The sequence below is a fragment of the Klebsiella sp. BDA134-6 genome, assembly GCF_015601345.1.
In the GTDB taxonomy this organism is placed as follows: domain Bacteria; phylum Pseudomonadota; class Gammaproteobacteria; order Enterobacterales; family Enterobacteriaceae; genus Klebsiella; species Klebsiella grimontii.
The window spans coordinates 5,000,330-5,057,188 of the sequence record NZ_CP064784.1; the positions used below are offsets into that span (position 1 = coordinate 5,000,330).

Sequence of the window (56,859 nt, forward strand, 5' to 3'; positions counted from 1 at the left end):
GGCTGTGGCTGGCGTCGTAGGGCATTTCCCTGCTTGCGCTGCGCTTAGCAGGGCTACGGATGGGGTGCGGTATGCAGATTTTGTCGCCCGGGCAAGGCGTTAGCCGCCCCCCGGGAAACGAGCTGCCGATTATCTTCCGCCCGCCAGCTCGAGGAAGCTGCCGGTAACGTAGGAAGCCTTATCGCTTAGCAGCCAGACGATGGCCTGAGCCACCTCCTCCGGCTGCCCGCCGCGCCGCATGGGCAGCATCGACTTCATGCGATCCACGCGCCCCGGCTCACCGCCGCTGGCGTGCATGTCGGTATAGATTAAGCCGGGACGCACGCCGTTAACCCTAATCCCCTGCGCCGCCACCTCCAGCGACAGGCCAGTGGTCAGAGTATCTACCGCACCTTTCGACGCGGCGTAATCCACATACTCCCCCGGCGCCCCGAGGCGCGACGCCGCGGACGACACATTCACAATCGCCCCGCCCTTACCGCCGTGCTTGTGCGACATCCGCTTTACCGCCTCCCGGCAGCAGAGGAAGTAACCGGTCACATTGGTGGCCAGCACCCGGTTAATCCGTTCGGCGCTAAGGCTTTCAATCGTCCCTTGGGTAAATAAAATCCCGGCGTTATTGACCAGTGCGGAGAGCGGTTCGCCGAGACGGTCGATCGAGGCAAACATCGCCATCACCTGCGCTTCATCGCTGACGTCCGCCCGTAGCGCAACGGCTTTGCCGCCGCTGGCGATAATCTCGTTCACCACGCCGATCGCGGCGGCGCTATTCTGGTGGTAATTCACCGCCACGGTATAACCTTCCTGCGCCAGCAGCAGCGCCGTCGCTTTACCTATTCCCCGGCTGCCGCCCGTTACCAGTGCTATCGTCATGCCATTCTCCCAAAAAATAAAGGCGCCGCAGCGCCTTTAAAAGATAGTCTAATCAGCAGATTACTGGTATTCGCTCATCGGTACGCAGGAGCAGAACAGGTTACGGTCGCCGTAAACATCGTCCAGACGCTTAACGGTCGGCCAGTATTTGTTGTTCAGCCCTGCCGGGAAGACCGCCAGTTCGCGGGCGTACGGATGGTTCCACTCGCTCACCAGTTCACCCTGGGTATGCGGCGCGTTCACCAGTGGGTTATCCTCCAGCGGCCACTCGCCGGCTTTCACGCGGTCGATCTCGCCGCGAATCGCCAGCATCGCATCGATAAAGCGGTCCAGCTCCACTTTGCTTTCCGATTCGGTTGGTTCAACCATCAGCGTACCGGCAACCGGGAAGGACATGGTTGGTGCATGGAAACCAAAATCAATCAGTCGCTTAGCGATATCCAGCTCGCTGATGCCGGTCTCTTCTTTCAGCGGACGAATATCCAGAATGCATTCGTGCGCCACGCGACCGTCGCGGCCGGTATACAGCACCGGGAACGCGTCTTTCAGCCGTGTAGCTATGTAGTTGGCGTTCAGAATCGCCATCTGGCTCGCCTGTTTCAGCCCTTCTGCGCCCATCATACGGATATACATCCAGCTAATCGGCAGAATGGAGGCGCTGCCGAACGGCGCAGCGGAAACCGCGCCCTGGCGGGTCAGCATGCCTTCAATTTGCACCACGCTGTGGCCCGGTACAAACGGCGCGAGGTGCGATTTCACGCCGATCGGCCCCATACCCGGGCCGCCGCCGCCGTGCGGAATGCAGAAGGTTTTATGCAGGTTGAGGTGCGAGACGTCCGCGCCGATAAAGCCCGGAGAGGTAATGCCAACCTGGGCGTTCATGTTCGCGCCATCGAGATAAACCTGGCCGCCAAACTGATGCACCACTTCGCACACTTCGCGAATGGTCTCTTCGTAAACGCCGTGGGTGGACGGATAGGTCACCATGATGCAGGAGAGGTTCGCCGCATGCTGCTCGGCTTTCGCCCGCAGATCCGCCAGATCGATATTGCCGTTTTTATCGCAGGCCACCACTACCACCTGCATTCCCGCCATCTGCGCGGAAGCCGGATTGGTGCCGTGCGCAGAGCTTGGGATCAGGCAGATATCGCGATGCCCCTCGTTGCGGCTTTCGTGGTAATGACGAATTGCCAGCAGGCCCGCGTATTCGCCCTGCGCGCCGGAGTTCGGCTGCATGCAGACCGCATCATAGCCGGTCAGCTTAACCAGCCAGTCGGAGAGCTGAGCGATCATCTGATGATAGCCTTCAGCCTGATCGACCGGGCAGAACGGATGCAGTTCGGCGAATTCCGGCCAGGTGATAGGGATCATCTCGGCGGCGGCATTCAGCTTCATGGTGCAGGAGCCCAGCGGGATCATCGCCTGGTTGAGCGCCAGATCCTTACGCTCCAGCGCATGCATATAGCGCATCATCTCGGTTTCGCTGTGGTAGCGGTTAAACACCAGATGAGTAAGGATCGCATCGTCGCGCAGCATGCTGGCGGGGATCGAGCGGCTATCGAGGGCCACGTCTTTATCCAGGGTATCGATGTCCAGGCCATGATCGTCGCCAATGATGGCGCGGAACAGATTCAGGACGTCTTCACGCGTGGTGGTTTCGTCAAGGGTGATCCCGACGGCATGATGAATATCGCTGCGCAGGTTAATGCGCAGCGCTTCCGCCCGCGCCAGCACAGCGGCTTTATCGGCAACCTCAACGCACAGGGTATCGAAGTAGTGCGCATGGCGGAGCTTAAGGCCTTTTTTCTGCAGACCATCGGCCAGAATATCGGTCAGACGGTGAATACGGCTGGCGATACGCTTCAGGCCAGCCGGACCGTGGAATACCGCGTACAGGCTGGCAATGTTGGCCAGCAGCACCTGAGAAGTACAGATATTGGAGTTCGCTTTCTCGCGGCGAATATGCTGCTCGCGCGTCTGCATCGCCATGCGCAGCGCGGTATTGCCCGCCGCATCTTTCGATACGCCGATAATACGGCCCGGCATGGAGCGTTTAAATTCATCTTTGGCGGCAAAGAAAGCCGCGTGCGGGCCGCCGTAGCCCATCGGTACGCCGAAGCGCTGGGCGGAGCCAAAAACGATGTCCGCGCCCTGCTTGCCCGGGGCGGTCAGCAGAACCAGCGCCATAAAATCGGCGGCGACGCTGACAATCACTTTGCGCGCTTTCAGGTCAGCAATCAGTTTGCTGTAATCGTGAACCTCGCCGGTGGTGCCCACCTGCTGCAGCAGTACGCCGAAGACGTCCTGATGGTCGAGCGCTTTTTCCGCATCATCGACAATCACATCGAAACCGAAGGTCTCCGCGCGGGTGCGCACCACGTCCAGAGTCTGCGGGTGAACGTCGGCGGCGACGAAGAAACGGTTGGCGTTTTTCAGTTTGCTTACGCGTTTGGCCATCGCCATCGCCTCCGCGGCGGCGGTGGCTTCGTCCAGCAGCGAGGCCGAGGCGATATCGAGACCGGTCAGGTCGAGGGTCACCTGCTGGAAGTTCAGCAGCGATTCCAGACGGCCCTGAGAAACCTCCGGCTGATAAGGCGTATAGGCGGTATACCAGCCCGGGTTTTCCAGCATGTTGCGCTGAATCACCGGCGGCAGCTGCACGGCGGTGTAGCCCATGCCAATGTACGACTTGAAGCGCTTGTTACGACCGGCAATCGCCTTGAGTTCCGCCAGCGCGGCGAATTCCGTGGTTGCCTCGCCCACCTGCGGCGGCGTCGCCAGCTGGATATCCTGCGGCACAATCTGGCCAATCAGGGCGTTAAGCGAATCGGCGCCAACGGTTTTCAGCATCTCCTGCTGCTGCAAGGCGTCCGGGCCGATGTGACGTTCAATAAAGGCGTCACGGTTTTCAAGCTGGCCTAAAGTCTGGGTCATGAGCGATGGTTCCTGAACGTGCGGTGAATCGTGATTGTCTGACTGGTTTGCCCGGCGAGCACTGATGCTTACCGGGCCAGAATACGCAAAATCATTGGCGTAGCAGGAAGCCAACGCCCCTGCAGCGTGAAGGATGAAGCGTATTTATTCGTCTTCTAACAGAGCTTCGTATGCGGTCGCATCCAGCAGCGCGGCAACCTGAGCTTCGTCGCTGGCTTTGATTTTAAAGATCCAGCCGCCGGCGTACGGCTCGCTGTTGACCAGCTCAGGGGAGTCGTTCAGCTCGTCATTGACGGCAACGATTTCGCCGCTGATCGGCGCGTAGATATCGGAAGCCGCTTTGACGGATTCGGCAACCGCGCAGTCTGCGCCCGCTTCAACGACGGCGCCCACTTCCGGCAGGTCTACGAAAACCATATCGCCAAGCAGCTCTTGCGCGTGCTCGGTGATACCAACGGTATAAGTGCCGTCCGCTTCTTTACGCAGCCATTCATGTTCTTTGCTGTATTTCAGTTCTGCTGGTACGTTGCTCATCAATTCATCTCCAAAAGGGAAATCACACCACGGCTTTGCCGTTGCGTACAAAAACAGGTTTAGTCACTTTGACCGGCATTTCGCGGTTGCGAATCTGCACTACGGCGGTTTCACCGATGCCTTCCGGTACGCGCGCTAACGCAATACTGTAGCCCAGCGTCGGGGAGAAGGTGCCGCTGGTGATAATGCCTTCTTTCTGATTGCCGTCGGCATCGCTAAAGCGCACCGGCAGGCCGCCGCGCAGAACGCCTTTCTCGGTCATCACCAGGCCCACCAGTTGCTCGGTGCCTTTTTCACGCTGCATTTCCAGCGCTTCACGCCCGATAAAATCACGGTCAGCCGGTTCCCAGGCAATGGTCCAGCCCATATTAGCCGCCAGCGGAGAGACGCCTTCGTCCATCTCCTGGCCGTAAAGATTCATGCCCGCTTCCAGGCGCAGCGTATCGCGCGCGCCGAGGCCGCATGGCTTAACGCCCGCATCGAGCAGGCCGCGCCAGAAATCTACCGCCTGCTCGTTCGGCAGCGCGATTTCATAGCCCGCTTCGCCGGTATAACCGGTGGTCGCAATAAACAGATCGCCAGCCTGCACGCCAAAGAACGGCTTCATGCCTTCCACGGCCTGACGCTGCGCATCGGTAAACAGCGTCGCCGCTTTCTCTTTCGCCCTGGGCCCCTGGACTGCGATCAGGGAAAGATCGTCGCGCACGGTTATCTCAAGACCATAAGATTCAGACTGCTCGGTGATCCAGGCGAGATCTTTTTCACGGGTGGCGGAGTTAACAACGAGGCGGAAATAGTCTTCAGAAAGGAAATAAACAATCAGGTCATCAATGACGCCGCCGGAGGCGGTCAGCATGCCGCTATAGAGCGCTTTACCTGGCACGGTGAGCTTCGCTACGTCGTTAGCCAGCAAATAGCGCAGAAACTCGCGGATTCGGCTGCCGTGGAAATCGACAATGGTCATGTGCGACACATCGAACATTCCGGCATCGCCGCGCACCGCATGATGCTCATCAATCTGGGATCCGTAATGCAGCGGCATCATCCAGCCATGGAAATCCACCATGCGCGCGCCGCATAGCGTGTGTTGTTCAAACAACGGAGTCTGTTGAGCCATCTTTTCCTCATCGAATAAAACGGAACCAGCCACTATTTCTGGCGTTTTTGCGCCGCGAAAAACGCCGCCGGCATCGCTAACGGACGCTGACGCAAACGTTCTCTTTGGCCTGAACTTACCACCGATATCCACACTAAACCATAAGCCTGGTCAGGACATCACATTAGCTTATGACTAAAATCAGCTAAAGAGACTACAGAGTTTTCGGCTGCAATAAAGCGGGTTAAACCGCATAAAATTAAACTAATAAAGTGAAAAAGCAGCGCATGATGATATTTTCTGCGAAATGATGAGCCTAATTTCTATAACAAAAAAAAGGTAACATTAATAAAACTAATGCGAAAAACGAGGTGAAATTAGATTATTTCAAATGAGAGGAGAAAACCCGGCGCGAGGCCGGGTGAGAGAAGTGTGATGTACTTAACGTAACCAGGCAGGCAGGTCGTGGAGCCCCATCGCCTGACGAATAAGCTGCGGCTTCACGCCGGGCAATGTATCCGCCAGCTTAAGGCCGATATCCCGCAGCAGCTTTTTCGCAGGATGGCTGCCGGAGAACATGTCGCGAAAACCCTGCATCCCCGCCAGCATCACCGCGGCGCTATGCTTGCGGCTGCGTTCATAGCGACGCAGATACAGATGCTGGCCGATGTCCTTGCCCTGCGCGTGCAGGCGCTTCAGTTCGTCGATCAGCTCGGCGGCATCCATAAAGCCAAGATTGACGCCCTGCCCCGCCAGCGGATGAATGGTATGGGCGGCATCGCCGACCAGCGCCAGACGATGGGCGGCAAACTGACGCGCATAGCGGCCGGTGAGCGGGAAGACCTGGCGCTCGCTCTCCACGGCGCATAAGCCGAGGCGGTTATCGAAGGCAATATTCAGCGCCTGATTGAAAGCGGCATCGTCCGCCGCCCGCATCCGCTCCGCCTCTTCAGGAGAGAGCGACCAGACAATAGAGCAAAGGTGCGGATCGCTCAGCGGCAGGAACGCGAGGATCCCTTCACCGTGAAACGCCTGACGCGCCACCGCTTCGTGCGGCTCTTCGGTGCGAATAGTGGCAACCAGCGCATGATGGTGATAATCCCAGTAGGTCAGCGGAATATCGGCTTTATTGCGCAGCCATGAATTGGCCCCGTCGGCGCCAACCACCAGCCGGGCGGTTAACATGTTGCCGTCCTGCAGGCTAAGAAAAGCCTCGTTCTCCCCCCACGCGACCTGCTGCAGCTGCGCCGGAGCCAGCAGGGTGACGTCTGCACAGCGCTGTGCATTTTTCCACAGGGCATGGTGAACCACGGCGTTTTCAATAATATACCCAAGGTGACTAAAACCCATGCTCTGGTCATCAAAGCTGATGCGGCCAAAACTGTCTTTGTCCCACACTTCCATACCGTGGTAGCAGCTGGCGCGCTGGGCGATAATATCCTGCCAGACGCCCAGTTTGTTCAGCAGCTTCTCGCTGGCGGCGTTAATCGCCGACACCCGCAGCGCCGGCGGCGCATCCTCGCTCAAAGGCTGAGGCGCGGCCTGTTCCAGCACCGCAACGCGCAGCCCGCTGCCCTGTAAACCGCAGGCAACGGCCAGTCCTACCATTCCACCGCCAACAATAGCGACATCAACACTTTGCACGTTTCACTCCTTAACGGGGGACCCAACCGAGGGTACGCTGCGCCAGCGCATCGCGCGCCGGGGTAAATAATTCCATCGCCATCAGGCCCAGATTGCGCCCCGCTACCAGCGGCGACCAGCGATTGGCGAACAGATGCACCAGCCCATCGGTCACGCCGATGGTGGCGGCTTTATCTGCGGCGCGCCGGGCCTGATAGCGACTTAAAAGCGGATAGCTACCCGGATCCTCTCCGTCAGCATGCGCCTGCGCCAGCATTTCCGCCAGGCTCATCACATCCCGCAGACCGAGGTTAAACCCCTGTCCGGCGATAGGATGCAGCGTTTGCGCCGCATTGCCGACCAATGCCAGACGATGCGCAACCGTGCGGGTAGCCGAGGTCAGCGACAGCGGATAGACGCTGCGCTTTCCGGCCTGGACGATCCGGCCAAGACGCCAGCCAAACGCCTGCTGAAGCTCGTGACAAAAGCGTTCGTCAGACCAGCTCAGAACCGCTTCATGCCGCGATTGCGGATGGCACCACACCAGCGAGCAGCGGCCCTGCGACATAGGCAGCATCGCCAGCGGACCGTGTGGGGTAAAGCGTTCAAACGCGCGCCCGCTATGCGGCTGAGCGGTACTGACGTTGGCGATAATCGCCAGCTGTTCATAGGGTTGTTGCTGCCAGCTGATACCGCAGCGGGCTCCCAGAGTGGAGCGCGAACCGTCGGCGGCGACCAGCAGCTTACCGCTGAGCGTTTCGCCGTTATCCAGCTGCAAGCTCACGCTCTCTTCGCTGCGGCTGACATTTTCCACCCTGGCAGGGCAGTGCAGCGTCACGCCCGGCGCTTTGCGCAGTTGCGCAAACAGGCGCTGGCCGACATCGTGCAACTCAACCACCTGACCCAGCGCCGCCAGCCCATAGTCCTCAGCCTCGAGGGTGACAAACCCCGCATGGCCGCGGTCGCTAACATGCACGCGCTGAATGGCCGTGGCGCAGTCGGCTATCTCTTGCCAGATATCCACGCGCGCCAGCTGCTGGCAGGTACCAGCAGCCAGGGCGATGGCGCGGGCGTCAAAACCCGGATGCTGCGCGGATTCCGGCGCGGATGCTTCAACCAGATGCACGGGCAGCGTACCGCCGGTTAAGCGAGATATCGCTAACGCCAGCGTCGCGCCGGTCATTCCGCCGCCAACGATCAGGATGCTCATAGCTGGCGCGCCGCCGCCATCAGCGCCTCAATATCATCAGCCTTTTTCACTACCCCGGCGGTGAGATTCTCGTTGCCGTCCTCAGTAATGACGATGTCGTCTTCAATACGAATGCCGATGCCGCGGTACTGGGCCGGAACGTCGGCATCCGTGGCGATATACAGCCCAGGCTCAACGGTAAGCACCATTCCCGGTTCGAGAATACGCGAGCGGTCGATGTCATAGCTGCCGACATCATGCACGTCGAGACCCAGCCAGTGGCTCAGGCCATGCATAAAGAAAGGACGATGGGCGTTATTAGCAATCAGCTCATCAATTTCGCCTTTCAGGATCCCCAGGCGCACCAGGCCGGTAATCATAATCCGCACCACCTGCTGGTTAACCTCGTTGATCGAGGTTCCGGGGCGATAGAGCTTCAACGAGGTTTCCAGAGATTCAAGGACGATGTCGTAAATCTCGCGCTGCGCCGGGCTGAACTTGCCGTTAACCGGGAAGGTTCGGGTGATATCGCCCGCGTAGCCGCGGTATTCGCAGCCTGCGTCAATCAGCACCAGATCGCCGTCGCGCAGCTCGCATTCGTTTTCGGTGTAGTGCAGGATGCAGCCATTTTCGCCGCCGCCCACGATGGTGTTATAAGAAGGGAAACGCGCGCCGTGACGGTTGAACTCGTGGAGGATCTCGCCTTCCAGATGATATTCAAACATCCCCGGGCGGCATTTTTCCATCGCACGGGTATGCGCAAGGGCGGAAATCTCGCCTGCGCGGCGCATCACCGCCAGCTCTTCTGGCGACTTAAACAAGCGCATCTCATGCACCAGCGGCCGCCAGTCAATGACCGAGTTCGGCGCCTGTAGATTCTGCCGCACGCCTTTGCGTAGTTTTTCCAGCGCGTTAAACACGATTTCGTCGGCGTAGGCATATTCGCCCTGCGCAAAGTAGATAGCGTCGAGGCCGTTAAGGAGCTGGAACAGCTGCTGATTGATTTCACTAAATGCCAGCGCGCGATCGACGCCCAGCTTCTCGGGGGCAGCTTCCTGCCCAAGGCGACGGCCAAACCAGATTTCAGCGGTCAGGTCGCGCACGCGGTTAAACAACACGCTGTGGTTGTGCGTCTCATCGCTTTTAATCAATACCAGCAGCGCTTCGGGCTCATTAAAGCCCGTGAAATACCAAAAATCGCTGCTCTGCCGGTAGGGATATTCCGAATCTGCGCTGCGTACCGCTTCCGGCGCGGCGAAAATGAGCGCTGCGCTGCCCGGTTGCATCTGCGCCAGTAGAGCCTGGCGACGAGAGAGAAATTCCTGCTGAGTCATGACGCCCCCTGAACGATTTAATGAATTTATTAATGTAGCGTCGGCTTTTGCACTTCCGGCGCGGTGGGTTTCTGGAGAGAGAAGGTGTCGTGACACAGTAGCGCGGCAACGCGTACGTATTCGATAATCTCCTCCAGAGACATTTCGAGTTCTTCCTGATCCTCGTCTTCGTCATACCCAAGCTGAGCAATATTGCGCAGGTCGTCGATGGCTTCGCCGGTTTCGTCTTTCACTTTATCCAGCTTGGGCTGCGTCACGCCCAGTCCAAGCAGGAAATGGTTTACCCAACCCGCCAGCGCATCAGCGCGATCGAACACGCTCACCGCATCGCCATCCGGCAGGTAGAGCTGAAATAAGAAGCCGTCGTCCTCCAGCGAATCGCTAGTGGCGGAATGCATGTTACGCAGCGACTGCGCCAGCTCATGGCCAAAGGCCAGACCTTCGTTGGTCAGATCGTGCACCAACGGCTGCCAGCTGCTGTCTTTGTTGCCGCCGCACAGGATCCCGCTGATCAAACCGTGCATTTCGGCAGGGGTTAATCCCACCCCTTGTTGGTTCAGTAACTGGTCTACATCGTTATAGCCAGGCATTTCGTTCTGTATAGACATGCGCATTCGTCATCGTTGGGAGGAATATTCATGATATGCTACCACTTTGGACCCTGGTGAACCAGAATAGGGCTTGTATCTTAAAACCAGGGTAGCTATAGTGTCGCCCCTTCGCAGACCCTCCCAGGGCGTGAAGGCCGCGCAGTCAATCAGCAGGAAGGTGGCATGTCTGCACAACCCGTAGATCTCCAAATTTTTGGCCGTTCACTACGAGTGAATTGCCCGCCTGAACAAAGGGATGCCTTAAACCAGGCAGCTGACGACCTGAATCAGCGGTTGCAAGATTTAAAAGAACGCACTAGAGTCACAAATACTGAGCAGCTGGTCTTCATCGCCGCGTTGAACATCAGCTATGAGTTGACTCAGGAAAAAGCGAAAACCCGCGACTACGCCGCCAGCATGGAGCAGCGTATTCGGATGCTTCAGCAGACCATCGAACAAGCATTGCTTGAGCAAGGTCGCATAAGCGAAAGACCCGGGCAGAAGTTTGAATAACACTTTGCATTTAACTGTGTTAGAGTAATCGCAAGAACAAAATTTCTCTGAGATGTTTGCAAGCGGGCCAGTCCCCTGAGCCGATATTTCATACCACAAGAATGTGGCGCTCCACGGTTGGTGAGCATGCTCGGCCCGTCCGAGAAGCCTTAAAACTGTGACGACACATTCACCTTGAACCAAGGGTTCAAGGGTTACAGCCTGCGGCGGCATCTCGGAGATTCCCTTCTTTTTCGTTTCATCCCCCGTAAGTTAATTTTCGGCTTTTGCCGTCGTGTATTAAACTACGCCTGTTTGTATCGTTTGCTTACCGATGAGACTCAGGTATGACTCTACTGTCAGATCCCCCCTATACCAGGCAGCAAATTCGTCAGCAGATCCGCCAGCGCCGACGCGCGCTAACGCCGGAGCAGCAAACCCAGTTCGCCCTCCAGGCGGCGGACAGAATGATGGCGTATACGCCGGTTCTGCTCGCGCAGACGGTCGCGGTATTTCTTTCGTTTGACGGCGAGCTGGATACGCGGCCGCTGATTGATCAGCTCTGGCGGGCGGGCAAACGGGTGTATCTCCCCGTGCTTCATCCGTTCAGCCCCGGCAATCTTCTGTTTCTGCACTACCACCCAAGCAGCGATCTGGTGGTGAATCGTCTGAAAATCCGCGAACCGAAGCTCGACGTGCGCGATGTCCTCCCGCTTAGCCGGCTGGATGTACTGGTAACGCCGCTGGTCGCGTTTGATGCCGCCGGACAGCGTCTGGGTATGGGCGGCGGATTTTACGACCGGACGCTGCAAAACTGGCGGCGGCATCGCCTGCAGCCGGTCGGCTACGCGCATGATTGCCAGCAGGTCGACGCGCTACCGACGGAGCAGTGGGATATCCCGCTGCCAGCGGTCATCACGCCGTCAAAAACCTGGCTCTGGTAAAACGCCCGAACAATTGACATTGCTGTTTTTTTCACCTAAATTCCTGGGTAAAGGGTGAGGGAGGCGAACCTCCCTCCTGCATTCTCTCAGTTAATATGCTGGCCAGGCGATGATTAACAGGATAAGCAGCATGATGAAGAGTCTCATCATTGTCCCTTTCCTTTTAGAGCCCCTGCCCCGGTAGGGGCTTTCCCGTTTCAGCCCCACGCTGAGTCTTTATCGTAAATCCCTTTCTTTCAGGCACAACGACCTCCGACGGTTTTAATCGCCGTTTGCGGCAGGCCTCGCAAAGCGTTTGGGTGGTGACGGGAAATGGCAGAAGGGTCTATCAGGAGACAAGGGGCAGGTCGATGACCTGCCCGCTGGCAAAAAAGGAGTTAGAACAGCAGACGGGCGCGGATGGTGCCAGGAATAGCCTTCATCGCCTGCAGCGCGCTCTGCGCGACATCTTCTTCGGCTTCGATATCAATCACCACGTAGCCCATTTGCGGAGTGGTCTGCAGATACTGCGCCGCGATGTTAATACCCTGGGCCGCGAAAATCTGGTTAAGCGCGGTCAGAACGCCCGGACGGTTTTCATGGATGTGCAGCAGACGGCGCCCGCCGTGCAGCGGCAGAGACACTTCCGGGAAGTTAACCGCGGAGAGCGTTGAACCGTTATCCGAGTATTTCGCCAGCTTGCCCGCCACTTCCAGACCGATGTTCTCCTGCGCTTCCTGAGTGGAGCCGCCAATGTGCGGGGTCAGGATAACGTTGTCGAACTCACAGAGCGGAGAGTTGAACGGATCGCTGTTGGTCGCCGGCTCGGTCGGGAATACGTCGATCGCCGCGCCCGCCAGGTGCTTGCTCGCAAGCGCATCGCACAGCGCCGAGATATCCACCACGGTGCCGCGGGAGGCGTTGATCAGCAGCGCGCCGGGCTTCATCAGCGCCAGCTCTTCCGCGCCGATCATATTCTTCGTCGAGGCGTTTTCCGGCACGTGCAGGCTCACCACATCGCTCATGTTCAACAAATCAGAGAGATGCTGAACCTGGGTGGCGTTACCTAACGGCAGTTTGCTTTCGATATCATAGAAATAGACGTGCATCCCCAGCGATTCGGCCAGAATACCCAACTGCGTGCCGATATGACCATAGCCGATGATACCCAGCTTTTTGCCACGCGCTTCAAAGCTGCCGACCGCCAGCTTGTTCCATACGCCGCGGTGCGCTTTAGCGTTTGCCGCCGGTACGCCACGCAGCATAAGCAGCAGCTCGCCGATTACCAGTTCAGCAACGGAACGGGTATTGGAGAACGGGGCGTTAAACACCGGGATACCGCGTTTTGCCGCCGCGTTTAAATCAACCTGGTTGGTGCCGATACAGAAGCAACCGACCGCAACCAGCTTCTCCGCCGCCGCGAAGATCTCTTCCGTCAGATGAGTACGGGAACGCAGGCCGATGAAATGGGCATCACGGATGGACGCTTTCAGATCTTCGCTATCCAGCGCGCCTTTATGAAATTCGATATTGGTGTAGCCCGCTGCGCGGAGGCTGTCCACCGCTTTTTGGTGCACACCTTCAACCAGCAGAAATTTAATCTTGTCTTTTTCCAGTGATACCTTAGCCATTTCCCCGTCCTGTTTTTGTCTTAACTGATGTCGTGCGGAACGAAAGTTCTTCTCAGCAACATATCAAAAAAAACTATTGCGGCAATATGAACGTTTGCGTCGGCATCCTGAAGAAATATCAATCAGCGGGAAATAGCAGGACAAAACACCAGAAAGTAAAAGAAAGGTAGATTGTTACTGAGACAAGGCGCATAAATGTGACAGAAGTCACCAAAATAGGCCTGGAGAAAAAATATTTGCGAGGGAGCGATTCGCTCCCTCGGATCAGACTATTTAGTGATAGTTTTTACACCATCAGCGGTACCAATCAGCGCGACATCCGCACCACGATTCGCAAACAGGCCGACGGTCACGACGCCCGGAATACCGTTAATGGTATTTTCCAGCGCAATAGCGTCCAGAATTTCCAGACCAAACACATCGAGGATCACGTTACCGTTATCGGTCACGACGCCCTGACGATACTCCGGACGGCCGCCCAGCTTAACCAGTTGACGCGCTACGGCGCTGCGCGCCATCGGAATCACCTCTACCGGCAGAGGGAATTTACCTAAAATATCCACCTGCTTGGAAGCATCGGCGATGCAGATAAATTTATCGGCGACCGAGGCGATAATTTTCTCGCGCGTCAGCGCGGCGCCGCCGCCCTTAATCATCTGCATGTGGCCGTTGATTTCATCTGCGCCGTCCACATAAATACCAAGACGGTCAACGCTGTTCAGATCAAAAACCGTAATACCGAGGCTTTTCAGTTTTTCAGTAGAGGCGTCAGAGCTGGAAACCGCTCCTTCAATCTGCCCTTTCATGGTACCCAGCGCATCAATAAAATGCGCCGCCGTGGAGCCCGTGCCGACCCCAACGATAGTGCCCGGTTGTACATACTGCAATGCCGCCCAGCCTACCGCTTTTTTCAGTTCATCTTGCGTCATGATTATGGTCCGAGATGTGAATTCCTGTGGCGCATTATAGAACATCAGGGGGGCCATTGTCCCTGCGATGGCGATCACACAACGCAGTCGCCAATTTTTCATCTTCATCAAAAACAAATTTATGTCATAGTGCGAGTTAACGAAAAGTATTAGGGGGCACGCCAGGGCAATGAAACGACCGGACTACAGAACACTACAGGCGCTGGACGCGGTAATCAGGGAACGAGGGTTTGAGCGCGCCGCGCAGAAGCTTTGTATTACGCAGTCCGCCGTCTCTCAGCGCATCAAACAGCTGGAAAACATGTTTGGACAGCCGCTGCTGGTGCGAACCGTACCGCCGCGTCCTACCGAACAGGGGCAAAAGCTGCTGGCCCTGCTGCGTCAGGTTGAGCTGCTGGAAGAGGAGTGGCTGGGCGATGAGCAAACCGGCTCCACGCCGCTGCTGCTATCGCTGGCGGTCAACGCCGACAGTCTGGCCACTTGGCTGCTGCCCGCGCTTTCCAGCGTGCTTTCGGACTCCCCGATTCGCCTGAATCTGCAGGTGGAAGACGAGACCCGGACCCAGGAACGCCTGCGCCGCGGCGAAGTGGTCGGCGCGGTCAGTATCCAGCCGCAGGCATTGCCAAGCTGTCTGGTCGATCAACTCGGCGCCCTCGACTACCTGTTCGTCGCCTCGAAGGAGTTTGCCCAACGCTATTTCCCTAATGGAGTGACCCGCTCGGCGCTGCTGAAAGCACCGGTGGTGGCATTCGATCATCTTGATGATATGCATCAGGCCTTTTTGCAGCAGAACTTCGATTTACCCCCGGGCAGCGTGCCCTGCCATATCGTCAACTCTTCTGAAGCCTTCGTGCAGCTGGCCCGCCAGGGAACGACCTGCTGTATGATCCCGCATCTGCAAATTGAAAGAGAGCTGAACAGCGGCGAGCTTATCAACCTCACGCCGGGCCTGTTCCAGCGCCGGATGCTCTACTGGCACCGTTTTGCGCCGGAAAGCCGCATGATGCGCCGGGTGACCGATGCGCTGATCGATTACGGCCACAAGGTGTTGAGGCAAGATTAACCCCCGCAAGCAGGCCGGAGCCCTCCGGCCCGCGTGACCCACCATTCTTTGCTCATATCTTTGAAATACATCACAAAATAAAACATTTTATCCGGCAAAAAACGACGCATCGATGGCTGTTTTTTGCTGGCGACAGGGCCGATGAAAAAGCTCACCGTATTCGCAATACCCCATTTTATTGCGAATACGGAGCACAACATGTCTGAGTTGCAGGAGTGGCAAACGCTCGCCAACAAAGAGCTTAGCCGGCGGGAAAAAACCGTCGACGACCTGATCAAACAGACGGCAGAGGGCATCGCCGTTAAGCCGCTGTATACCAAAGCCGATCTTGATAATCTGGAAGTGACCGGCACCCTGCCCGGTCTGCCGCCTTACGTTCGCGGCCCGCGCGCCACCATGTACACCGCGCAGCCGTGGACCATCCGCCAGTACGCCGGTTTCTCTACCGCCAAAGAGTCCAACGCCTTCTATCTCCGCAACCTCGCCGCCGGGCAGAAAGGACTTTCCGTCGCCTTCGACCTCGCCACTCACCGGGGCTATGACTCCGATAACCCACGCGTGGCGGGCGACGTCGGTAAAGCGGGCGTGGCGATCGATACCGTCGAAGATATGAAAATTCTGTTCGATCGGATCCCGCTGGATAAGATGTCCGTGTCGATGACCATGAACGGCGCGGTGCTGCCGGTGATGGCGTTTTATATCGTTGCGGCGGAAGAACAAGGGGTTGCGCCGGAACAGCTCACCGGGACAATCCAGAACGATATTCTGAAAGAGTATCTATGCCGGAATACCTATATTTACCCGCCAAAACCCTCAATGCGCATTATCGCCGACATCATCGCCTGGTGTTCGGGCAATATGCCGCGCTTTAACACCATCAGCATCAGCGGCTACCACATGGGTGAAGCGGGAGCTAACTGCGTGCAGCAGGTGGCCTTTACGCTGGCGGACGGTATCGAATATATCAAGGCCGCGCTCTCCGCCGGGCTGAAAATTGACGACTTCGCGCCGCGCCTGTCGTTTTTCTTCGGCATCGGCATGGATCTGTTTATGAACGTTGCGATGCTGCGCGCCGCCCGCTATCTGTGGAGCGAAGCGGTAAGCGGCTTCGGCGCCACCAATCCGAAATCCTTAGCCCTGCGCACCCATTGCCAGACCTCCGGCTGGAGCCTCACCGAGCAAGATCCGTATAACAACGTGATCCGTACCACCATCGAAGCGCTCGGCGCCACGCTTGGCGGCACCCAGTCGCTGCACACCAACGCCTTTGACGAGGCGCTCGGCCTGCCGACCGACTTTTCCGCCCGCATTGCGCGTAATACGCAGATCATCATTCAGGAGGAGTCGGAGATCTGCCGCACCGTGGATCCGCTGGCCGGATCGTATTACGTGGAGTCGCTGACCGATCGCATCGTCAAGGAGGCGCGGGCCATTATTCAACAGATCGCCGAGGCGGGTGGAATGGCTAAGGCGATCGAAGCAGGACTGCCGAAACGGATGATCGAAGAGGCCTCCGCCCGCGAACAATCGCTGATCGATCAGGGCAAGCGCGTCATCGTCGGCGTTAATAAGTACAAGCTGGAAAAAGAGGATAACACAGCGGTGCTGGAGATCGACAACGTCAAGGTGCGCAACGAGCAGATCGCCTCGCTGGAAAAAATTCGCGCTCAGCGTGACGATGTGACGGTGAAAGCCGCGCTGAACGCCCTCACCCACGCCGCGCAGCATCATGAAAATCTGCTGGCCGCCGCGATAAACGCCGCCCGCGTTCGCGCCACCCTGGGGGAAATCTCCGACGCGCTGGAGGCGGCGTTTGACCGCTATCTGGTACCCAGCCAGTGCGTCACAGGCGTGATTGCGCAAAGTTACCATCAGTCAGACACAGCCGCCTGCGAATTTGACGCCATTGTTGCGCAAACCGAACGGTTCCTGATGGATAACGGCCGCCGACCGCGCATTCTGATCGCCAAAATGGGCCAGGATGGGCACGATCGCGGCGCCAAAGTGATCGCCAGCGCCTATTCCGATCTCGGCTTCGATGTTGACCTGAGCCCGATGTTTTCCACGCCGGAAGAGATTGCTCGTCTGGCGATAGAAAACGACGTGCACGTGGTTGGCGCCTCATCGCTGGCGGCAGGCCACAAAACCCTGATCCCCGAGCTGGTCGCCGCGCTGAAAAAATGGGGGCGGGAAGATATCTGCGTCATCGCCGGCGGCGTCATCCCGCCGCAGGATTACGCCTTTCTGCAGGCCCGCGGCGTGGCCGCCATTTACGGCCCCGGCACGCCGATGCTGGAGAGCGTGCGTGACGTCCTGACGAGGATTAGCCAGCATCATGATTAACCTATCCACCCTGACCGACGCCATTCGGCGATTACGTTTGGGCGAGCGGGCCACGCTTGCCCAGGCCATGACGCTGGTAGAGAGTCAGCATCCACGCCACCAGGCGCTGAGCGCCCAACTGCTGGATGCGATTATGCCTTTCACCGGCAACGCCCTGCGCCTTGGCGTCACCGGCACGCCGGGAGCCGGAAAGAGTACCTTTCTGGAAGCCTTCGGCATGCTGCTGATTCGACATGGCCTGCGGGTTGCGGTGATCGCGGTCGATCCGAGCAGTCCGGTCAGCGGCGGGAGCATCCTTGGCGACAAAACGCGCATGATCGACCTGGCGCGATCGGATTCGGCCTTTATCCGCCCGGTGCCCTCAAGCGGCCATCTCGGTGGCACCAGCCTGCGCGCGCGGGAGCTGATACTGCTGTGCGAAGCGGCGGGCTACGATGTGGTGATTGTCGAAACCGTCGGCGTCGGTCAGTCGGAAACCGAAGTCTCCCGCCTGGTGGACTGCTTTATCTCGCTGCAGATCGCCGGCGGCGGTGACGATCTGCAGGGCATCAAGAAAGGAATCATGGAGATGGCGGATATTGTCGTCATCAATAAAGATGATGGCGAGAATCGCGCCAGCGTCGCCATCACCCGGCATATGTATGAATCCGCCCTGCATATTCTACGCCGCAAGCACGCCGCGTGGCAGCCGCGCGTTTTGAGCTGTAGCGCGCTGGAGCGGCGCGGCATCGAAGCCGTCTGGCTCGCCGTTCTGGATTTCAAAACAACCCTGACTGACAGCGGAGATCTTGAAAAACTGCGCCAGCGCCAGGCGCTGGAGTGGCTGCAAAAGCAGACCGAAACCGAGGCGCTGCACCTGCTGTTTGCCCGAACCGACTTCGAGCGCTACTTCCAGCAGACGTTACAGGCGGTGAAAAACAACGGCCTCTCGCCGCGCACCGGCCTGCGGCAGATTAGCGAATTTCTCCAGAATCATTACTTTGCGTGAAAGGATATTTATGTCTTATCAATATGTTAATGTCGAAATTATTCAGAAAGTCGCGGTCATTGAGTTCAACTATAGCCGCAAGCTCAACGCCTTAAGCAAGGTGTTCATCGACGATCTGATGCAGGCGCTGAGCGATCTCAACCGGCCGGAAATACGCTGCGTTATTTTACGCGCGCCCGGGGGCGCAAAAGTCTTCTCCGCCGGCCATGACATCCATGAACTGCCCAGCGGCCGCCGCGATCCGCTCTCCTATGACGATCCGCTGCGTCAGATCACCCGCATGATCCAAAAATATCCGAAACCGGTGATCTCCATGGTCGAAGGAAGCGTCTGGGGCGGCGCGTTTGAGATGATCATGAGCTCCGATCTGATCATCGCCGCCAGCACGTCAACGTTCTCTATGACGCCGGTGAATCTCGGCGTGCCCTACAACCTGGTCGGCATTCACAATCTGACCCGCGACGCCGGCTTTCACATCGTGAAAGAGCTGATTTTCACCGCCCTGCCGATTACCGCCCAGCGCGCGCTGGCGGTCGGTATTCTCAATCACGTGGTGGACGCCGACGAACTGGAGGATTTTACCTTGCAGATGGCACACCACATCTCCGAGAAAGCGCCGCTGGCGATCGCGGTCATTAAGGAAGAGCTGCGCGTGCTTGGCGAAGCGCACACCATGAATTCCGATGAGTTTGAACGTATTCAGGGAATGCGTCGCGCCGTTTACGACAGCGAGGATTATCAGGAAGGCATGAGCGCGTTTATGGAAAAGCGTAAACCTCAGTTCGTCGGCCATTAATCACGCCGGGTTAAGGAGTATAAAATGAAACGGATAAGCGCCGATGAAGCGGCGGAGATTATCCAGCATGACCAGATGGTTGCGTTCAGCGGGTTCACGCCCGCCGGTTCGCCTAAAGCGCTACCCGCGGCCATCGCTCGCCGCGCCGGTGAATTACATCAGGCGCAGCAGCCTTTCCAGATCCGCCTGCTGACCGGCGCCTCCATCAGCGCCGCCGCCGATGATGCGCTCTCGGCGGCCGATGCCGTCTCGTGGCGTGCACCGTATCAGACCGCCTCCGGGCTGCGGCAAAAAATCAACCAAGGGGAGGTGAGGTTTGTCGACCTGCACCTGAGCGAAGTGGCGCAAATGGTCAACTACGGCTTCTTTGGCGAGATTGATGTCGCGGTGATCGAAGCCTCGGCTATCGCGCCGGACGGACGAGTCTGGCTCACCAGCGGTATCGGCAACGCGCCAACCTGGCTGCTGCGGGCGAAGAAAGTGATCATCGAGCTTAATCACTACCACAATCCGCGCGTCGCCGAGCTGGCTGATATCGTCATCCCCGGCGCCCCGCCGCGGCGCAACAGCATCGCCATCTTTCATGCGATGGATCGCGTGGGCAGTCGGTACGTGCAAATCGATCCGCAAAAGATTGTCGCGGTCGTGGAGACCGAACTGCCCGACGCCGGCAATGCGCTTGATAAAGTCAATCCCGTGTGTCAGCAAATCGCCGATAACGTGGTCACCTTTCTGCTCGAAGAAATAGCTCGCGGACGCATCCCGCCTGAATTTCTGCCGCTGCAAAGCGGCGTGGGCAATATCAATAACGCGGTTATGGCGCGGCTGGGTGAGAATCCGGATATTCCCGCTTTTATGATGTATTCGGAGGTATTACAGGAGTCGGTGGTTAATCTGCTGGAAAGCGGGAAAATTACCGGCGTCAGCGCCTCCAGCCTGACGGTATCCGCCGATGCTTTGCGCAAGATTTACGACAACATGGATTTCTTCGCCAGCCGTATTGTCCTGCGCCCGCAGGAGATCTCCAATAATCCAGAAATTATCCGCCGCCTCGGGGTTATCGCCCTCAACGTGGGGCTGGAGTTTGATATCTACGGCCACGCTAATTCCACGCACGTGGCCGGGGTGAATCTGATGAACGGTATCGGCGGCAGCGGCGATTTTGAGCGCAACGCCTGGCTCTCTATCTTTATGGCCCCCTCCATCGCCAAAGAGGGAAAAATCTCCACTATCGTGCCAATGTGCAGCCACGTCGATCACAGCGAGCACAGCGTAAAGGTGATCGTGACCGAGCAGGGGATCGCCGACCTGCGCGGGCTATCGCCGCTGCAACGCGCCCGCGTCATCATTGATAACTGCGCGCACCCGCTCTATCGGGACTATTTACACCGCTACCTGGATAACGCGCCCGGTGGGCATATTCATCACGACCTCGCCCACGCGTTCGACCTGCATCGTAATCTGCTTGAGTACGGCTCCATGCTCGGCTAGTCCTCCGTACCGACGCGATCCTCAGTAATGTGCTGAAGCATCGTGGCGGTATAGCGATGGTTTTTCAGCGAATAGAGATACTCCTGCATATACATCGCGCTGCCGGGCGCATCGAAGTACTTCAGCTTCGCCGGGTTGACCAGACGCCAGGCGAAGTAAGGAATAACCGTCAAAAACTGCCCCCGCTCTACGGCGCTAATTTTGGCCATAAAGCTGTAGGGACGATAGATAATCGTCGGGTTGATCCCGCTGGGGCGCATATACGCGTCCAACATTGCCTCAAAATTGGCCCGGTTCTGGAAGCGCATCTGCAGCCATGGCAGCTCACGTAAAAGTTCCTGCGGCGGCCTATCTTCATAACGGCGGGAAACCAGAAACCCAAGACGCAGCGGCGCGAGTTCGCTAATGGTCAGATTTTCCAGCTCCTGCACGCGGGCCGAAACGTGCTGCGGTGAGATAATAAAATCGAGCTGACGGTCAAACAGATTATCAATCACCCCATTCTCGCTGAACTCTACGGCCTGGGTGGTCACCCCATCGTATTTATCGCCCAGGCTGATGAGCTGATCGAAAATAATCGTCGGATAGGTATTGTCGATGCCAATGACGACGTTGCGCGAGCGGCGCGCGGAAAAGTGAATTTCGTTATCGATGGCCGATAAGCGCTGATAAATGGGAAACAGCTTCTGATAGAGCTCCTGCCCCGCTTTATTGAGGCTGATGCTGTTATCTTTGCGGGTAAATAGCGTATAGCCTATCCGATCCTCGAGCGCAGCAATGCTTTTGCCGAAGGGAGACGCGGTCATATGGATTTTTTCCGCCGCTCTGGCGATGTTGTTAGTCTGCGCCAACAAAATGAAATTGCGCATCTTTTTCGAAATAAAGATATCCATGCTCACCTCATAGTAGAACAGGGATATATCCTTACCTCATTCAGGGAAAAGACTTTTGTCGCGCTCTCACTTTTACAGATAGTCACAGAAAAAGCCCGGCGCGAAGGCCGGGCGATGGGATTACTGCGCCGCTTTGGGTTGTTCGGCGGGTTTCGCCGGTTCAGCAGGTGCTGGCGCAGGCTGGGTCGGTTGCAGCTCAAACACCACGTCCACCTGGTCATCAAATTGAATGGTTGCCTGCTCGTAGGTTTCCTGGGCAGAAACCGGCGCCGCATCGGCCTTCATCATCCGCACCATCGGGCTTGGCTGGTAGTTGGAGACATGATAGCGAACGCTATAGACTGGCCCCAGTTTGCCGTGGAAACCGGTAGCCAGCTCCTGAGCCTGGTGAATGGCATCATCAATCGCCGCTTTACGCGCTTTATCTTTATAAGCGTCCGGCTGCGCCACGCCCAGTGAGACTGAACGGATCTCATTCAGACCGGCTTTAAGCGCCCCATCTAACAGACCGTTGAGCTTATCCAGCTGGCGCAACGTCACTTCAACGCTACGCACCGCACGATAGCCCTTGAGAATGCTTTTGCCGTTCTGATAGTCGTAATCAGGCTGGGTACGCAGGTTAGCTGAGTTAATGTCTTTCTTCGCAATGCCGCTCTTCTCCAGGAAGGAGAGATACTGGGCCACGCGCTCATCGGCCTGTTTTTTAGCGGATGCCGCGTCTTTCGCGGAGACGTTTACTTCAATCGCCAGCGTAGCGATATCAGGAACCGCAGCGACGCTGGCGGTACCTGAAGTGACGATATGTGGGCCGTTTGGCAACTCGTTTGCCTGAACTGCCATTGCGCTAAATCCGAGTGCCGCCGCCAGGGCCATGACTTTTAACTTCACTGTCGTTTCTCCATATTACATTGGTCGTCTATACACAGACGCATGCCAGCAAGCTTAGCGCTTACGCGGAGAAAGTCCATCGGACAAGGCTTAGTTAAGCAGCGCCTGCACATGGGCGAAGCCGTCATTCGCCAGCTGGAAGGCAATGACCCACATCACCAGACCGACCAACACGTTGATAATGCGCTGCGCCTTCGCCGTACGCAGGCGCGGAGCCAGCCAGGCGGCCAGCAGGGCCAGGCCAAAGAACCACAAGAACGATGCGCTGATGGTGCCTAAGGCAAACCAGCGCTTCGGCTCCATCGCCAGCTGCCCGCCGAGGCTTCCGAGCACCACAAACGTATCCAGATAAACGTGGGGATTCAGCCAGGTCACCGCCAGCATGGTGACGATAATTTTCCAGCGCCCTTGCTTCATCACTTCCGCGCTGGCCAGCTCCAGATTGCTGCTAAAGGCCGTTTTCAGCGCGCCAAAACCGTACCACAATAAAAAAGCGACGCCGCCCCAGGTCACCAGCGCCAGCAGCCACGGCGATTGCATCAGCAGCGCGCTGCCGCCAAAAATCCCGGCGCAAATCAGCAGCAGATCGCTGATGGCGCACAGCAGCGCGATCATCAGATGGTACTGACGGCGAATGCCCTGATTCATCACAAAGGCGTTTTGCGGGCCGAGCGGCAAAATCATGGCCGCTCCCAGAGCAAGGCCCTGAAAGTAATACGATAACATGGGGAGTGATTTCCACTGAAAGAGTCAATGCCGGGGAATATAGCGCGCAAATATCATTAGAGGAAATTGAAAATATTAATCATTGATAAGCCAATCTAATAATCAGGTTCGAATAAAAGGCCGGGCATACCGGCCTTTTGGAGGGGAAAACTACTCTGTTTTTTCCTGCGGACGAATCACATGCACATCCATCTGCGGATACGGGAAGCCGATGCCGTTGGCGTCAAAGTCGCGCTTAATGCGCTCCAGAACATCCCAGTAAACGCTTTGCAGATCGCTACTTTTACTCCATACGCGTACCACGTAGTTCACCGATGACGCGCCCAGTTCATTCAGACGAACGGTCATTTCACGATCTTTGAGGATACGCTCATCCGATTCGATAATATTAGTGAGCAGTTGCTTCACTTTATCAATATCAGCATCGTAGGCCACGCCAATGATAAATTCGTTGCGGCGCACCGGCTCGCGGGAGAAGTTGATGATATTCCCGGCGATGATTTTACCGTTCGGCACCACCACGATTTTGCCATCCGCGCTGCGCAGGGTCGTAGAAAAAATCTGCACGTTCAGCACGGTTCCCGCGATGCCGCCCAGGTCAACGTATTCACCGGCGCGAAATGGGCGGAAGACCACCAGCAGGACGCCAGCGGCAAGGTTAGACAGCGAGCCCTGCAGCGCCAGACCTACAGCTAAACCCGCGGCGCCGAGGACGGCAATGACCGAGGCGGTTTGCACGCCCACGCGGCCCAGAGCGGCGATCAGCGTAAAAGCAATAACGGCATAGCGCACCAGCGCAGAAAGAAAATCGGCAACGGTGGCATCGATATGCCGCGCCCGCATCAGGCGATTCACAGTATTGGAAACAATGCGCGCCACGATCAAGCCGACAATAATAATCGCGAGAGCCGCGACGATGTTGACGGCATAGCTCAGCAGTAATGCCTGATTGCGCACCAGCCATGAACCGGCGTTATTTATGCTATCGACAACGTTCAAATCTTCCATTCAACTTTCCTTATGGATACCCGGACGGGAAATAAAATAACCAAACCTGATAATTGCAAACAGGTTAAGGGTAAACAATAACAGTGCGTTTTGCCAAATTGATCACATTTATTTAGCAAAACTTCATGTTGTTCCAATAATAAAAAAGCCCGCATTTCTGCGGGCTTCCGGGTAAGAAACGAAATTTTCTTACAGAACGTCGATCGCGTTCAGCTCTTTAAATGCCTGCTCCAGACGCGTCACCATGGAAGTCTGTGCAGCGCGCAGCCATACGCGCGGATCGTAGTATTTCTTGTTCGGCTGGTCTTCGCCTTTCGGGTTGCCCAGTTGGCCCTGCAGGTAAGCTTCGTTAGTTTTGTAGTACTGCAGGATACCGTCCCAGGTTGCCCATTGGGTATCGGTATCGATGTTCATTTTGATCACGCCGTAGCTTACGGAGTCTTTGATTTCCTGAGCGGAAGAACCGGAACCACCGTGGAATACGAAGTTCAGGCTGTTGTGCGGCAGGTTGTGTTTCTTAGAAACGTATTCCTGGGAGTCGCGCAGGATAGTCGGGGTCAGTACTACGTTGCCCGGCTTGTAAACGCCGTGTACGTTACCGAAGGAAGCGGCGATGGTGAAACGCGGGCTGATTTTGCTCAGCTCGGTGTACGCGTAATCAACGTCTTCCGGCTGGGTGTACAGCGCAGAAGCATCCATGTGGCTGTTGTCCACGCCGTCTTCTTCGCCGCCGGTGCAGCCCAGTTCGATTTCCAGAGTCATGTCCATTTTGGCCATACGCGCCAGGTACTTAGAACAGATCTCGATGTTTTCGTGCAGGGACTCTTCAGACAGGTCGATCATGTGAGAAGAGAACAGCGGTTTGCCGGTTGCAGCGAAGTGTTTTTCACCAGCGTCCAGCAGACCATCGATCCACGGCAGCAGTTTCTTCGCGCAGTGGTCGGTGTGCAGAATAACCGGAACACCGTAGTGCTCAGCCATCTGATGAACGTGATGCGCGCCAGAGATAGCGCCAAGGATGGCTGCGCCCTGAGGAACGTCAGTTTTCACGCCTTTGCCCGCGATGAACGCAGCGCCGCCGTTAGAGAACTGAACGATAACCGGAGAACGAACTTTTGCAGCTGCTTCCAGAACGGCGTTGATGGAATCAGTACCCACGCAGTTTACCGCTGGCAGAGCAAATTGGTTTTCTTTAGCTACCTGGAACACTTTCTGAACGTCGTCGCCAGTGATGACGCCCGGTTTTACGAAATCAAAAATTTTAGACATGTTACGTAGTCCTGTATCTGTATCTTCGACCGTTGAAGAAGGTTCGCGAGCTTTTACGCGCGCTGAAAAACAGGCGGGTCTCCCCGCCTGAACTGAATTACTGCTTAGCGCGCTCTTCGAGCATGGCTACTGCCGGCAGAACTTTACCTTCCACGAATTCGAGGAATGCGCCGCCGCCGGTGGAGATGTAGGAGATTTTGTCAGCAATGCCGAACAGGTCGATTGCTGCCAGAGTGTCGCCGCCGCCGGCGATAGAGAACGCTTCGCTGTCTGCGATGGCGTTAGCCACGATTTCCGTCCCTTTGCGGAAGTTCGGGAATTCGAACACGCCGACCGGGCCGTTCCACAGGATGGTTTTCGCATTTTTCAGGATTTCAGCCAGTTTCTCTGCGGAAGCATCGCCCAGGTCCAGAATCTGCTCTTCATCTTTAATGTCGTTAACAGATTTCAGGGTGGCGGTTGCGGTTTCAGAGAACTCGGTTGCCACGCGAACGTCAGTCGGAACCGGGATATCGCAGGTCGTCAGCAGGCGTTTAGCTTCGTCAACCAGATCGGCTTCGTACAGGGATTTACCAACGTTGTGGCCCTGAGCGGCAACGAAGGTGTTGGCGATGCCGCCGCCGACGATCAGCTGATCAGCGATTTTAGACAGGGAATCCAGAACGGTCAGCTTAGTGGAAACTTTAGAACCACCCACGATAGCGACCATCGGACGAGCCGGTTCTTTCAGCGCTTTACCCAGAGCGTCCAGCTCAGCGGCCAGCAGCGGACCTGCGCAAGCCACGTCAGCGAATTTGCCGATACCGTGAGTAGACGCCTGCGCGCGGTGAGCGGTACCGAACGCGTCCATGACGAATACATCGCACAGCGCAGCGTATTTTTTCGACAGCTCTTCGTCGTCTTTCTTCTCGCCTTTGTTAAAGCGAACGTTTTCCAGAACCACCAGCTCACCGGCAGCGACTTCTACGCCGTCCAGGTAATCTTTAACCAGACGTACCGGGTTAGACAGTTTGTCTTTCAGGTAGTTAACAACCGGCAGCAGAGAGAATTCTTCGTTGTACTCGCCTTCGGTAGGACGACCCAGATGGGAAGTGACCATCACTTTCGCACCCTGCTTCAGGGCCAGTTCGATGGTCGGCAGAGAAGCACGGATACGCGCGTCGCTGGTTACTTTCCCTTCTTTAACCGGTACGTTCAGATCAGCACGGATAAAAACGCGTTTACCAGCCAGATCCAGATCGGTCATCTTAATTACAGACATGGTGAATCCTCTCGTTGATTCTTGATAAAGTTTTGCAGGCGCCTGCGCGCCTTACCTGAAACCTTGTGCGGCCATCGCTAACGTGGTGTCGAGCATCCGGTTAGCAAAGCCCCATTCGTTATCGCACCAGACCAGCGTTTTGATCAAATGCGCGCCACTCACTCGCGTTTGCGTGCCATCAACAATGGCGCTATGCGGATCGTGGTTGAAATCTATCGAGACTAACGGTAATTCCGTATAGTCAACTATACCATGAAATGCACCCTGTGCTGCTTTTTGCAGCAACTGGTTGACTTCACTTGCTTTTACCGGTTTTTTCACCGTGACGCTAAGGTCGATAGCCGTCACATTAATGGTCGGCACACGCACCGCAATCGCTTCGAAACGATCGTTAAACTGAGGGAAAAAACGCGTAATCCCCGCAGCAAGCTTAGTATCAACCGGGATAATCGACTGACTGGCTGCTCGCGTCCGGCGCAAATCCGGATGCCAGGAATCAATGACCTGCTGATCGTTCATTGATGAGTGGATCGTCGTTACCGTTCCTGACTCTATGCCGTAGGCATCATCTAATAGTTTAATGACCGGAATAATGCAGTTGGTCGTGCAGGAGGCGTTGGAGACGATACGGTGCTCGGCTCGCAGTTCATCATGATTGACGCCAAAAACAACCGTTGCGTCGAGATCGTTGCCGCCAGGGTGTGAAAAGAGCACCTTCTTCGCGCCAGCCTGAAGATGGGCTTCGCCATGTTCACGGCTGCCGTAAACGCCCGTACAATCAAGCACCACATCCACCGCCAGCTCACGCCACGGCAACACCTCAAGGGAAGACTCATGCAGCAGGCGAATAGCATCATCGCCGACAAACAGCTGCTCTCTCTCCTGGCGTACATCCCAGGCAAAGCGCCCATGGCTGGTGTCATATTTCAACAAATGCGCGATGCCGGCAGCATCCGCCAGTTCATTGATTGCCACCACGGTAATTTCCGCACGACGCCCGGATTCATACAAAGCACGAACCACGTTACGCCCGATGCGACCGAAGCCATTAATCGCAATGCGTATGGTCATAGGTCTCCTGCAAGGCTGTCCATGATAAGAGGTGGCTGACAGAGTAATGCAGCAACGCTCTGAGGGAAACCTTACCTGTCGCAAACTGCGACTGATTGATTAATTGTCGAACATTTAGACGACTGAAACGCTTCAGCTAGAATAAGCCAAACAAGGAATAAAAGGAATGATTGTCCAGCTGGAGAAACCATTTATCTGACTTACATCACACTTTCGCGCTATCTGCTGGGGAATTTATTCCATATTCCAGAATGGCGAATAAGCGTAGCAATATCTTTTCGTTGCCGGGCCGCTAATACTGATTTATATCAGAAACTATACTGAAGAGCGGCGATATTATTACCGTTACGTCCGAGTCTCGGAGTCCCTCTAAAATCATGACAATTCCCCACATTCAGCCCTCTGCGGCACGTTACTATGCGCTTCGCTTACTTCCGGGCGAGGAGGTTTTTTCCCGTCTGCGCGCGTTCGTGCAGCAACACCATATTCAGGCCGCCTGGATAGCCGGCTGTACCGGCAGCCTAAGCAACGTAGCGTTACGCTTTGCAGGTCAGGATGAAACCACCTTATTGAACGGAATATATGAGGTGATTTCTCTGAATGGCACGCTGGAATTAACCGGAGAACATCTCCATTTATCCCTGTCCGATCCGCAAGGCGCCATGCTCGGCGGCCATATGATGCCCGGCTGTACCGTCCGCACCACTCTTGAACTGGTGATCGGCGAACTGACCTCCGTGGCGTTTAGCCGTCAGCCGTGCGCGGTGTCCGGCTATGACGAACTGGTCATTTCATCCCGCTAACGCTTCACTTAAACGAGGTCTTCTATGGCGCGTCGCCAATTTTCCAGCCAGTCTCTGGCCCTGATCGTCATTGCTATCGCCATCAATATGGTCGGCGGGCAGCTGATCAGCATGCTGAAATTACCGATTTTTCTCGACTCTATTGGCACCTTAATCAGCGCGGTGCTGTTAGGCCCGGTGGTCGGAATGCTGACTGGCCTACTCACCAACCTGCTGTGGGGGTTGTTGACCGATCCTATCGCCGCCGCCTTCGCTCCGGTGGCGATGGTTATCGGGCTGGTGGCCGGATGGCTGGCGCGGACGGGATGGTTTCGCACCTTACCGAAAGTGGTTGTCAGCGGTATCATCATTACTCTTGCCGTCACGCTTGTCGCCGTGCCTATTCGCACTACGTTGTTTGGCGGCGTTACCGGCAGCGGTGCCGATCTCTTTGTCGCCTGGATGCACTCGGTCGGCCAGAATCTGGTGGAGTCCGTCGCGATTACCGTGCTTGGCGCGAACCTGGTCGATAAAATCCTGACGGCGGTCATCGTCTGGGTCCTGTTGCGCCAGCTTCCGCTGCGCACAACGCGCCATTTCCCAACCATGTCTGCTGTACGCTAAATGCATCCCTTTACTTCATTAAGCCTGTGGGCGCTCGCTGCCTGCTCCACGCTCCTGCTACCCGCGGGTACGCCATTAAGCCTTTATAGCGCGCTAACTTTCATTTGTTTACTGGGAATGAAGGCCACGCGACCACGGGCAAAATACGTACTCTGGCTGATGATCCCTTTAGGGTTAGGCCTGTGGCTGGTGCACGGCGGCTGGTTGAGCGAATGGATCGGTGGACAAGCGCGTGAACCTGAACGTTGGGCCAATGCCGTCACGCTCTGGCTGCGGATCCTGGCCATCGTATCAACATCGCAGCTGTGGATGCACTACGTGCCGGTTTCGCGGTTTATGCGCGCCCTGTTTGCCTCCCGCTTGCCGCCGGGTCTCGCCTATCTGTTTGCCGGCCCCTTGCTGGTTGTCGAGCAACTCAAACGTCAACTGGCGATTATTCATGAGGCCCAGCGCGCACGGGGCGTACCGCTGGATGAGGCCTGGTATCATCGTTTACGCGCGATGCCTGCATTGATTGTGCCGCTTACCCATAATGCGCTCAACGATTTAGCCGTACGCGGTGCGGCGCTGGATATGCGAGGATTTCGCCTGCATCGGACACGCACCACACTGTGGGCGCCGCCGGACAGCCCCTTACAGCGTTGGGCACGCTACGCCATGATGGTGCTGATGGTAGCCGAGACCGGAGTCTGGATATGGTTACATTAGAACAGTTTCGCTATCTTCCAACCCATGCCGCGCGCCCACCTGCCTGCTTCGATTTTCACTACGCCGAGCCCGGTATGGTGGCGATTTTTGGCGATAACGGCAGCGGAAAAAGTACGCTTGCGCAGTTGATGGCGGGCTGGTATCCGGATTTCCTCCCCGGAGAAACTGAAGGTAAAGGAACGTTACTCGGGAACCCTATCGGACAGTTGTCGCTCGTCGAACAGGCGAACACCATCCAGTTGGTTCAACAATCCCCCTATCTCCAGCTTTCCGGCTGTACCTTCAGCGTCGAAGAAGAGGTCGCTTTTGGACCTGAAAATCTCTGCCTCAGCGAAGACGAGATTATGCTCCGTATTGATGAAGCGCTGACGCTGACAGCGTGCCAGGCGTTACGTCATCGCCACCCGGCGACGCTCTCCGGGGGAGAAACCCAGCGGGTAGTCATTGCCAGCGCGCTCGTCATGCAGCCCAGGATATTGATTCTGGATGAAGCGTTTAGCCGTTTGACAGCGCAGGCAAGCACCATGCTTCTTGAGCGCTTGCAGCACTGGGCGCAGGTGCAGCGTTCCTTGATTATCCTTTTTGAACGAACCCCCTCGCCTTTTCTTGCCTGGTGTCAGCAGGGATGGCGACTGCATGATGGAGCGATTTCCCCGCTATGCTGACGTTAAATCAGGTGACTTATCGCTGGCCCGGCGCGGCGGCAGACTGTTTGCAAAACATCTCGCTAAACCTCTGTGAAAACGAATGGCTGGCGCTCACCGGCGATAACGGCGCGGGGAAATCCACCCTGCTGCGGGTGATGGCCGGACTGCTACCCGCCACGTCCGGTACCGTCAATCTGCTGGATAAACCGATGGCGCATTATAAAAATCGCCATCGCGCCGGTATGCTCGGCGTATTGTTTCAGGAAGCTGAAAATCAAATCTTTCACAGCAGGGTGGCTGAAGAAATCGCCTTCGGGCTGCGGCTACAGAAACGGCCTGCCACAGAAGTTACTCAACGCACCGCGGCAGCGCTGCAGCTTTGCCAGTTAGAGGATGTCGCCGATGCGCATCCGCTGGATTTGCATACCGCCCAGCGCCGCATGGTTGCCGTCGCCTGTCTGGAAGCGATGGCGCCAGCAATTCTGCTGCTCGACGAACCCAGCCGCGATTTTGACCCGCACTGGCTGACGATATTTGAGGAGTGGCTTGCGGTTTGCCGCAAGAGGGGGACCAGCGTAGTGGCTATCAGCCATGACCCGGCTTTTATCCAGCGCCACTTTTCCCGCATGGTGCGCCTGGAAAAGGGCAGACTGCTGAGTATTTCCTGAAAAAGAAACGGGCCGCCTGAGCGACCCGTTTTTTTACGGTGACAATCAAATTCTTTCCCAGCGGCGGTGCTGCGCACCTGTCCGGGCCACCCGACCGTACTGGCCTGTAGCCCGGGCAAGGCGCCGCTTTACCGCGCCGCCCCCGGGAGCGGTAAAAGGACTACAGCAGTGCTTTCGCTTTGGCGACAACGTTATCCACGGTGAAGCCAAACTCTTCAAACAGCAGCTCCGCCGGCGCAGACTCACCGAAAGTGGTCATGCCAACGATCGCGCCGTTCAGGCCCACGTATTTGAACCAGTAGTCGGCGATACCCGCTTCGATAGCTACGCGCGCAGAGACGGCTTTCGGCAGCACGGCTTCACGGTAAGCGGCATCCTGCTTGTCGAACGCGTCGGTGGACGGCATGGAAACCACGCGCGCCTTCACGCCTTCGGCAGTCAATTTTTCGTAAGCGGCAACCGCCAGCTCAACTTCAGAGCCGGTGGCGATGAAGATCAGTTCCGGCTGACCGGCACAATCCTTCAGCACGTAGCCGCCGCGGGCAACGTTCGCCAGCTGCTCTTCAGTACGCTCCTGCTGCGCCAGGTTCTGACGGGACAGAATCAGCGCGGTCGGGCCGTCCTGACGCTCAACGCCATATTTCCACGCGATGGCGGATTCCACCTGGTCGCACGGACGCCATGTGGACATGTTCGGCGTGACGCGCAGGGAAGCCACCTGCTCTACCGGCTGGTGAGTCGGGCCGTCTTCGCCCAGACCGATGGAGTCGTGGGTGTAGACCATTACCTGACGCTGTTTCATCAGCGCGGCCATACGTACCGCGTTACGCGCATACTCGACGAACATCAGGAAGGTAGAGGTGTACGGCAGGAAACCGCCGTGCAGAGCGATACCGTTGGCAATCGCGGTCATACCGAATTCGCGCACGCCGTAGTGGATGTAGTTACCGGCAGTGTCTTCGTTGATCGCTTTAGAACCGGACCACAGGGTCAGGTTACTTGGCGCCAGGTCAGCGGAACCGCCAAGGAACTCAGGCAGCAGCGGGCCGAAGGCTTCAATGGCGTTCTGAGATGCTTTACGGCTGGCGATTTTCGCCGGGTTAGCCTGCAGCTTCGCGATGAACTCGTTCGCTTTCGCATCGAAGTCAGCCGGCATGTCGCCTTTCATACGACGAGTAAACTCGGCGGCTTCCTGCGGGAAGGCTTTGGCGTAGGCGGCAAATTTCTCGTTCCACGCGGACTCTTTCGCCTGGCCGGCTTCTTTGGCATCCCACTGGGCATAGATTTCAGACGGGATTTCAAATGCCGGGTGTTTCCAGCCGAGCGCTTCGCGGGTCAGCGCGATTTCCGCGTCGCCCAGCGGCGCGCCGTGGGAGTCGTGGGTACCGGCTTTGTTCGGCGAACCGAAACCAATAATGGTTTTGCACATCAGCAGGGACGGTTTGTCGGTGACCGCACGCGCTTCTTCTACCGCGCGTTTAATCGAGTCAGCATCGTGGCCGTCAACGCCGCGCACCACGTGCCAGCCGTAGGCTTCAAAACGCTTCGCGGTGTCATCGGTGAACCAGCCTTCTACATGACCGTCGATAGAGATGCCGTTGTCGTCATAGAACGCCACCAGCTTGCCAAGCTTCAGGGTACCGGCCAGGGAGCATACCTCGTGAGAGATACCTTCCATCATGCAGCCGTCGCCCATGAACGCGTAGGTGAAGTGGTCAACAATGTCGTGGCCCGGGCGGTTGAACTGCGCCGCCAGAGTTTTCTCCGCGATGGCCATACCAACCGCATTCGCAATACCCTGCCCCAGCGGACCGGTAGTGGTTTCCACGCCCGCGGTGTAGCCGACTTCCGGGTGACCCGGCGTTTTAGAGTGCAGCTGACGGAAGTTCTTCAGCTCTTCAATCGGCAGATCATAACCGGTGAGGTGCAGCAAGCTGTAAATCAGCATGGAACCGTGGCCGTTGGACAGGACAAAACGGTCGCGGTCGGCCCAGGACGGGTTCTGCGGGTTATGATTCAGGAAATCACGCCACAGGACTTCGGCAATGTCAGCCATACCCATCGGGGCACCCGGGTGACCGGATTTGGCTTTCTGTACTGCGTCCATGCTCAGCGCACGAATAGCGTTAGCAAGCTCTTTACGTGAGGACATTTTGACTCCAGATCGGATAATGAAGGCCATGCCCGCAACGACTTGACGACAGCGCGTTTTGGGCTACGCCGGAAAAAAGTGTGAACAATGTAACCTAAGCGGCAAAGCATGTACATGGAGCATCCTTTTGCCGTTTAAGAAATCTCTGGAACACGTTGTGCTACGGCGTAATCCTCTCGCCCGCATTCTCATATAGTATTTATAATTTGCACAGGATACGGCAGGCAGCCATCGCCGTTTTTTCGGATAAATAACCATAAGATTGTGGAAGATAAAAAATGAAAATTCGCTCAGCTCTTCTTGCCCTTGGGATCGCAGCCACGCTTACCGGATGCCAGAACATGGATTCCAACGGCCTGCTTAGCTCCGGCGCGGAGGCTTTCCAGGCTTATTCACTCAGCGACGAGCAGGTAAAAGCCTTAAGCGACAAAGCCTGTCAGGAGATGGATGCGAAAGCGACTATCGCGCCTGCCAGCAGTGAATACAGTAAACGTCTGAGTAAAATCGCCGCCGCGCTGGGGGACAACATCAACGGCCAGCCGGTGAACTACAAGGTGTATCAAACTAAAGACGTTAACGCCTTCGCCATGGCTAACGGCTGCATCCGCGTTTATAGCGGGCTGATGGATTTGATGAATGATAATGAAGTCGAAGCGGTTATCGGCCACGAAATGGGTCACGTTGCGCTGGGCCACGTGAAGAAAGGCATGCAGGTGGCATTAGGCACCAACGCGGTACGCGCGGCGGCGGCCTCCGCGGGCGGCATCGTCGGTAGCCTGTCGCAGTCGCAGCTGGGCGATCTGGGCGAGAAGCTGGTGAACTCGCAGTTCTCTCAGCGTCAGGAGTCTGAAGCGGACGACTACTCGTACGATCTGCTGCGCAAGCGCGGCATTAATCCGGCAGGCCTCGCCACCAGCTTCGAGAAACTGGCAAAGCTGGAAGCCGGACGCCAAAGCTCCATGTTTGATGACCACCCGGCATCGGAAGCACGCGCTCAACATATCCGCGATCGCATGAAGGCCGACGGGATCAAGTAAGCCCCGGCGTACTCTCACTATTTATAGTGAAGAGGAACGCCTTGTGGAGCCTCCCCCCTCTCCCGGTAAGGAGAGGGTTTGGGCCCTCAAGCCGGGCGTTTTCCTCGGAGGCGGCCTGCGGGCTCGCCGTCAGACTAGTACAGCGTCTTCTGCGGCGGGCCGGCAAAGCGCAGCGCGCCTATCTCGCCCATTTTCACCTCCACCACCGACGGCCCCGGCATCGCTAGCGCTTCGGTCATCACCGCCTGGAAATCCTCCGCCCGATCGACGCTCCACGCCTGCAGACCGACGGCCTGTGCCAGCAGCGTAAAATCTGGCGTATGCAGCTCGTTATAATACTGGCGGCCGCCAAAATACTTATCCTGAATGCCGCGCATCACGCCGTAGCCGCCATCGTTCATAATCAGCAGCGTCACGTTAGCCTTTTCCTGAGCCAGCGTCGCCAGTTCACCGAGGTTCAGGCTCAGGCCACCGTCGCCAACCAGCCCCACCACCTTACGCTGCGGATTGGCAATCGCGGTACCAATAGCCATCGGCAGCCCCATACCAATAGCCCCGGCCAGCGAGTGAATATTCATCAGCGGACCGTGGGCGCGAAACAGGCGACTGCCCCACAGGCTACCGGACACGGTAATATCGCGTACCAGGATGCCGTTCGCCGGCAGCGCCTGCGCGATCGCGTCGCTTAATCTGGCGTAATCGCCGCACTGTTCGCGCAGCCCCTGCTCCGCGATCGCCACCGCTTCTTTTATCTGGCTATCCCAGCGCGCGTCGCCCCATATGCGCCCCTGCGCTCGTTCCGCCAGCGCGCCTAATAATGCGCGGCAGTCCGCCACCAGCGTATTGTCCATCAGGTAGTTACGGCTGGCCGCCGCCGGGTCGATATCAATCTGCACCCGCGGCGCGGGCAGCTCCAGCGTCCACGAACGCGTCTCGTTGCTGCGTAACCGTGAACCGGCGACAAGTGTGAAATCACAGTGTGAAATCAGCGCTTCAACCGACGGCGAATTATGAAATGCGCGCAGGCTGGCGCGGTGACCATCCGGCAGAATGCCGCGGCCGTGGGTACTGGAAATCACCGTCATCCCGGCATCCGCCAGCACCTTCACCGCCTCGCAGCTCTCTAAGGCGCCGCCGCCAAGCCACAGCAGCGGCCGCTTCGCCTGCTTAAGCTGCGCCCACAGCATATCAACCATCGACGATTCCGGCGCCACAGCCGAAGCGTGTTTCAACGGCGCGGTCAGCAGCGAAAGCGGGATTTTGGCGCTCTGAATATCAATCGGAATTTCAACCGAGACCGGGCCACATGGCGGCGTCTGCGCCTCCTGAATCGCTTTATGCAGGAGAGCGACCGCCTGATTGGCGCTACTGATGCGATAAGCGCGCTTTGAGCTGGCCTTCAGGAAAGTCAGCTGATCGCGAGTTTCGTGAATAAACCCGGTATCGGCATCCAGCCAAGCTTTTTCAACCTGGCCGGTGAGGTGCAGCAGCGGCGTGCCGGCGTTCATCGCTTCAACCAGCGCGCCGACGGCGTTGCCCGCCCCGGCGCCAGTGCTGGTCAACGCCACGCCGAGCCCGGAAAAACGCCCGTGGGCGTCAGCCATAGTCACCGATCCCGCCTCCCCGCGCGCCGGGACGAAGCGGATTTTTTCCCGCTGGCCAACGGCATCGGCGATCGGCAGATTGTGAATAGAGATGACGCCATACATGGCTTCAACATGATACTGCTCCAGCGTTCTGGCGATGGCGTCGCCGACGGTTATCATTTCGCTCATTGTTCACCCTTATCTCAATCGCACCAGTGGTTGACGCTATTACCCGTCGCCAGATAAATACTCTTCTGCTGCATCCAGGCCTTCAGACCCTGGATACCTTTTTCGCGGCCCAATCCGCTCTCTTTAAAGCCCCCAAACGGGGTGGAGATAGAGAAAACCTTATAGGTGTTGATCCACACCGTACCGGCCTCCAGCTGTTCGCTCAGGCGCAAGGCGCGGCCGGTATCGCGCGTCCAGATCCCCGCCGCCAGCCCGAAGACGGAGTCATTGGCCTCGCGGATCAGCGCCGCTTCATCGCTAAAGCGCAACGCCACCAGCACCGGCCCGAAGATCTCTTCCTGACAGACGCGAGCCTGGTTGTTCAGTCCCTCGACGATCGTCGGCTGGAAGTAGCTGCCCGCCGCCAGCGCCGGATCCGCCGGGATCTCGCCGCCGCACAGCACGCTACCGCCTTCGCGCTTCGCCAGTTCGACATACGCCAGCACGCTCTGGCGATGCTTATCGTTAATCAGCGGTCCGACGTGGGTGTCGGCGCTAAACGGATGGCCCACCCGCAGCCCGCGGGTTAATTCCAGCAGCCGGGCCATTAATTGCGGATAGACTTTTTCATGAATGAACAGACGCGATCCGGCGATGCAGGCCTGGCCGCCGGAGCTGAATATGCCGTAGCAGATACCCCGCGCCGCCTGTTCAATATCGGCATCTTCCAGCACGATGGTCGGCGATTTGCCGCCCAGCTCCAGCGACGCCGGGATCAGTTTTTCCGCCGCCACGTGCGCCAGATGTCGTCCGGTAGCGGTACCGCCGGTAAAGGAAATTTTGCGCACCTTAGGATGACGAGCCAGCGCATCGCCAATCACCGAACCTTTGCCCGGCAGCACGCTCAGCAGCCCGGCGGGCAGCCCGGCCTGCTCAAAGATGCGCGCCAGCTCCAGCGCCATCAGCGGCGTCGCTTCCGCCGGCTTGAGGATCACTGCGTTCCCCGCGGCGATGGCCGGCGCAACTTTTTGCATTTCGCTGGCGATGGGCGAGTTCCACGGCGTAATCGCCGCCACCACGCCCAGCGGTTCATAGCGGCTCAGGGTCAGCAGATCCGCCTGACGCGGCGTCGGCAGCTCGCCCTCCAGCAGTTCGCAGGCGGCGGCAAAATAGCGCGCGGTACCCGCCGCGCTCATCACCAGACCTCGCGCTTCCGCCAGCGGTTTACCGTTGTCGCGGCTCTGCTTGCGGGTTAACTCGTCGCTCTGCGCTTCAATCAGATCGGCGACCTTATGCAGGATCTTTGCCCGCTGATGCGGCAGCGTGGCCCGCCACATCGGCTCCCGCCAGGCGCGATCGGCGCAGTCGATCGCCTCCTGCAGATCGTCCAGGCTGGCCGCATATAGCGAAGCGTTAAGCGATCCATCCGCCGGAAAGCGGCTGTGCATCAGGTTGCCGCCGCCGCGCCGCCACTGGCCGCCGATAAAAATGTCTAACTCGTCCATCTCAGCCTCTCTGCGTTATGTCAGTTCGCAGCAGGCGCGTACCGCGCTCAGTGCCGCCAGGGTCGACGTTTTGGGATTGCTGGCGAGCGGCAGGCCGCTCAGCTCCAGGTGAAACTCGCCGAACCCCCCTTCGGCGTGCAGCGTATGGGTGTTGCGTTGCGTCGTCGGATCCACCATCAGCTGCACCCGGGTGGCATCAAGACCAATGCCGCCCAGCGCCACGGTTGCCGCCACGTTGGCGTTCGCCGGAAACAGCCGCGCCGCTTCGCGGGCGCTGCCCTCAAAGAAAATCTGCGTTTCATGTACCGCGCTAAGATCGATCAGCTGCTCGGCATAGCTGCCGCGCCAGCTGGCCGGGCTTTTACGCGACTGATAGGTCACACGCTCAAGGCCGCCCTCTTTCGCCGCCGCCAGGCCATCAATACCGGCTATCGCGCCCGCCAACAGCGTTAGCCTGCCTCCCGCCTGGCGTAGGCGCTGTTCCAGTTCGCTATCCGCCAGCGCGCCGGTGGAAATCACCGCCAGATGCCAGCCGCGGGCCAGCACCGCCTCACCGTACTGCGCCACCGCCTGCTGGCTGGCGCATTCAAGCACCAGATCCGGCGTCTGGTCGCACTGCTGCGGATCGCTTAACGGCGCAACCGCCCCGGCAAACTGCCGACGGATCGCCGCATGGTGCGGCTCGCGCGCCACGATCCAGCCTAACGCCACCTGCGGCGGCAGCCGTTCAATGACCGCCTGCGCCATCGCGCCGTAGCCGATTAACATCACCTTTTTCATCATCTTTCCCTACAGGTGACGGCAAAAGCCGCCGGACACATCCAGCGCCGCGCCGGTGGTAAACGAAGCCAGCGGCGAAGCGAGAAACAGCAGCGCCTGCGCCGGCTCCTGCGGTTTTCCGAGCCGCGCCATCGGGATCCCGCGCTTGCGGGCGATGTCGGCGGTCCACTCTGGCCAGCTCTGGCTCTTATCGCTGCGGTTTGCAAAACGGCGCTGCCACTGTCCGGATTCGACCATGCCCAGCAGAATGGAATTGACGCGAATCCCTTTGCCGATCAGATCCTTCGACAGGGTCAGCGTCATATTCAGCAGCGCGGCGCGGGCAGCGGAGGTGGCGATCATGTGCTCTTCCGGCTGCAGCGCCAGCAGCGAGTTCACGCAGGTAATTGAGGCGATATCCGACCGCTCAAGCTGCGGCTGGAACGCCCTGACCGGATTAATCACGCCGAACAGTTTCAGCTCGGCTTCGTGCAGCCAGGCCTCGCGCGGCGTATCGGCGAAATGGGCGACATAGCCCTGGCCGGCGTTGTTTATCAACATGTCAGCGCCGCCAAAATGGGCTTCTACTGCATTTGCAAAGGCCTGAACCTCTTGTTCATTCAGAACGTCGCAGCGCCAGGAAAACACGTCCCCAGCGGGATATTCGTTTAGCAGCGCCGCGTGGGCGCTGGCCAGCCGGTCCGGATTGCGGCCGCAAAAGGCGACTTTCGCCCCTTCGCCCAGCAGCAAGCGCAGCGTTTCGAAACCAATCCCTGACGAGCCGCCGGTGACCACCGCGACGCGTCCTTCAATTTGTGCATTCATCGCGCACCTCTTCCCCTATGCGTAAAAGCTGTTGATTAAAAAACGTCGCGTTATCGAGATAGCTGGCGTGCCCGGCCTGCGGGATAGCGGTGTACGGCATGCCGTAGCGTAGCGCCACCCCCTGCACCAACTCGGGCTGGGTGATGGCATCCTGCTCGCCGCACCACACGGCGAAGCGGCCGCGATAATCGGCAAGCCAGCGGTGGATGTCGTCGTGCGCCAACATCCAGGCGGCGGCGAGATAGCCTTCACTGCGCAGCCTGCGCATGCCTGCCGCAACCGTCGCCACATCGGCTTCGCGCGCGCCGGGGCGCAGCAGCTTCGCCGCCCGTCCCAGGGCCATCGCCTCACCGCCCAGCGCCATCTGTTGCTGACGCCCTTGCCAGACTTTTTCCCGCTGCGCGGCTGCCGCCTGGCCGTAGCCCTGAGCGACGTCGGCCAGCACCAGATACCGCACGCGCTGCGGATACCTGGCGGCAAAAGCGGCGGCGACCAGCCCGCCCAGCGAATGGCCGACCAGTACGGTTTTCTGCACCCCGGCGCGGTCGAGCATCCGCGCCAGCGCATCGGCGTAGTCGCCGGCATCCGCCCGCGCCGTCGCAAGCATCGGGCTTTCGCCATAACCGGGCATATCCCAGGCCAGCACGCGGTAGCCCGGAAGCGCCATCTGTTTATGCCAGGAGGCCGCGCCGGAACTGATGCCGTGCAGCAGCGTCAGCGGCGTACCGCTTCCTTGTTCACGAAAACCCGTCATCATCGCTCCTTAGCTACGCTTCACTTTTGACAGCGGATGATCTTCAGGGTAGGTCGGAATATGCGGCTTTGGCGTACCGAGCATCACGCACATCAGCGCCTCTTCCTCTCCATGGTTGAACAGCCCGCGATAAATTCCGGCCGGAACGGAAATCAGATCGCGTTCGCGCAGGACGGTCTCGGTATAGCTGTCGCCATCCTGAATCATCAGGGTGATCTGCCCTTTGAGCATGAAAAACACTTCTTCCACATCGTCGTGCAGATGCAGCGGGCCTTCGCATTTGGACGGCAGTACCATGGTGGAGAAGGTGAAGTGTTCCGCCTGAACGGTATTGCTATCGCTGGCGACGCCGGTCGCGCCGGTGCCGATATAGCGCATCTGCGCGCGGCGATACTTCGGGTCGAAATCCGCCTGGAACTTCAGCGCATTCCAGTCGTATTTACGGCCTTCAAAGCGCGCGATACGCGACTCGACCCACTCTTCCATCGTCAGATGTTCAGGTTTCAGACTCGGTTTTGCGGTTACGGTTGAATCAGTCATCGTTTTATCCTCAGTAACGTCTTAGCAGCGGCAGTAACAGGACGCAGCCCACCGCCGCCATCACCACCAGAAAAATCAGCCCGGAATCCATGCTGTGGGTGAAGGCGATAAGCGCCCCCATCAACGCCGGCGATAACGCCCCGGCAAAGTTTCCCAGCCCGTTGAAAATTCCGCCCGCGGTGGCGCTGACTCGCGGATGGGTCGCCTTGGCCAGCAGCGCGAAGATATTCGGCGCGCCGGTCCCCCACATAAAGGTGCTAAAGCTCATCGCCGCGATCACCGGCAACGGCGTGGTGAAATGCATCACCGCAGCCAGGCCAATACCTGCACCTGCCAGGGAAATAAAGCAGGCGGCAGCGCGCTTATCGACGCGGTCTGACAGCCAGGCGCCGATGATTTCGCCGAGCAGCATGGCGATAAACGGCATTGAAGACAGCCAGCCGGCGTGTTCAAGATGGATACCTTTGCCCTTAATCAGGTAGCCCGGCAGCCAGCCGTTGATGCCCCACAAATAGGCGAGAAAAGCGATATTGAAGATGCAAATCATCCAGAAGTGCGGGCTGACAAACAGCTCGCGGCGGGCACTGCGGCGCGCCTCCTGCGACGTTTGCCCGCCGCTGGCTTTCGCCTCCAGCCTGACGCCGCGCAGCCCGATACGCACAAAAATCAGTACCGGCACCGTCAGCATCGCCATCACAAAGAAGGTGCTCTGCCAGCCGAAGGTGTTGAGCAGCCAAATCGATAGCGGAAAGCCAATCGCCGCGCCCACCGGGGTGCCCAGCAGCCAGAGCATGGTGGCCCGCGCCTGCAGGTGCTGCGGAAAGGTATGGCGGACGATAGCGAACGCCAGCGGGAACAGCGGCCCCTCGGCGATACCCAGCAAAATTCGCAGCGTCACCATTAGCGTGTAGTTGTGGGTGAAGCCCATCACCAGCATTAAAATGCACCACACCGCCATCATCCCGGTAAGCAGACGCAGCGGCGCGATACGGTCGCCCAGGCCGCTTAACAGCACTGAGGAAAATCCGTAGCTCAGCAGGAAAGCGCTCATCAGGATACCCAGACGAGTGGTGTCGAAATCGATGCCCATCGCCTGCTGGAAGTGGCTATCGGAAAACAGCGCGGCGATGCTGATCTTGTCGAAGAACGCCAGCAGTACGCAGGCCAGCAGCGACAGCGGAATGGCCCAGCGAACCGCTTTTTCAGGCGTGCGGATGCCCTCGCCGCTCGCCTCAGCAGGCGCGGCGTTAGTCTCTAATGTGGTCATTTCTCCCCCTTAAGGGTGCGGGTTAGCTATCGCAATGACATCAGTGAAAAGGCCGGGTCAGCGAGCGGTACAGCGGATAAATCTCGCCCTGCCGCCATCCAGCGCTTCGCCAGCTTGACGGTACGCGCATCGTTGAACGCCACCAGCTGCGCCAGCCGCCCGTTTTCGTCCAGCGAGAAGTACAGCGAGTCTTCACGCGCTATCGTTCTGCTGCCCGGCTGCGGAATACCAAGGATCTGGATATTGTGCTGATATTGATCCGACCACAGCCACGGCGCATCGTCGTAGCCTGGCGCATCGGGGTTGAGCATCGCTTTTGCCGTCGCCACCGCTTGATTCAGGGCGAAGGCCCAGGACTGGATGCACAGGCCGTAGTGATGATGCTGCGCCACATCCCCGGCAGCAAAGATGAACGGATCCGACGTTCTCCCCTGGGTATCCACAACGATCCCGCGCTCTGTTTTCAGCCCCGCGTCGCGCGCCAGTTCGAGATTAAGATCGACCCCGATCCCCACCACCACCGCATCATAAATTTCGCGCTTACCGTCACAGTGAATGACCGGCAGGCCGTTATTATCTTCCAGCTCCAGCGCGCCGCAGCCGGTACGGATATCCACGCCCTGCGCGCGATGAATTGCCGCTAAGCGTTGCGACACCTCGCCGCTCACCGAACGCATGCACAACGCAGGCTGCTGCTCGAACAGCGTCACCGCCACGCCGTTTTTCCGCGCCGAGGCGGCAATCTCAAGGCCAATCCAGCCGCCACCGACAATGGCCAGTTTTTGACTTTCCGCCAGACGACTTTTCAGACGCTGCGCATCCTGCCAGTGACGCAGGGTATAAACCTGAGGATGCGCCGCCCACGCCTCGCCCGGCAGACGCGCTCGCCCCCCGGTGGCGATTAAAAGAATGTTGTAACTAATACGTTCGCCGTTGCTTAAAATTAGCGTTTTAGCGGCCCGGTCAATCTGCTCTGCACGCAGCGGACGATACCAGGTCAGGTTCAGCGCCTGCTGCGCTTCGTGCGAAAACAAGCGCGGTAGCTGCGCATCGGTATCCAACAATGCGGCTTTGGAAAGCGGCGGCCGCTCGTAGAAATCCCATTCCTCTTCCGCCACCACGCAAATCTCACCGTCGAATCCCTCGTCGCGCAGCGTTTTCGCCGCCCAGCCGCCCGCCTGGCCGCCGCCGACAATCACAATCCGCGCCGTCATACCGCCTCCGTTTTTTTCTGCTGGCGGCGAGTATCGTGGTCGATACCGCCCTCCACTGCCCATTCGGTAAAGGAGACCAACGAGTGCTCCAGCTCGCGCGGCTGCCAGTTTTCCGTCAGATAATCATCGTTGGTGTAGTACTCGAAGGCGCCGCCGGTGGGGCTGTTGACGTACCAGAAGTAGGCCGAAGAGACCGGGTGGCGGCCGGGGCCGATAAAGGTACTCCAGGCGTTTTTGTTCATCGCGATGCCGCCGCCGATCACCTCGTGGATGTCACGCACGGTGAAGGCCACGTGGTTCAGACCCCGCTTGCGGTTCGGCAGCTGCAGCAGGAACAGGTTGTGATGGCCCCCGCGCGCGCCGCAGCGCAGGAATACCGCACGGTTGATGTAGCGGTCTGACACCTGGAAGCCGAGGACTTCGCGATAGAAGCTTTCGACCACCGCCAGTTCTTCAACAAAGAACACCACGTGGCCGACGTTGATCGGCTGCGCGCGGTCGTAAACCGGACTCGGCGTGTCGATGCGGCGAACATCGCCCCACTGGTTGATCGGCTCGACGTTAAGCTCTACCGCCGTTTGCTGGCTGACCTGCACCCGCAGCGTCATGCCGTTCGGGTCGAGGCACTCCAGCGCGCCGTCAACCCTGCGGAAGCCGGGCTGACGTTCCAGCTTTGGACGTAGCGCCTCCAGCGCCGCCTGATCCGCTACACCCCAGGTCATACGGCGCAGCGTATTGCCGGCCTCAAACGCTGGGGGCAGGTCGGGGCTGTCGATCAGATTAAGCTCGACGCGCGCGCCGCTGAGGGTGGTAAACACGCGCCCGCTGGCATCGCCAGCCAGGCCAAAATCGTGCATAAATTTGGCGCTATGGTTCAGGTCATCTACGCCAAATTCCAGCTTTTCAATTCCGGTAATACTCATTGTTCGTCGCCTCTTTACCGTTCTGTCGCCCGAATTTGGGCGTAAAACATGCCCGGCGCACTCAAGCGCCTGCCATTAAGTGTTTGATTTAACTAGCCTGAGACAAATATCCCAGGAAACCGGAAATTTTGTCCGCCGCCAGGCTGACGTCGTTCTGCAGCCGCTCGCGATCGCTTTGCGGGATCTCATCGGAGGGAACCAGGATGCTGACCACCCCCGCCACCCGGCCACTGCGGTCATACACCGGGTAGACAATCGACGAGATGCCGTGGCGGAAGAACGACTCGCCAATCACATAACCTCGGGCTTTATCCTGCTGTACCATCTGCCACAGCGCTTCGCGATCGTGCAGCTGGCCCGGAGTGTTGCCCGGCAGTCGCTCGTCAGGGAACAGCTGTTCAAACTCGCTGCGTGAAACATCGGTCAGCAGCATGCGGCCCAGCGAGGTGCAGTGCACCGGCAGCCGGGTGCCAACACTGACCTGGTTGATCCGCGAACCGGCCGCGCTGACGCGAGCGATGTAGATAATGTCCCGGCCATCGCGGATCGCCAGATGACTGCTGCACTGGCTGACATCGCGCAGCTGCTCGATAACCGGCTGACCCACCTGGGCGATATCCAGCGAGGCGATATATTCAAAGCCCAGCCGCAGCACGTTCATCCCCAGCGAAAAGGTGTTGGTGCGCGCGTTGCGCTCGAGAAAGCCCATATACTCCAGCGTTTGCACCACGCGATAGGCGGTCGCTTTCGGCATATCCACCAGCCGGTGCAGCTCGGCGAAGGTCAGATCGCGATGCTGTTCGCCAAAAGCCAGCAGCAGCTGCAGGCCGCGCTCAAGCCCCGGCACCAGGTACTTCACTTCCTGATCGTTCGCCATACCGCCTCACTTATTAGTTAAAAACAAAACCGCCGTTGACCGGGATTAGCTGGCCGGTGATAAACCGCGACAGATCGCTGAGCAACCAGACCACGCTGCCGGTGACGTCTTCCGGCTGCTGCGCGCCGCTCAGCGCGCGACCGTTTTCATAAAGTTGATGGCGTTCCGCAGGCACGTATTCCGTCGCCTCAACGCGGGTCAGCCCCGGCGCGATGGCGTTTATGCGGATGCGCCTTTCCCCCAGCTCGCGGGCCATTGAGCGGGTCATCGCGATCACCGCGCCTTTACTGGCAACGTAGGCCATCAGCCGCGGCGCCCCCCACAGGGCGGTATCCGAGGCGACATTGACGATCCCCGCCCCTTCGCGCAGCAGCGGCACCGCCGCGCGGGTCACCAGCCAGGTACCTTTAACGTTAACCGTCATCACCCGATCCCACAGATCCGGATCGTAATCGAGCATGTTTTTACCGCCGACGCCGGTGGCCATTGCCGCATTATTCACTAACCCGTCGATCGCTCCCCGCTCGCCGATAGCGCTGAATACCCGGTCGATCGATTCGCTATCGGCGAGATCGATCGCGTGGGATTCGATGCGGTAGCCCTTTTCCTGCAGACGATGGGCGCTTTCCGCCAGCTCACCCCGCAGAATGTCGCACATCACCACCGCCGCGCCCTGTCCGGCGCAGGCTTCGGCGAAGTGGTAGCCCAGGCCGCGCGCCGCGCCGGTGACGACGATACGTTTCCCGTTAAGCAGGCCGTTCATCAGGCGGCTCCCTGCTGCTCTTCCAGGGCCGCCAACTGCTCTTTTGCCGCTTTCTGCATCATGCGGCGCAGACGCGAAAGGCCGACGTCGTGCTGATAAAGATATTCACGATCGCGGGCATTCGGCGCCAGGCTTTCCAGCACCACGCGATCCTGTTCGAGCACTTCCCAGTGCAGTTTTTCCAGGCGGTTGCGATACATAAAACGCCACAGATCGCGCTGCCAGCCCTGTACGCCACGGATGCGCCAGAAGAAGACGCGGCAGTTGTCGTTATCTTCCGGCACCACCATGCCGACAATCCAGAAGTGACCGCCCGGTCCAAAGCGCTTTTTGTACGGAATAGAGAGGCGCATCCAGTAGGTCCCGCTGTTGCCCAGTTCAACCCAGTCGAAGTTAACGCCAACCTGCCCTTTCTTCTCAAAAATAAACCCAGTTTTCGTGGGCTGCAGCACCATGTCGGCTTTGCGATCGCCTTCCGCCATCGAGTGCGAGGAGGAGTGGAGATAGGTGCCATGCATCGGGTCCATCACGTTTTCCAGGGCGTACTGGTAGTTGCATTTCCATGCCGCGGTACACAGGAAGTTGCTATATTTGTCGCTATCGGCCAGCTCTTGCGGAAAGTTCAGCTCATCAGGCTGCTGGTCGGCGGTGACGCCAAACCACAGAAAAATAGCGCCGTGCGCTTCCTGAACGCTGTAGCTGCGGACGCACTGCTGACCCACCAGCGGACAGCGGTCAACTGCCGGGACGTCTTTCACTTCGCCGTTGCCGGCCACTTCCACGCCGTGATACCAGCAGGCGATGCGATCGCCCAGGTTCCAGCCCATCGACAGGCGCGCGCCGCGATGCGGACAGCGGTCTTCCAGCGCCTGCACCTGGCCGTCTTTATTGCGCCAGACCACAATCTGTTCGCCGAGGCGGGTAATGCCCACCGGGGCCGACTGCACTTCCCAACTCGCCAGCACCGGATACCACAGGCCGCGTAACCCTTTATCAAGATAGTTTTGTACCGTTGTCGTCATCGCTGTGTCCTCAGTATCCATTTACCTGCAGAAATGCCTGGAAGCTGCTTTCGCTCCACGGTTCGCCCTGCTGGTCGTACATTCTGACGCCGTTCAGGCCGCTCACCAGCTCGCCGAGGTTTTCCGCGCCCTGCTCAAAGAGCGTTTCCAGGGTGGCAATAAGCTGTAGTTCCCAGCTTTCCGGCACCCGGCTGCGGGTTTGCCAGATCAGATTGGGATAGTCGCCGGGCTTGTGAATATTGCCGTTTCCGCCTTCCGCCGGCGGCGTGAACTGACGGCTTTCCGGCAATGCCGGGTTAAAGTCCAGGGATTCGCTCATGCCACGTTCTCCTCGATAAAAGAAATCTGGATCTGCTGGTCGTATACCCGCACCGGGTAGCGATGCAGGCTGCGGCCACCGGGGCCGTGCAAACACTGGCCGGTTTTGACGTCGAATACCGCTTCATGCAGCGGGCACTCCACCTTGCCATCTTCAACAAAGCCCTGGCTCAGCAGCGCATAAGCGTGGGGACAAACGTCTTCCAGCGCGTAATATTCGCCATCAATCAGATAGATACCGATTTCTTTACCGTCGATACTGCCGCTGTAGGGGAAATCTTCCTGTACTTGCTCCGCGTCACACACGCCAATCCAGCTCATCGCATTCCTCCGGGCTCTGTTTCATATATGAAACTCTGTTTCTTATTTAATACGGTCAATATAAAAGCGATGAATCTTTCGTCAAGCGCTAATGTGATTAAATTGTTAATGAATAGACTTTTAATTAGCTAACTGTGGAATTGATCACGAAAAAAAGCAGCCAGATGAAATGATGATATTTAAAGTGCTCTTTCATTATAAATAACGCTATCTCTTAAGAAATGAAGTGGACCTGTTGACTTCTTTTCACAATGCTCGTTAGAAATGAGCACAAAGGTAAATCTCACAGTTTCACATATGAAACAAAATGAAATTTTAACCTTAAAAAACATAGAGTTTCATAGGTGAACCATTTTAGTCAGGTGATTATTTCTGGCGTTAAAAAAATAATAACCAATATGTATTAAATTTAAAAAAGAGGTAAAACATGGCGGCAAGATGGCAAGGTACTATCGCACTACTTTTGTTAATAATTATTTCTTACGTCGATCGGGTAAATATCTCGGTAATGATCCTGAACCCCGAATTCGCCGCTCACTTTCATTTAAATGAAAACAGAATGTTACAAGGCATGCTGATGGCATGCTTTCTCCTGGGTTATGGTTTATCGGCATTAATATTAACTCCGCTTATAGAAAGCAGGCTCAACTATCGCCAGGGACTGTTAAGCAGCGTGGCAATATGGGCGCTGGTTTGCGCGGTTTCGCCGCTGCTGGGCTCGCTGCTGGGAATGTTAATCGCGCGCATCGTTCTCGGCGTTGCCGAGGGGCCGCTATTCTCGCTGAAAACCCGCTTTATCAGCGATAGCTTCGCTGCCGATGAGGTTGGTAAACCTAACGCCGTGACGGCCCTCGGCGTCTCGCTCGGGCTGGCGATGGGCTTTCCGCTGGTCACCTGGCTGATGGCGCACGTCGGCTGGATGGGTTCGTTTTACGCCCTGGCGCTGCTGAACCTGCTGCTCGGCGGCGGATTAATCTGGCGCTTTCTGCCCGCCCCTGTCGTCAATGAACGCTGCGCAAAGCCCGGTATCATCAAAACCTTTACTCTCGCCTGGCGCACGCCGCTGCTCGGCTGGATCCTGGTGGTGGAGATCGCCACCCTCAGCTATCTGTGGGGCAGTAGCGCCTGGCTGCCGGCCTGGCTACGCGACGAGCATCACTTCTCGCTGCAGGCCACCGGCCTGCTGGCGGCGGTTCCGTTTCTGCTAAGTCTGGGGTCAAAATTTCTCGGCGGGGTATTGCTCGATAAGATGCGGCCGGAGCAGGCGCCCGTGCTGTTTATTATCGGCGGCCTGCTGACCGCTCTGTCGGTGTTGGCGCTGATGCTCAGCCACCAGCAGGCGATGCTGGCGCTGTTTATGCTGGCGGCGAACGTATTCTGGGGGTTGCAGGGCGCGGCGATCCCTGCGGTCGTGCAGCACCATGCGCCACGCGAGGCGGTCGGCAGCGCCTATGGCATTATTAATGGCATCGGCAATATCTGCGCAGCGTTTATCCCGCTGCTGATGGGGATGGTCATGAAGTCGGCGGGATCGGTAAGCTCGGGATTCTCGGTGCTGGTGGTATCACAGCTGATGACGCTTTGCGCCGGAGGCGTGCTGCTGCTGCGCATGCGTCGCGCAGCAGCAGTGAGCGTCTGAGGCTTATTCGCCTTTTTTCGCCGCCTGAATGTAGAGCATTTCCAGCGCCAGCGTCGCCGCCGCCAGGGCGGTGATTTCGGACTGGTCGTAGGCCGGAGCGACTTCCACCACGTCCATGCCGACGATGTTCAGATCCTTCAGGCCGCGCACCAGCTTGATCGCCCGATCGGAGGTCAGGCCGCCGATCACCGGCGTACCGGTACCCGGGGCAAACGCCGGGTCCAGGCAGTCGATATCAAAGGTCAGGTACACTGGCATATCGCCGACGATCTGTTTCACCTGAGCGATCAGGTCGTCAACGCTGCGATCGTTGACCTGGCCCGCATCCAGCACCGTGAAGCCGTTGTCTTTATCAAACTCGGTACGGATACCGATCTGCACTGAGTGATTCGGATCGATCAGGCCTTCGTTCGGCGCGGTGTAGAACATGGTGCCGTGGTCAAATTCGCAGCCGTTGGCGTAGGTATCGGTATGGGCATCAAAATGCACCAGCGCCATTTTGCCAAAGTGCTTAGCGTGAGCGCGCAGCAGCGGCAGGGTGACAAAGTGGTCGCCGCCAAAGGAGAGCATGCGTTTACCTGCCGCCAGCAGTTTTTCCGCGTGGGCCTGCAGCTTTTCACTCATTTCACGCGCGTCGCCGAAGGCATAAACCAGGTCGCCGCAGTCCACGACGTTCAGGCGCTCGCGCATGTCAAAATTCCACGGGAAGCGGTTGTGCTCCCACGCAAGGTTCGTCGACACCTGACGGATCGCCGCCGGGCCATGACGGCCGCCCGCGCGTCCGGAGGTCGCCATATCAAACGGTACGCCGGTGATGACCCAGTCCGCATCGCTGTCATACGGCATGAAATTCATCGGTAGACGCAGAAAACCAAATGCGTTGGATACCAGGGAGTTATCGTATTGATGACCTAAGGTGCTCATGGATATGACCTCTTTTACCGTCGTTGCGTTGAAATACAAATATAAAAAAACCCTTCCGCGTCGTTAGGCCCGACGAGGAAGGGTTTAAATGAGTTTACTGCTTAGTTGAGCGAATTATCGCCGTAAATGTCTACGCGTTCAAGTGAGTCTGGCGAATGGCCGTAATGAGCCTTCTCTCCCCCTCTCTTCCCTCTCGGCTACGGAGAGGACGTATATCACTCGTCTTCGAGATAAGTGTAGCCGTATAAACCCGCTTCGAACTCTTCAAGGAACTGCTGCTGCAGGGCGGCGTCCAGGTCCGTATTTTTTACCTGATCGCGGAACTGGGTCAACAGCGTGTTCGGATCGAGCTGCACGTACTGCAGCATATCCGCAACGGTATCCCCTTCATCCGACAGCTCAACTTCGACGCTGCCGTCAGGGAAGACAAACACGTCTACGGCTTCCGTATCGCCGAACAGGTTGTGCATATTGCCGAGGATCTCCTGGTAGGCGCCCACCATAAAGAAGCCCAGCATCGGCGGATTCTCCGGATCGTATTCCGGCATCGGCATGGTGGTCGCAATACCGTCGCCATCCACATAGTGGTCAATCGCGCCGTCGGAATCGCAGGTGATATCCAGCAGCACCGCGCGGCGTTCCGGTATCTTGTTCAGCCCTTCCAGCGGCATCACCGGGAACAGCTGATCGATACCCCACGCATCCGGCATCGACTGGAACAGGGAGAAGTTGACGTAGATCTTATCCGCCATGCGCTCCTGCAGTTCATCAATAATCGGGCGATGCGCGCGGTTGCTGGGGTCGAGCTGCTTCTGAACTTCATGGCACATATTCAGATACAGCTGCTCGGCCCAGGCGCGCTCTTGAAGATTAAAAGTGCCGGAGGAGTAGCCGATGTGGATATCGTGCAGATCCATCTGGCTGTCGTGCAACCATTCGCGCAGCGAGCGGCGGTTGCCGGTTTCCTGCATCTCCAGCCAGGTTTCCCACATGCTTTGCAGCGGACGCGCGGCGTCTTCCTCAGGCGGGGTCGCCTCGGTATATTCGTTACGCTCAACGCCGATAATGTTCGATATCAGCACGGTGTGGTGCGCCGTGACCGCGCGGCCGGATTCAGTGATCACCGTCGGATGCGGCAAACCGTTCTCTTCGCAGGCATCGCCAATCGCCCAAATAATGTTGTTGGCGTATTCGTTCAGGCCGTAGTTAACCGAACAGTCGGACTGCGAACGGGTGCCCTCGTAGTCAACGCCGAGACCGCCGCCAACGTCAAAGCACTGAATATTCACGCCCAGCTTATGCAGCTCAACGTAGAAACGCGCGGATTCACGTACGCCGGTGGCGATATCGCGAATATTGGCCATCTGCGAGCCAAGGTGGAAATGCAGCAGCTGCAGGCTGTCCAGATGCCCGGCAGAGCGCAGAATTTCAACCAGCTGCAGAACCTGTGTCGCCGCGAGGCCAAATTTGGATTTTTCGCCGCCGGAAGACTGCCACTTACCGGAGCCCTGCGAAGCCAGACGCGCGCGCACGCCAAGACGCGGTACCACGTTCAGCCGCTCGGCTTCTTCCAGCACGATGGCGATTTCCGACATCTTCTCGATGACCAGATAAACCTTGTGGCCCATCTTTTCGCCCACCAGCGCCAGGCGGATATATTCACGGTCTTTGTAGCCGTTACAAACAATGACGCTGCGGGTCATACCGGCGTGTGCCAGCACCGCCATCAGCTCAGCCTTCGAACCGGCTTCCAGACCCAGCGGCTCGCCGGAGTGGATCAGCGATTCAATGACGCGGCGATGCTGGTTGACCTTGATCGGATAAACCAGGAAGTAGTCACCGTTATAGCCATAAGACTCACGCGCGCGTTTGAAGGCGGCGTTAATCGAACGCAGACGGTGCTGCAAAATCTGCGGGAAGCAGAACAGCGCAGGCAGGCGCTGCCCCTGAGCTTCACGGGCTTTCACCAGCTCAGCAAGGTCAACGCGCGCTTCCGGGACGTCAGGATCCGGGCAGACGCTGATATGGCCCAGTTCGTTAACGTCGTAGTAGTTATTACCCCACCAGGCAATATTGTAAGTACGTAGCATCTTGCTGGCTTCCTGGGAGCTCATCGCAACCTCCTGCATGGAACGTAGTACACCGTGATCGCCTGCTGACGAAGGCGAAGATAATGACATGTCGTCAGACATAGCGAACCTCAAATTTTAGTAACAAGTGTAAAACAGTTGACTACTATCGCAATCCGAAGAAGCGATAACAACCCATAAACAGTCCGAAATCCCAGTAGATAGTGCTGGTCTTGCGGCTGAGCGACCGGTTTCTTATTCATATCATCGTAAAACACGTACCCGAACGGAGTATGACAGTCCGGAGAAACCACGAGAAAACCCTTGCTATCGCAAGAGCGCCCTTGTTCAGTGTTCCAGCAGCCTGCCGGCCCGGGAATCCTGAGAAGCGCCGAGATGGGTAGAACATCGGCTGGTTTGCATGAGAGAGATGCGGGTTGCGGGATAGTGACGCGCGACGGAACGACGCGACGAATCAGGCGAAAAACGTGGGTTCATTATCTGGTATCACCTCCACACTGCCCCGAGACGGGCCAGCGACAAGCCAAAGCTATACGTTCCAGACAGTCAGCGAAAACGCCGCTGCGGGACTCTGTCAATACAGACTGCTTAACCCGGCTGGAAGTGGCGTCACGAGGTAAATGCTCGTGCGCTGTTTTAATGAGCCGCGCGCGGCGTTTTATACCGAGAAGCGGGGTAAAAAGCAAAATAAAAATATGCGCGTTGCCGGGGATTGTCAGGAAAAATTGCCACCGCCCTTTTTCTATAAATGCGACGAATATCAAAAAAGGCTGGAAATGGGGTCAAGAACTGCCCTAAAATAGCCGTCCAGAAGTTAATCCATCTATACTGATTAACACTCAGACTGCTCGTGTCGCTACCTGCAAGCTTTGGTAGAGTCATCCGTCAAAGCCATTCTACACAACAGTATGAGCTACCCGAATCGTCCACAGGTGAAATAAAACATGGCAAAACACCTCTTTACGTCAGAGTCCGTATCAGAAGGGCATCCCGACAAAATTGCTGACCAAATCTCCGACGCCGTGCTGGATGCGATCCTCGAACAGGATCCGAAGGCGCGCGTAGCTTGTGAAACCTATGTCAAAACCGGCATGGTTCTGGTCGGTGGCGAGATCACCACCAGCGCATGGGTTGATATTGAAGAGATCACCCGTAACACGGTCCGTGAAATTGGCTACGTGCATTCCGACATGGGTTTTGACGCCAACTCCTGCGCGGTCCTGAGTGCTATCGGTAAACAGTCTCCGGACATCAACCAGGGCGTTGACCGCGCCGATCCGTTGGAACAGGGCGCGGGCGACCAGGGCCTGATGTTTGGCTATGCCACCAACGAAACCGACGTGCTGATGCCGGCGCCGATCACCTATGCGCACCGTCTGGTGCAGCGTCAGGCTGAAGTGCGCAAAAACGGCACTCTGCCGTGGCTGCGCCCGGATGCGAAAAGCCAGGTCACCTTCCAGTACGACGACGGTAAAATCGTCGGCATTGACGCGGTAGTCCTGTCGACCCAGCACGCGGAAGATATCGACCAGAAATCGCTGCAGGAAGCGGTGATGGAAGAGATCATCAAACCGGTTCTGCCGACCGAGTGGCTGAACAGCGCCACAAAATTCTTTATCAACCCAACCGGCCGTTTTGTTATCGGCGGACCAATGGGCGACTGCGGCCTGACCGGGCGTAAAATCATCGTTGACACCTACGGCGGCATGGCTCGTCACGGCGGCGGCGCGTTCTCCGGTAAAGATCCATCTAAAGTGGACCGTTCTGCGGCCTACGCGGCGCGCTATGTAGCGAAAAACATCGTTGCCGCTGGCCTGGCCGATCGTTGTGAAATTCAGGTTTCCTACGCCATCGGCGTGGCGGAGCCGACGTCAATCATGGTTGAAACCTTTGGTACCGAAAAAGTGCCTTCTGAGCAGTTGACCCTGCTGGTGCGTGAGTTCTTTGACCTCCGTCCGTACGGCCTGATTCAGATGCTGGATCTGCTGCACCCGATCTACAAAGAGACGGCGGCATACGGTCACTTCGGTCGCGAACATTTCCCATGGGAAAAAACCGACAAAGCAGCCCAGCTGCGCGAAGCGTCCGGTCTGAAATAATCTCCGCACTCCCCCCGCTTTCAAGGCCAGCCCCGCGCTGGCCTTTTTACTTTAGCTTCCCTCCGCTGACGCCGAATCCTGCCTTCCGCTCGTCAAAAATGGAAGCGATTACATCATATACAGCCCAAATATACTCCCCTAATACGTGCAAAATGTAATAACCCTTCACTTTGTTACACAATATTTCAGCAAAGTCTGATTAGCGCTTTTAATTTCTTAGACTAAACTCAATTAATATACTGATTTAAATACGTTTATAACAATTACGTTTCTTTACTCTAGTGTAACCGATTACACAGTCGTGATTACTATCACATTTTTTTACGACGTATTTACCTACCCTACGCATCGACAGGATCAATAACTCAACCGGAGGGCGTTATGCCTGACAACAAAAAACAAGGGCGTTCGAACAAGACGATGACGTTCTTTGTCTGCTTCCTCGCCGCACTGGCTGGCCTGCTGTTCGGCCTTGATATCGGTGTTATTGCGGGTGCCTTACCCTTTATTGCCAACGAGTTCCAGATAAGCGCCCACACTCAGGAATGGGTGGTCAGCTCCATGATGTTCGGCGCCGCCGTCGGCGCAGTGGGCAGCGGCTGGCTCTCCTTCAAACTCGGGCGTAAAAAAAGCCTGATGATTGGCGCCATCCTGTTCGTTGCCGGCTCGCTATTCTCCGCCGCCGCGCCGAACGTGGAAGTGCTGCTGATCTCCCGCGTGCTGCTCGGCCTGGCCGTGGGCGTCGCCTCCTACACCGCCCCGCTGTATCTGTCTGAAATCGCCCCGGAAAAAATCCGCGGCAGCATGATTTCGATGTACCAGCTGATGATTACTATTGGTATTCTCGGCGCCTATCTTTCCGATACGGCATTCAGCTACAGCGGCGCCTGGCGCTGGATGCTCGGGGTGATTATTATCCCGGCGGTGCTGCTGCTGATTGGCGTGGTTTTCCTGCCGGACAGCCCGCGCTGGTTTGCCGCTAAGCGCCGCTTTGTCGATGCCGAACGGGTTCTGCTGCGCCTGCGCGACACCAGCGCTGAAGCGAAACGCGAGCTGGATGAGATCCGCGAAAGCCTGAAGGTAAAACAGTCCGGCTGGTCGCTGTTCAAAGAAAACAGCAACTTCCGCCGCGCGGTATTCCTCGGCGTTCTGCTGCAGGTGATGCAACAGTTCACCGGTATGAACGTCATCATGTACTACGCGCCGAAGATTTTTGAACTGGCGGGCTATGCCAATACCACCGAACAGATGTGGGGCACCGTCATCGTCGGTTTGACCAACGTGCTGGCGACCTTTATCGCCATCGGGCTTGTCGACCGCTGGGGCCGTAAGCCGACGCTGATCCTTGGCTTTATCGTCATGGCGCTCGGCATGGGCATTCTGGGCAGCATGATGCATATCGGCATCCACTCCGCCACGGCGCAGTACTTTGCCGTTCTGATGCTGCTGATGTTTATCGTTGGCTTTGCCATGAGCGCCGGCCCGCTGATTTGGGTGCTGTGTTCCGAAATCCAGCCGCTGAAAGGGCGTGATTTCGGTATTACCTGTTCGACGGCCACCAACTGGATTGCCAACATGATCGTCGGCGCGACGTTCCTGACCATGCTGAACTCGCTGGGCAGCGCCAACACCTTCTGGGTCTATGGCGGCCTGAACATCCTGTTCATCTTCCTGACCCTGTGGCTGATCCCGGAAACCAAAAACGTTTCGCTGGAGCATATCGAACGTAACCTGATGAAAGGCCGCAAGCTGCGCGAAATCGGCGCGCGCGACTAGCCTGATACGCTTCCTCCCTCCCGGGAGGAAGCTTCTTCTTGCTCTCCTCACCCCGCCGCACTATCCTCTGGCGCTATGAAAACACCCCGAATTCCCATTGCCCTTCAACAGGCCGTTATGCGCAGCCTGCGGGAGAATCTGGCCAAAGCGAACCTCAAGCTGGGACGACTTTACCCTGAACCGGTGCTGGTTTATCAGCAGCGGGGAACCTCCGCCGGTACCGCCTGGCTGGAGAAAAATGAAATCCGCCTTAACCCGGTGCTGCTGCTGGAAAACCAGCAGGCGTTTATTGATGAAGTCGTGCCGCACGAGCTGGCCCACTTGCTGGTGTGGAAGCACTTTGGCCGCGTGGCGCCACACGGCAAAGAGTGGAAATGGATGATGGAAAGCGTGCTGGGCGTTCCGGCTCTGCGCACCCATCGTTTCGAACTCGATTCAGTCCGTAAAAATACCTTCCCCTACCGCTGCCAGTGCCAGCAGCACCAGCTTACCGTCCGCCGCCACAATCGCGTGATGCGCGGAGAGGCCACCTATCGCTGCGTGCGCTGTGGAGATGTTCTGGTGGCGGAAAAGTAATCTCCGGAAATAATTGGAAATTTTCTGATCTGACTGATTGCGTCTGGCAATCACATTCGTTACGTTGCGGGCTCGTTTTGACACGGAGTTAACGATGTCCCGTATTCATATTTTTACTGTCGCATTTCTCAGCGCGGCGGTATGCGCTCCGCTTGCAGCGGAAGGAATCAACAGTTTTTCTCAGGCCAAGACCGCTGGGGTCAAGGTCAATGCCGATGCCCCCGGCGATTTTTACTGCGGCTGTAAGATCAACTGGCAGGGAAAAAAGGGGGTTATCGACCTGGAGTCTTGTGGCTATAAAGTGCGTAAAAATGAAAATCGCGCCAGCCGGGTCGAGTGGGAGCATGTGG

Annotated in this window: 53 protein-coding genes, 1 other RNA gene and 2 pseudogenes (2 of these 56 only partly in view); 20 read left to right on the forward strand and 36 right to left on the reverse strand. The window is 57.6% G+C overall.

From position 1 onward, the window contains the following. Positions 1–20 carry the final stretch of a protein disulfide oxidoreductase gene (locus IYV58_RS23080; protein WP_004124982.1) on the forward strand. Its footprint begins 472 nt before the window's first position, so the window shows 20 of its 492 coding nt (coding positions 473–492); the start codon falls outside the window, past its left edge; its stop codon occupies positions 18–20. Positions 21–129: 109 nt separating this feature from the next. On the opposite strand, the gene IYV58_RS23085 is transcribed toward IYV58_RS23080, so the two are convergent. The 8 genes from IYV58_RS23085 to IYV58_RS23120 form a co-directional block, all read right to left on the reverse strand. Beyond that, complete coding sequence (locus tag IYV58_RS23085; RefSeq protein WP_195729284.1) at positions 130–873, reverse strand: SDR family oxidoreductase; 744 nt, start codon at positions 871–873, stop codon at positions 130–132. Positions 874–933: 60 nt separating this feature from the next. Further along, complete coding sequence (gcvP, locus tag IYV58_RS23090) at positions 934–3,807, reverse strand: aminomethyl-transferring glycine dehydrogenase (RefSeq protein ID WP_142468410.1); 2,874 nt, start codon at positions 3,805–3,807, stop codon at positions 934–936. Positions 3,808–3,951: 144 nt separating this feature from the next. After that, positions 3,952–4,341: a glycine cleavage system protein GcvH gene (gene gcvH, locus IYV58_RS23095; RefSeq protein ID WP_049114442.1), complete on the reverse strand. Its 390-nt coding sequence runs from the start codon at positions 4,339–4,341 to the stop codon at positions 3,952–3,954. Positions 4,342–4,363: 22 nt separating this feature from the next. After that, a complete protein-coding gene (gcvT, locus tag IYV58_RS23100) occupies positions 4,364–5,458 on the reverse strand; it encodes a glycine cleavage system aminomethyltransferase GcvT (RefSeq protein WP_049114444.1) in 1,095 nt (364 codons plus the stop codon). A gap of 420 nt (positions 5,459–5,878) precedes the next feature. Then, the gene (ubiI, locus tag IYV58_RS23105; protein ID WP_004125000.1) at positions 5,879–7,081 is read right to left on the reverse strand and encodes an FAD-dependent 2-octaprenylphenol hydroxylase; all 1,203 of its coding nucleotides are present in this window, start codon (positions 7,079–7,081) and stop codon (positions 5,879–5,881) included. Positions 7,082–7,091: 10 nt separating this feature from the next. Continuing rightward, complete coding sequence (gene ubiH, locus IYV58_RS23110; RefSeq protein WP_142470264.1) at positions 7,092–8,270, reverse strand: 2-octaprenyl-6-methoxyphenyl hydroxylase; 1,179 nt, start codon at positions 8,268–8,270, stop codon at positions 7,092–7,094. Further along, positions 8,267–9,583 (reverse strand): Xaa-Pro aminopeptidase, encoded by a 1,317-nt coding sequence (pepP, locus tag IYV58_RS23115; RefSeq protein ID WP_004125002.1) that lies wholly within the window; start codon positions 9,581–9,583, stop codon positions 8,267–8,269. Before pepP ends, ubiH begins: the two co-directional genes overlap by 4 nt. Before the next feature lie 29 nt (positions 9,584–9,612). Further along, the gene (locus IYV58_RS23120) at positions 9,613–10,191 is read right to left on the reverse strand and encodes a YecA/YgfB family protein (protein WP_087828548.1); all 579 of its coding nucleotides are present in this window, start codon (positions 10,189–10,191) and stop codon (positions 9,613–9,615) included. Positions 10,192–10,356: 165 nt separating this feature from the next. On the opposite strand from IYV58_RS23120, the gene zapA reads away from it, so the two are divergent. From zapA to IYV58_RS23135, 3 genes are all read left to right on the forward strand, one after another. Further along, positions 10,357–10,686 carry a cell division protein ZapA gene (gene zapA, locus IYV58_RS23125; RefSeq protein ID WP_004105598.1) on the forward strand — a complete coding sequence of 110 codons (330 nt, stop codon included), beginning with the start codon at positions 10,357–10,359 and terminating at the stop codon, positions 10,684–10,686. Positions 10,687–10,727: 41 nt separating this feature from the next. Next, positions 10,728–10,911: non-coding RNA, 6S RNA (gene ssrS / locus IYV58_RS23130), on the forward strand. A 101-nt stretch (positions 10,912–11,012) separates the two neighbouring features. Next, a complete protein-coding gene (locus IYV58_RS23135; protein WP_049114439.1) occupies positions 11,013–11,609 on the forward strand; it encodes a 5-formyltetrahydrofolate cyclo-ligase in 597 nt (198 codons plus the stop codon). 377 nt (positions 11,610–11,986) lie between these two features. Here the strand turns inward: IYV58_RS23135 and serA are convergent, their stop codons facing one another. After that, the gene (gene serA / locus IYV58_RS23140; RefSeq protein WP_195729285.1) at positions 11,987–13,219 is read right to left on the reverse strand and encodes a phosphoglycerate dehydrogenase; all 1,233 of its coding nucleotides are present in this window, start codon (positions 13,217–13,219) and stop codon (positions 11,987–11,989) included. Positions 13,220–13,488: 269 nt separating this feature from the next. Next, positions 13,489–14,148, reverse strand: coding sequence for a ribose-5-phosphate isomerase RpiA (gene rpiA, locus IYV58_RS23145; RefSeq protein ID WP_004125006.1), 660 nt, complete (start codon positions 14,146–14,148; stop codon positions 13,489–13,491). Between the two features lie 169 nt (positions 14,149–14,317). On the opposite strand from rpiA, the gene argP reads away from it, so the two are divergent. The 5 genes from argP to IYV58_RS23170 all read left to right on the forward strand — a co-directional run bounded on the left by argP (position 14,318) and on the right by IYV58_RS23170 (position 20,829). Further along, positions 14,318–15,211 carry a DNA-binding transcriptional regulator ArgP gene (argP, locus tag IYV58_RS23150; protein WP_004105608.1) on the forward strand — a complete coding sequence of 298 codons (894 nt, stop codon included), beginning with the start codon at positions 14,318–14,320 and terminating at the stop codon, positions 15,209–15,211. A gap of 198 nt (positions 15,212–15,409) precedes the next feature. Then, the gene (gene scpA, locus IYV58_RS23155; RefSeq protein ID WP_142445239.1) at positions 15,410–17,554 is read left to right on the forward strand and encodes a methylmalonyl-CoA mutase; all 2,145 of its coding nucleotides are present in this window, start codon (positions 15,410–15,412) and stop codon (positions 17,552–17,554) included. Further along, positions 17,547–18,542 carry a methylmalonyl Co-A mutase-associated GTPase MeaB gene (gene meaB, locus IYV58_RS23160; protein ID WP_004125009.1) on the forward strand — a complete coding sequence of 332 codons (996 nt, stop codon included), beginning with the start codon at positions 17,547–17,549 and terminating at the stop codon, positions 18,540–18,542. The genes scpA and meaB overlap by 8 nt, the downstream gene beginning before the upstream one ends. Positions 18,543–18,552: 10 nt before the next feature. After that, positions 18,553–19,338 carry a methylmalonyl-CoA decarboxylase gene (gene scpB, locus IYV58_RS23165; RefSeq protein ID WP_004125013.1) on the forward strand — a complete coding sequence of 262 codons (786 nt, stop codon included), beginning with the start codon at positions 18,553–18,555 and terminating at the stop codon, positions 19,336–19,338. Between the two features lie 24 nt (positions 19,339–19,362). Beyond that, positions 19,363–20,829 carry an acetyl-CoA hydrolase/transferase family protein gene (locus tag IYV58_RS23170; protein WP_195729286.1) on the forward strand — a complete coding sequence of 489 codons (1,467 nt, stop codon included), beginning with the start codon at positions 19,363–19,365 and terminating at the stop codon, positions 20,827–20,829. Here IYV58_RS23170 and srsR read toward each other — a convergent pair. The 7 genes from srsR to epd all read right to left on the reverse strand — a co-directional run bounded on the left by srsR (position 20,826) and on the right by epd (position 27,945). Then, positions 20,826–21,722 (reverse strand): LysR family transcriptional regulator SrsR, encoded by an 897-nt coding sequence (gene srsR, locus IYV58_RS23175; protein ID WP_004125020.1) that lies wholly within the window; start codon positions 21,720–21,722, stop codon positions 20,826–20,828. The genes IYV58_RS23170 and srsR overlap by 4 nt on opposite strands. A 120-nt stretch (positions 21,723–21,842) precedes the next feature. Beyond that, positions 21,843–22,610: an oxidative stress defense protein gene (locus IYV58_RS23180; RefSeq protein ID WP_004125023.1), complete on the reverse strand. Its 768-nt coding sequence runs from the start codon at positions 22,608–22,610 to the stop codon at positions 21,843–21,845. Between the two features lie 90 nt (positions 22,611–22,700). Continuing rightward, positions 22,701–23,336, reverse strand: coding sequence for an arginine exporter ArgO (argO, locus tag IYV58_RS23185; protein WP_032741948.1), 636 nt, complete (start codon positions 23,334–23,336; stop codon positions 22,701–22,703). 150 nt (positions 23,337–23,486) lie between these two features. Continuing rightward, on the reverse strand, positions 23,487–24,344 hold the full coding sequence (locus IYV58_RS23190; protein WP_004125028.1) for a small-conductance mechanosensitive channel MscS: 858 nt from the start codon (positions 24,342–24,344) through the stop codon (positions 23,487–23,489). 189 nt (positions 24,345–24,533) lie between these two features. After that, complete coding sequence (gene fbaA, locus IYV58_RS23195) at positions 24,534–25,613, reverse strand: class II fructose-bisphosphate aldolase (protein WP_004125043.1); 1,080 nt, start codon at positions 25,611–25,613, stop codon at positions 24,534–24,536. Positions 25,614–25,710: 97 nt separating this feature from the next. Beyond that, the gene (gene pgk, locus IYV58_RS23200; protein WP_049099826.1) at positions 25,711–26,874 is read right to left on the reverse strand and encodes a phosphoglycerate kinase; all 1,164 of its coding nucleotides are present in this window, start codon (positions 26,872–26,874) and stop codon (positions 25,711–25,713) included. Between the two features lie 51 nt (positions 26,875–26,925). Beyond that, positions 26,926–27,945 carry an erythrose-4-phosphate dehydrogenase gene (epd, locus tag IYV58_RS23205; RefSeq protein ID WP_004125050.1) on the reverse strand — a complete coding sequence of 340 codons (1,020 nt, stop codon included), beginning with the start codon at positions 27,943–27,945 and terminating at the stop codon, positions 26,926–26,928. 377 nt (positions 27,946–28,322) lie between these two features. On the opposite strand from epd, the gene IYV58_RS23210 reads away from it, so the two are divergent. The 3 genes and pseudogenes from IYV58_RS23210 to IYV58_RS23220 form a co-directional block, all read left to right on the forward strand. After that, positions 28,323–28,748, forward strand: a complete 426-nt coding sequence (locus IYV58_RS23210; protein ID WP_004125053.1) for a PPC domain-containing DNA-binding protein — start codon at positions 28,323–28,325, stop codon at positions 28,746–28,748. A gap of 24 nt (positions 28,749–28,772) precedes the next feature. Then, positions 28,773–29,351 (forward strand): ECF transporter S component, encoded by a 579-nt coding sequence (locus IYV58_RS23215; RefSeq protein WP_004125055.1) that lies wholly within the window; start codon positions 28,773–28,775, stop codon positions 29,349–29,351. Beyond that, a pseudogene (locus IYV58_RS23220) lies at positions 29,352–29,894 on the forward strand (energy-coupling factor transporter transmembrane component T); the annotation flags it as partial. A gap of 3 nt (positions 29,895–29,897) precedes the next feature. Here the strand turns inward: IYV58_RS23220 and IYV58_RS28630 are convergent. Continuing rightward, positions 29,898–29,960 (reverse strand): annotated as a pseudogene (locus IYV58_RS28630) (hypothetical protein); the annotation flags it as partial. 86 nt (positions 29,961–30,046) lie between these two features. Between IYV58_RS28630 and IYV58_RS23225 the strand changes: the two are divergent. After that, complete coding sequence (locus tag IYV58_RS23225; protein ID WP_195729287.1) at positions 30,047–30,724, forward strand: ABC transporter ATP-binding protein; 678 nt, start codon at positions 30,047–30,049, stop codon at positions 30,722–30,724. Then, a complete protein-coding gene (locus IYV58_RS23230) occupies positions 30,718–31,374 on the forward strand; it encodes an ABC transporter ATP-binding protein (RefSeq protein WP_049112182.1) in 657 nt (218 codons plus the stop codon). Before IYV58_RS23225 ends, IYV58_RS23230 begins: the two co-directional genes overlap by 7 nt. 160 nt (positions 31,375–31,534) lie before the next feature. On the opposite strand, the gene tkt is transcribed toward IYV58_RS23230, so the two are convergent. Continuing rightward, positions 31,535–33,526 (reverse strand): transketolase, encoded by a 1,992-nt coding sequence (gene tkt, locus IYV58_RS23235; protein ID WP_024358643.1) that lies wholly within the window; start codon positions 33,524–33,526, stop codon positions 31,535–31,537. Between the two features lie 278 nt (positions 33,527–33,804). On the opposite strand from tkt, the gene IYV58_RS23240 reads away from it, so the two are divergent. Next, positions 33,805–34,563 (forward strand): metalloprotease LoiP, encoded by a 759-nt coding sequence (locus IYV58_RS23240; protein WP_042946041.1) that lies wholly within the window; start codon positions 33,805–33,807, stop codon positions 34,561–34,563. Positions 34,564–34,697: 134 nt separating this feature from the next. Here the strand turns inward: IYV58_RS23240 and IYV58_RS23245 are convergent, their stop codons facing one another. The 14 genes from IYV58_RS23245 to IYV58_RS23310 form a co-directional block, all read right to left on the reverse strand. Continuing rightward, a complete protein-coding gene (locus tag IYV58_RS23245; protein WP_142445242.1) occupies positions 34,698–36,338 on the reverse strand; it encodes a thiamine pyrophosphate-binding protein in 1,641 nt (546 codons plus the stop codon). A gap of 14 nt (positions 36,339–36,352) precedes the next feature. Then, positions 36,353–37,822, reverse strand: a complete 1,470-nt coding sequence (locus IYV58_RS23250; RefSeq protein ID WP_004125077.1) for an aldehyde dehydrogenase — start codon at positions 37,820–37,822, stop codon at positions 36,353–36,355. A 15-nt stretch (positions 37,823–37,837) separates the two neighbouring features. Then, positions 37,838–38,602 (reverse strand): aspartate dehydrogenase, encoded by a 765-nt coding sequence (locus tag IYV58_RS23255; RefSeq protein ID WP_032741950.1) that lies wholly within the window; start codon positions 38,600–38,602, stop codon positions 37,838–37,840. A 9-nt stretch (positions 38,603–38,611) separates the two neighbouring features. Continuing rightward, entirely contained in the window at positions 38,612–39,406 is a 795-nt protein-coding gene (locus IYV58_RS23260) for an SDR family oxidoreductase (RefSeq protein ID WP_004125082.1), read from the reverse strand. Then, positions 39,390–40,160 carry an alpha/beta fold hydrolase gene (locus tag IYV58_RS23265; RefSeq protein WP_087828539.1) on the reverse strand — a complete coding sequence of 257 codons (771 nt, stop codon included), beginning with the start codon at positions 40,158–40,160 and terminating at the stop codon, positions 39,390–39,392. The genes IYV58_RS23260 and IYV58_RS23265 overlap by 17 nt, the downstream gene beginning before the upstream one ends. Positions 40,161–40,169: 9 nt before the next feature. Beyond that, the gene (locus IYV58_RS23270; RefSeq protein ID WP_004125089.1) at positions 40,170–40,700 is read right to left on the reverse strand and encodes a cupin domain-containing protein; all 531 of its coding nucleotides are present in this window, start codon (positions 40,698–40,700) and stop codon (positions 40,170–40,172) included. A 10-nt stretch (positions 40,701–40,710) separates the two neighbouring features. Then, the gene (locus IYV58_RS23275) at positions 40,711–41,967 is read right to left on the reverse strand and encodes an MFS transporter (protein WP_142482088.1); all 1,257 of its coding nucleotides are present in this window, start codon (positions 41,965–41,967) and stop codon (positions 40,711–40,713) included. A 26-nt stretch (positions 41,968–41,993) separates the two neighbouring features. After that, the gene (locus tag IYV58_RS23280) at positions 41,994–43,181 is read right to left on the reverse strand and encodes an NAD(P)/FAD-dependent oxidoreductase (RefSeq protein WP_049113598.1); all 1,188 of its coding nucleotides are present in this window, start codon (positions 43,179–43,181) and stop codon (positions 41,994–41,996) included. Continuing rightward, positions 43,178–44,104, reverse strand: coding sequence for a VOC family protein (locus IYV58_RS23285; protein WP_087828540.1), 927 nt, complete (start codon positions 44,102–44,104; stop codon positions 43,178–43,180). Before IYV58_RS23285 ends, IYV58_RS23280 begins: the two co-directional genes overlap by 4 nt. A gap of 88 nt (positions 44,105–44,192) precedes the next feature. After that, a complete protein-coding gene (locus tag IYV58_RS23290) occupies positions 44,193–44,981 on the reverse strand; it encodes an IclR family transcriptional regulator (protein WP_004125113.1) in 789 nt (262 codons plus the stop codon). A gap of 13 nt (positions 44,982–44,994) precedes the next feature. Further along, entirely contained in the window at positions 44,995–45,744 is a 750-nt protein-coding gene (locus tag IYV58_RS23295) for an SDR family oxidoreductase (RefSeq protein WP_004125115.1), read from the reverse strand. Then, positions 45,744–46,766, reverse strand: a complete 1,023-nt coding sequence (locus IYV58_RS23300; RefSeq protein ID WP_004125117.1) for an aromatic ring-hydroxylating oxygenase subunit alpha — start codon at positions 46,764–46,766, stop codon at positions 45,744–45,746. Before IYV58_RS23300 ends, IYV58_RS23295 begins: the two co-directional genes overlap by 1 nt. A 10-nt stretch (positions 46,767–46,776) precedes the next feature. Beyond that, entirely contained in the window at positions 46,777–47,085 is a 309-nt protein-coding gene (locus tag IYV58_RS23305; protein WP_004125120.1) for a recombinase-like helix-turn-helix domain-containing protein, read from the reverse strand. Continuing rightward, positions 47,082–47,405 (reverse strand): Rieske (2Fe-2S) protein, encoded by a 324-nt coding sequence (locus tag IYV58_RS23310; protein WP_004125124.1) that lies wholly within the window; start codon positions 47,403–47,405, stop codon positions 47,082–47,084. Before IYV58_RS23310 ends, IYV58_RS23305 begins: the two co-directional genes overlap by 4 nt. A 427-nt stretch (positions 47,406–47,832) precedes the next feature. Between IYV58_RS23310 and IYV58_RS23315 the strand changes: the two genes are divergently transcribed. Further along, positions 47,833–49,044 carry an MFS transporter gene (locus tag IYV58_RS23315; protein WP_195729288.1) on the forward strand — a complete coding sequence of 404 codons (1,212 nt, stop codon included), beginning with the start codon at positions 47,833–47,835 and terminating at the stop codon, positions 49,042–49,044. Between the two features lie 3 nt (positions 49,045–49,047). Here the strand turns inward: IYV58_RS23315 and speB are convergent, their stop codons facing one another. The 3 genes from speB to yqgB form a co-directional block, all read right to left on the reverse strand. Then, positions 49,048–49,968 (reverse strand): agmatinase, encoded by a 921-nt coding sequence (gene speB / locus IYV58_RS23320; RefSeq protein WP_004125131.1) that lies wholly within the window; start codon positions 49,966–49,968, stop codon positions 49,048–49,050. A 215-nt stretch (positions 49,969–50,183) separates the two neighbouring features. Further along, positions 50,184–52,160: a biosynthetic arginine decarboxylase gene (gene speA, locus IYV58_RS23325; protein WP_195729289.1), complete on the reverse strand. Its 1,977-nt coding sequence runs from the start codon at positions 52,158–52,160 to the stop codon at positions 50,184–50,186. Positions 52,161–52,168: 8 nt separating this feature from the next. Beyond that, on the reverse strand, positions 52,169–52,300 hold the full coding sequence (gene yqgB / locus IYV58_RS23330) for an acid stress response protein YqgB (protein WP_075210876.1): 132 nt from the start codon (positions 52,298–52,300) through the stop codon (positions 52,169–52,171). Between the two features lie 702 nt (positions 52,301–53,002). On the opposite strand from yqgB, the gene metK reads away from it, so the two are divergent. The 4 genes from metK to endA form a co-directional block, all read left to right on the forward strand. Next, positions 53,003–54,157: a methionine adenosyltransferase gene (metK, locus tag IYV58_RS23340; RefSeq protein WP_004125136.1), complete on the forward strand. Its 1,155-nt coding sequence runs from the start codon at positions 53,003–53,005 to the stop codon at positions 54,155–54,157. Positions 54,158–54,538: 381 nt separating this feature from the next. Beyond that, the gene (locus IYV58_RS23345; protein WP_004125138.1) at positions 54,539–55,933 is read left to right on the forward strand and encodes a sugar porter family MFS transporter; all 1,395 of its coding nucleotides are present in this window, start codon (positions 54,539–54,541) and stop codon (positions 55,931–55,933) included. A 75-nt stretch (positions 55,934–56,008) separates the two neighbouring features. Beyond that, positions 56,009–56,509 (forward strand): SprT family zinc-dependent metalloprotease, encoded by a 501-nt coding sequence (locus IYV58_RS23350; protein ID WP_087828544.1) that lies wholly within the window; start codon positions 56,009–56,011, stop codon positions 56,507–56,509. Positions 56,510–56,603: 94 nt separating this feature from the next. Further along, positions 56,604–56,859: the 5' portion of a deoxyribonuclease I gene (endA, locus tag IYV58_RS23355; RefSeq protein ID WP_195729290.1), read on the forward strand. 452 nt of this gene lie beyond the right edge of the window; the window shows 256 of its 708 coding nt (coding positions 1–256); the start codon lies at positions 56,604–56,606; its stop codon lies off the right edge, out of view.

Bases quoted from the DNA above. Each gene is read 5' to 3' on its own strand.
- pepP (WP_004125002.1), bottom strand. From the start codon at position 9,583: ATGACTCAGCAGGAATTTCTCTCTCGTCGCCAGGCTCTACTGGCGCAG.
- IYV58_RS23215 (WP_004125055.1), top strand. From the start codon at position 28,773: ATGGCGCGTCGCCAATTTTCCAGCCAGTCTCTGGCCCTGATCGTCATT.
- IYV58_RS23285 (WP_087828540.1), bottom strand. From the start codon at position 44,104: ATGAGTATTACCGGAATTGAAAAGCTGGAATTTGGCGTAGATGACCTG.
- IYV58_RS23270 (WP_004125089.1), bottom strand. From the start codon at position 40,700: ATGACTGATTCAACCGTAACCGCAAAACCGAGTCTGAAACCTGAACAT.
- IYV58_RS23315 (WP_195729288.1), top strand. From the start codon at position 47,833: ATGGCGGCAAGATGGCAAGGTACTATCGCACTACTTTTGTTAATAATT.
- IYV58_RS23305 (WP_004125120.1), bottom strand. From the start codon at position 47,085: ATGAGCGAATCCCTGGACTTTAACCCGGCATTGCCGGAAAGCCGTCAG.
- zapA (WP_004105598.1), top strand. From the start codon at position 10,357: ATGTCTGCACAACCCGTAGATCTCCAAATTTTTGGCCGTTCACTACGA.
- IYV58_RS23170 (WP_195729286.1), top strand. From the start codon at position 19,363: ATGAAACGGATAAGCGCCGATGAAGCGGCGGAGATTATCCAGCATGAC.
- meaB (WP_004125009.1), top strand. From the start codon at position 17,547: ATGATTAACCTATCCACCCTGACCGACGCCATTCGGCGATTACGTTTG.
- yqgB (WP_075210876.1), bottom strand. From the start codon at position 52,300: ATGAATAAGAAACCGGTCGCTCAGCCGCAAGACCAGCACTATCTACTG.
- IYV58_RS23135 (WP_049114439.1), top strand. From the start codon at position 11,013: ATGACTCTACTGTCAGATCCCCCCTATACCAGGCAGCAAATTCGTCAG.
- ubiH (WP_142470264.1), bottom strand. From the start codon at position 8,270: ATGAGCATCCTGATCGTTGGCGGCGGAATGACCGGCGCGACGCTGGCG.
- serA (WP_195729285.1), bottom strand. From the start codon at position 13,219: ATGGCTAAGGTATCACTGGAAAAAGACAAGATTAAATTTCTGCTGGTT.
- IYV58_RS23310 (WP_004125124.1), bottom strand. From the start codon at position 47,405: ATGAGCTGGATTGGCGTGTGTGACGCGGAGCAAGTACAGGAAGATTTC.
- metK (WP_004125136.1), top strand. From the start codon at position 53,003: ATGGCAAAACACCTCTTTACGTCAGAGTCCGTATCAGAAGGGCATCCC.
- speB (WP_004125131.1), bottom strand. From the start codon at position 49,968: ATGAGCACCTTAGGTCATCAATACGATAACTCCCTGGTATCCAACGCA.
- pgk (WP_049099826.1), bottom strand. From the start codon at position 26,874: ATGTCTGTAATTAAGATGACCGATCTGGATCTGGCTGGTAAACGCGTT.
- rpiA (WP_004125006.1), bottom strand. From the start codon at position 14,148: ATGACGCAAGATGAACTGAAAAAAGCGGTAGGCTGGGCGGCATTGCAG.
- IYV58_RS23345 (WP_004125138.1), top strand. From the start codon at position 54,539: ATGCCTGACAACAAAAAACAAGGGCGTTCGAACAAGACGATGACGTTC.
- IYV58_RS23255 (WP_032741950.1), bottom strand. From the start codon at position 38,602: ATGAAAAAGGTGATGTTAATCGGCTACGGCGCGATGGCGCAGGCGGTC.
- IYV58_RS23250 (WP_004125077.1), bottom strand. From the start codon at position 37,822: ATGGACGAGTTAGACATTTTTATCGGCGGCCAGTGGCGGCGCGGCGGC.
- IYV58_RS23230 (WP_049112182.1), top strand. From the start codon at position 30,718: ATGCTGACGTTAAATCAGGTGACTTATCGCTGGCCCGGCGCGGCGGCA.
- scpB (WP_004125013.1), top strand. From the start codon at position 18,553: ATGTCTTATCAATATGTTAATGTCGAAATTATTCAGAAAGTCGCGGTC.
- IYV58_RS23225 (WP_195729287.1), top strand. From the start codon at position 30,047: ATGGTTACATTAGAACAGTTTCGCTATCTTCCAACCCATGCCGCGCGC.
- gcvP (WP_142468410.1), bottom strand. From the start codon at position 3,807: ATGACCCAGACTTTAGGCCAGCTTGAAAACCGTGACGCCTTTATTGAA.
- srsR (WP_004125020.1), bottom strand. From the start codon at position 21,722: ATGGATATCTTTATTTCGAAAAAGATGCGCAATTTCATTTTGTTGGCG.
- speA (WP_195729289.1), bottom strand. From the start codon at position 52,160: ATGTCTGACGACATGTCATTATCTTCGCCTTCGTCAGCAGGCGATCAC.
- IYV58_RS23245 (WP_142445242.1), bottom strand. From the start codon at position 36,338: ATGAGCGAAATGATAACCGTCGGCGACGCCATCGCCAGAACGCTGGAG.
- tkt (WP_024358643.1), bottom strand. From the start codon at position 33,526: ATGTCCTCACGTAAAGAGCTTGCTAACGCTATTCGTGCGCTGAGCATG.
- IYV58_RS23295 (WP_004125115.1), bottom strand. From the start codon at position 45,744: ATGAACGGCCTGCTTAACGGGAAACGTATCGTCGTCACCGGCGCGGCG.
- fbaA (WP_004125043.1), bottom strand. From the start codon at position 25,613: ATGTCTAAAATTTTTGATTTCGTAAAACCGGGCGTCATCACTGGCGAC.
- gcvH (WP_049114442.1), bottom strand. From the start codon at position 4,341: ATGAGCAACGTACCAGCAGAACTGAAATACAGCAAAGAACATGAATGG.
- IYV58_RS23280 (WP_049113598.1), bottom strand. From the start codon at position 43,181: ATGACGGCGCGGATTGTGATTGTCGGCGGCGGCCAGGCGGGCGGCTGG.
- IYV58_RS23290 (WP_004125113.1), bottom strand. From the start codon at position 44,981: ATGGCGAACGATCAGGAAGTGAAGTACCTGGTGCCGGGGCTTGAGCGC.
- argP (WP_004105608.1), top strand. From the start codon at position 14,318: ATGAAACGACCGGACTACAGAACACTACAGGCGCTGGACGCGGTAATC.
- IYV58_RS23260 (WP_004125082.1), bottom strand. From the start codon at position 39,406: ATGAATGCACAAATTGAAGGACGCGTCGCGGTGGTCACCGGCGGCTCG.
- IYV58_RS23265 (WP_087828539.1), bottom strand. From the start codon at position 40,160: ATGACGGGTTTTCGTGAACAAGGAAGCGGTACGCCGCTGACGCTGCTG.
- argO (WP_032741948.1), bottom strand. From the start codon at position 23,336: ATGTTATCGTATTACTTTCAGGGCCTTGCTCTGGGAGCGGCCATGATT.
- gcvT (WP_049114444.1), bottom strand. From the start codon at position 5,458: ATGGCTCAACAGACTCCGTTGTTTGAACAACACACGCTATGCGGCGCG.
- IYV58_RS23120 (WP_087828548.1), bottom strand. From the start codon at position 10,191: ATGTCTATACAGAACGAAATGCCTGGCTATAACGATGTAGACCAGTTA.
- scpA (WP_142445239.1), top strand. From the start codon at position 15,410: ATGTCTGAGTTGCAGGAGTGGCAAACGCTCGCCAACAAAGAGCTTAGC.
- IYV58_RS23300 (WP_004125117.1), bottom strand. From the start codon at position 46,766: ATGACGACAACGGTACAAAACTATCTTGATAAAGGGTTACGCGGCCTG.
- IYV58_RS23275 (WP_142482088.1), bottom strand. From the start codon at position 41,967: ATGACCACATTAGAGACTAACGCCGCGCCTGCTGAGGCGAGCGGCGAG.
- epd (WP_004125050.1), bottom strand. From the start codon at position 27,945: ATGACCATACGCATTGCGATTAATGGCTTCGGTCGCATCGGGCGTAAC.
- IYV58_RS23190 (WP_004125028.1), bottom strand. From the start codon at position 24,344: ATGGAAGATTTGAACGTTGTCGATAGCATAAATAACGCCGGTTCATGG.
- IYV58_RS23350 (WP_087828544.1), top strand. From the start codon at position 56,009: ATGAAAACACCCCGAATTCCCATTGCCCTTCAACAGGCCGTTATGCGC.
- IYV58_RS23240 (WP_042946041.1), top strand. From the start codon at position 33,805: ATGAAAATTCGCTCAGCTCTTCTTGCCCTTGGGATCGCAGCCACGCTT.
- IYV58_RS23085 (WP_195729284.1), bottom strand. From the start codon at position 873: ATGACGATAGCACTGGTAACGGGCGGCAGCCGGGGAATAGGTAAAGCG.
- IYV58_RS23210 (WP_004125053.1), top strand. From the start codon at position 28,323: ATGACAATTCCCCACATTCAGCCCTCTGCGGCACGTTACTATGCGCTT.